The following is a 55,858-nucleotide window of genomic DNA, read 5'->3' as shown; positions in this document are numbered from 1 at the left end:
CCGTCGTATGGAGGACGCCGCCGATGCCCTGCTCGCCCACCGCGACGGCGGTGGCCCGGCGTGATCCCCCGCATCCACAAGCGGGGCAGCGAGACGATCGGCCTGATCCGCTACCTCTACGGCCCCGGCACCCACGAAGAACACATCGACCCGCACATGGTGGCCGCCTTCGACCCGCTCACCCCCGACCCCGGCCGCGACCCGGAGGCCACCTACGGGCAGCTTCAACGCCTGCTCGACCAGCCCGTCAACGCTCTGCCCGCAGGCCGACGCCCCAAGAAGCACGTGTGGCACCTGTCCGTACGTGCCAGCCCCGAAGACCCGATCCTGTCCGACGACGACTGGGCAGCCATCGCCCGCCGCATGGTCGCCGCAACCGGCATCGCCCCCGACGGCGACGAGCAGGCATGCCGGTGGGCGGCCGTCCGGCACGCCGACGACCACATCCACATCATCGCCACCCTGGTCCGCGACGACGGCCGCCGGCCTCGCCTCCACAACGAAGCCCGCCGCGCACAAACCGAGGCCCGCGCCATCGAGGCCGACTACGGCCTGCGCCGGGTCACCCCCGGCGATGGCACCGCCGCAAAGCGCCCCACCAGCGCCGAACGTCACAAAGCCGAACGCCGGGGCCAGCAGCGCAGCCCGCGCGAGGAGCTGCGCGAGGCGGTCCGCCGCTCGGTGGCCGGCGCGGCGAGCGAAGAGGAGTTCTTCGACCGCCTCGCCTCAGCCGGCCTGCTCATCCGGCGCCGCGTCGCACCGTCGGGCGACATCCTCGGCTACACCGTCGCCCTCCCTGGCGACCGCAACGCCAAGGGCGAGCCCGTCTTCTACTCCGGCTCCAAGCTCGCCCCGGACCTGTCCCTGCCCCGCATCCGCGAACGCTGGGCCAAGACCTCCGACGACGTCACCCAGCAGCCGGCCCTGCCGCCGGTGACCGGGCCCGCGTCCTCGCGCCGGCGCGCCACCGCCGCCGCCTGGCAGGCACTGCTCGTCATCGACCACGGCAACGACGGCATGGTCGCCGCGCAGATCGCCGCCACCGGGGAAGTCCTCGACGCTCTCGCCCAGACGTCCGCAGCCCACACCCGCAACGAACTCCAGGCCGCAGCGAACGCGTTCGAACGTGCCTCCCGCTCCCACGTCCGCGCCGCACGAGGCCACGACCACGCCCTTCGCCAGGCCGCTCGCGACCTCGTCCACAGTGGCTCGGCCTTCGGCCGAGGCGAGGACGGCGCCACCACGGCCATGGCGCTCGACATGCTGATCTTCCTCACCGTCGCCGCCGCGAACTGGCACGCCAAGAAGCAGCACGCCCAGCAGGCCGAGGCCGCCCACCGGGCCGCCGCACACCTGCGCGCCGCCTACCAGGCCGCCGCCAGCCACCCCATGGCTCTGCTCCACCAACGGGGAAGCCGCCTGGCCCCAGCCTGGCAGCGCCACCACACCGCCGCCGTACGCCAAGCCCTGCCCGAGCTGGCCGACCGCATCCTTGCCGAGCCCGGCTGGCCCGCCCTCGCAGCCACCATCGCCGAGGCCCAGACCGCTGGCCACAACCCCACCACCCTGCTCACCCAGGCAGCGGCCCGAAGGGAACTGGACACGGCGGAACGCATGAGCGACGTGCTCGTGTGGCGGCTACGGCGAATGGCCGGCCTCCCCGCTGATCCCCAGAACTCCCAGGGCCAGCGAACCAGCGGAAACCGCTCTGTCTCGTCGCCGGAACGGGCAGCGCAAATCGGGACCAGGCCCGCGAATAGCTCCCCACGGCGACGCTGAAGCGCAAAACCGAGCCGCAAAAGGTAGCCGACGATCCCCGGTTAGGCTAACCGGGGATTCTCCAGACCATGGGTACGTCCACACCCACCCCCGCCCCGCCAAGGAGAACCCCTATGCCCGCATCCACCCCTCGCCCCCACGTCATGGCCCTGCTCTTCGACACGGACTTCAACCGGCCATGGGGCACCCGCACCTTCCGCCACCTCGACGGACGCCCTTTCACCGACGAGGAACAGGCCCTCGCCGATGACGCCACCCTCGAAGAACTCCAGGCCGCCGGCGTCCACGTCCACAACCCCGAGGCCGGAGCCGAGGCCGAAGCAGCCGCGCACCAACTGGCCGAGCTTCTGTTCAAGTACGTCCTCCCGCACCGTGAAGCCCTCGTCCCCTTCATGACCCACGAGGACATGCTCGAGTACGGCCGGTTGGAGACCGTCATCGCCGCGGGCGCCGACAGCCTCCGCCCGCACAAGGACTGAACACCCAGGCACGGCGCATACAGGGACCGGCGGCCGGTGGTCGGGAGCCCTCTCCGCCACCGGCCGCGCCCCGTCGTCCGCTCGGACGGCATCTCTCAAGCCAGACCGTGAGACCGCTGCCACCGACAGGCGTCCCACTCGTGCATCGCTAGATCGAACATCCGATTAGCACGGTTCCTGGGACCGAGCACACTCACACGGGAACCGACTACCGTACGGGTCGAATCGCCCTCACAAGCTCGCACGACATCACGCCTGAACAGGAACAGCCACATGCCAGTACGCCCCGAGCTGCCAGAGATCTTGAACCGGGCCGATTTCGGCGGGCTCGCAAGGCGCGAGCCGAAGAGCGTCGCGAAGATGGCCGACCGCGGACTTCTGGCTGAGCCGACCCACCAGCACCAGGGCAAGCCCATCTGGGAGAAGTCCGTGGCCATGGACTGGTTCCGCGCGCTGCAGGACCACGCTGTCGTCGTACCGGGCAACGAGCTGGCCTTCTCCGAGCTGCGGGACCACGGCATCTACATGTGCCCGGCGACGAGCAACCACCTGAGCCTGGCCCGGCCACGGCTTCTGGTCATGTACACCCCTGGCGGCGGCGGTCGCGTATTCGAGGTCACGGCGATCGAGACCGTCAAGCAGGAGCTTCCCGGAACCCGGGTCACGGCTCCCGAGACCGTGGAGATCACGCGCACGAGGGAGACCGAGGACCAGGCCGCGTACCCGTGGACGGTCTTCTTCCTCTCCGAAGTGGGTGCCATCGAGACGATCACTCCCGTGATCCAGCAGGGGCGCTATCTGACCATCGACGATGTCCAGCAGGCCATGGTGTCGGGCAAGCTCCTGGTGCCACCGCTCGACAAGGCGTTCCCCATTCGGCAGTGAATCCCGAGCATGGGCGGCTATCCAGCCCGACACCGCCGGTGAAAACCGGGACGAGAGCAGCCAGGGCACGCCCTTAGAATGACCGTCGTGACCGACAACACTCAGCAGCAGACAGCGCCCACCACCGAACTGCCGACCCAGTACGCGCCGGCCGAGGTAGAGGGGCCGCTGTACGAGCGCTGGGTAGAGCGCGGGTACTTCGAGGCGGACGCGAAGAGCGAGAAGCCGGCGTACACCATCGTCATCCCGCCGCCGAACGTCACCGGCTCGCTCCACCTGGGCCACGCCTTCGAGCACACACTGATCGACGCCCTCACCCGCCGCAAGCGCATGCAGGGCTTCGAGACGCTGTGGCAGCCGGGCATGGACCACGCCGGCATCGCCACCCAGAACGTCGTCGAGCGTGAGCTCGCCAAGGAGGGCAAGTCCCGCCACGACCTGGGCCGTGAGGCGTTCGTCGAGCGTGTGTGGGAGTGGAAGGCCGAGTCGGGCGGGCAGATCGCCGGCCAGATGCGGCGCCTCGGTGAGGGCCTGGCATGGAGCCGGGACCGCTTCACCATGGACGAGGGGCTGTCCCGGGCCGTCCAGACCGTCTTCAAGAAGATGTTCGACGACGGTCTGATCTACCGCGCCGAGCGCATCATCAACTGGTGCCCGCGCTGTCTGACCGCCATCTCCGACATCGAGGTCGACTACCAGGACGACGACGGCGAGCTCGTCTCCATGAAGTACGGCGAGGGTGACGACACCATCGTCGTCGCCACGACCCGCGCCGAGACGATGCTCGGTGACACCGCCGTCGCAGTCCACCCCGAGGACGAGCGCTACGCCCATCTGATCGGCAAGCAGATCAAGCTGCCGCTCACCGACCGTACGATCCCGGTCGTCGCCGACACGCACGTCGACCCGGAGTTCGGCACCGGCGCCGTCAAGGTGACCCCGGCGCACGACCCGAACGACTTCGCCATCGGCCAGCGCCACGACCTGGAGTCCATCGAGGTCCTCGACGAGCGCGGTGTGATCACCGTTCACGGCCCCTTCCAGGGCCTGGACCGCTTCGAGGCGCGCTCCGCGATCGTCGCCGCCCTGCGCGCCGAGGGCCGGATCGTCGCCGAGAAGCGCCCGTACGTCCACTCCGTCGGGCACTGCTCGCGCTGCAAGACGACGCTGGAGCCCCGCCTCTCGATGCAGTGGTGGGTCAAGGTCGAGACGCTGGCCAAGGCCGCCGGCGACGCCGTCCGCGACGGTCGGGTCGACATCCACCCGGCCGACATGTCGCAGCGCTACTTCGACTGGGTCGACAACCTCAACGACTGGTGTATCTCGCGTCAGCTGTGGTGGGGCCACCGCATCCCCGTCTGGCACGGTCCGAACGGCGAGCTGGTCTGCGTCGGCCCCGACGACGAGGCGCCCACCGGCGAGGGCTGGACGCAGGACACCGACGTCCTCGACACGTGGTTCTCGTCCGGTCTGTGGCCGTTCTCGACGATGGGCTGGCCGGAACAGACGCCCGACCTGGAGAAGTTCTACCCGAACTCCGTCCTGGTCACCGGCTACGACCTGATGTTCTTCTGGGTCGCCCGGATGATGATGTTCGGCCTGTACGCGATGGACGGCCAGCCGCCCTTCCGCACGATCGCGTTCCACGGCATGGTCCGTGACGAGTTCGGCAAGAAGATGTCGAAGTCGTTCGGGAACACGGTCAATCCGCTGGACTGGATGGACAAGTACGGCTCCGACGCCCTGCGCTTCACCCTGGCCAAGGGCGCCAACCCGGGCGTGGACGTCCCGATCGGCGAGGACTGGGTCCAGGCGTCCCGGAACTTCGCCAACAAGATCTGGAACGCGACGCGTTTCGCCATGATGAACGGCGCGACGGTCGAGGGCCCGCTGCCCGACGCCTCCCAGATGTCGGCGACCGACCGCTGGATCCTGTCCCGCCTCAACAAGGTCGTCGCCGAGGCGGACGCCTACTACGACGACTACCAGTTCGCGAAGCTGGCCGACGCGCTCTACCACTTCGCGTGGGACGAGGTCTTCGACTGGTACGTCGAACTGTCGAAGACGACGTTCTTCGACGGCGGCGAGCAGGCCAAGGTCTCGGCCCGCGTCCTGGGCGAGGTCCTCGACGTCACCCTGCGGCTGCTCCACCCGATCGTCCCGTTCGTCACGGACACGCTGTGGACCACCCTGACGGGCGGCGAGTCGGTCGTCATCGCCGAGTGGCCGAAGGACTCGGGCTTCCGCGACGAGGCCGCGGAGAAGGAGATCGAGCTGGTCCAGCGGGTCGTCACCGAGGTCCGCCGCTTCCGCTCCGACCAGGGTCTCCAGCCCGGCCAGAAGGTCCCGGCCCGCCTGGAGATGGCCGGCACCGCGCTCGCCCCGCACGAGGCGGCCATCCGTCAGGTGCTGCGCCTCCAGCCGGAGGGCGACGGGTTCGCCGCCACCGCCTCCCTGCCGGTCGCCGGTGCCACCGTCGCGCTCGACCTGTCGGGCACGATCGACGTCGCCGCCGAGCGCAAGCGCCTCGCGAAGGACCTCGCGGCGGCCGAGAAGGAGAAGGCCCAGGCCGAGGGCAAGCTCGGCAACGAGGCGTTTCTGGCGAAGGCCCCCGACAACGTCGTGGACAAGATCAAGGGCCGCCTCGCCAAGGCGGACGAGGACATCGCCCGCATCCAGGCCCAGCTGGACAAGCTGCCGCCGCAGTAGCACCGGAACACGCCCGAAGGGGGCCCAGACCGCCTGGTCTGGGCCCCCTTCGGGTTCTCATGACTCCGGGACGGTGGATCGTGCTTCGATCTGCTCGGTCGGTCCGGCGAAGGCCAGATACAAGGACCGAGAACTGAGGAGCCAACGGTCTTCGACCTTGAGGAACGTGTCCTCGTAGTGGCCGACCTGCGTCGGGGCCTGCGGGGGCACGAAGCCGCCGGCATGTCCGTCGACACGGTACGTCGTGAAGTAGGTGGTCGCGATGGCCGTCGACTCCGACGTGACGGTGACCAGGATGTTCGTGCAGATCCGGCGCGAGAGCCGGTCCGCGGGCCGACCGGCGAAATACGACCGAAGTGCGTCACGGCCCTCAATCCGGCGGTCGCCTTCCGCCCACTCCCAGAACCCGACATCCGTGAAGAGATCGGCCACGTCGCCCGGGTCACCGAGGTCGAGCTTGTGGACGAACTCGACGATAAGGCGCTCGCACGCCCGCTCTGCAAGCAGACGCTCTGTGGGACTCAGCGCTTCGCTATCCATCCCCATGTCGTATCAGGATGATCAAGGGCGCCGCGACAGCTTTCCTGGAGAGTGACACGCCACTCCGGCGCTGGCCCTACGGAATCCCCAGAGCCTCGTACGGGCTCGACAGAGAGAACTCGCGCTGTTGCGCGACGATCTGGGCCTGGTGGAGATCGAACTGCGCCATGTACAGAAGGTCGTCAAGGCGAGTCGGCTTCTGCTCCAGCACATCGAGGGCGATCTCGGCAGCGCTGTCGTTTCGCTCCAGCCGCTCCCGGAAGAAGTCCAGGTTCTCCTCCACGACGAGGCGAGTCATGTCGAGCTCCGAGACCTCCGCATCAGACACTCGGTCGACTCGCGAGTGCACCCGGTACTCGTAGAAGGGGCCGGCGACGCAGTGGATGCTGTTGGCCGCCCCTCGCCTGAACCGGCTGGCCAGCAGGTTGACAGCGAAGGCCCAGTCTCCCCACTTGAGGACCTTCGGGTCGTACAGGCCGCATTCCAGGGCGTCAGCCCTGCGGCAGACGATCGACGTCGGGACATGGTGCTTGCGCACCACGAGGTCCTCGCGACAGGGGTACGAGGAGATGGTGAAGCCCTCGAAGGCACCGAACATCCACGACATCGTGTGCACGAACGCGGTGTCGGGGTCGGATTCGAGGATCTCCACCGCCCTGTCCGGGTAGGACCCGGCCGCTAGGAGGAACGGCTCGGAGGCCAGCCGGTCGTCGGCATCCACCTGCATCACGTACTCCAGCCTCGCGGCCGCCAGGCCGGCGTTCCTGGCTGCGTGGTGCCCCTGACGCTGTTCGAGGCGGACGACGCGTACGCCAGGCAGCTCGGCGCAGGTGTCGATGGCCTTCAGGGTCGTGCCGTCGTCCGATCCGTCGTCCACGATCACCACCTCGTACGGACGCCGAAGAGGCTGCTCGACGACGGACTCCACGGCCTCGATGAGGTAGTCGCCGGCGTTGTGGCAGGGGATGACGAAGCTGATGCCTCCATGGCCCGTGGTCGTCACGAGGCTTCCCGTCCCTTCGTGGTCGCTGTGCCGGCGGTAGCGCGGCACCTCCGCACCGCAGTGACGGTCGCGCGAGTCGCTTCGAAGTAGGTGCGCCGCGAGCGTGTGTCCTGCTCGGCGTGGTCGTCCCAGCTCACGGTCACGTCCCAGCCCTCGTAGATCCGCTCCAGCGCGCGGCTGAGGGTGTCCGGCGCGTACCGGGCCTCGCCCTCGATGTGGATCTGACCGCCATGGGCGTCCGTCCGGGAGATCCCGGTGAAGACCTCCAGGTAGTGCACGTTGACCGATAGGGAGCTCTGTACGGCCTGGGTAAGCACGGCTTCAACGTCGCGCTGGGACAGGTAATGGAGCACGTCCTTGGCGACGAGCAGGCCGAAGTCCTCCGCGACCACATACTGCTCGATGAGGGACTCCACCACCGTGACGCGCTCCGCCAGGTCCTCGTGCGGCGAGAGTCGCCGGAGCAGCGGTTCGGCCGGGGCCTGGTCCACCGCGACGACGGTGAAGCCGGCCTTCGCCAAGGCGATGGTGTAGGCCCCGGCGCCGTATCCGAAGTCGAGAGCGCGACGCGGGATGTCGGCGGGGAGGGACGTCAGCAGGGCGCGGAACCGCACCGAGACGGGCGCATGCAGCTGCTCTCCGGTGCTTCGACCGTTCCGTAACGCGTCCGCGTAGAAGGCGTGGAGGGACGCCTTCGAGTGCTGTACATGCAAGGGGCACCACCTGAGGCTGGAGAGAGGGGCGAGGGGAGCATCTAGAAGTCGGCGATCTCGACGGGCCGGCCGGGCGTGAGCAGGGAGGCCGCCAGGGCTTCGGTGACCCGCATCGGCAGCAGGTGCGCGGCGAGCGAGCTCCTGTCCTCGGTGCCCCGCAGCCAGTTCTCCATGAGCTGCCGGTTGCTGTCGCTGTGGAACAGCCCGTCGAACGTCCTGACCGACGTGTACTGCTCTTCCGGCAGCAGGGAGGCGTTCGCCCTCGTGGTCAGCCGGGCGAAGGCGTCGATCCGGTCCGCGTTCTGCCCGCGGGGCACGTCGTAGCAGTGGACGTGCGCGGAGTAGAGGGTCGACAGCTGCGCTTCGAGGTCGACGCTGGAGGTGCGGCCGTTCTTGTTGTAGACGTCGTCCGGGAGGTCACGCCAGCTGCGGACGGACGGCGTCGTCTGCTCGAAGGACAGCGTCCCGATGGTCAGGGTCCGCTCCGACTCGACGTCGACCAGGCGGAACGTTGCGGTGATGTCCGTCTCGCCGAAGGCGTTCTCCAGGATCGCGGAGTGCGGCCAGCGGGGGTGTCCGTCCTCGAACCGGCTGGCGGCGGGCTTCGGGATCCGGAGGTACTGATCGGCGGGGAAGGCTCCGAAGGAGCTGACTTCGAGCCGGAAGCGGCGATCGGGGAACACGAGCTTGTTGAGGGACAGGCACTGCACGGCGAGGTCCACGTAGTGGTAGGCGCCGTGCATCATCATCCCGTAGCCGTACCGGTAGGGGTGATCGTCCCGCGTCTCGTACTCGTGCTGGAGGTTCCAGACGCCGCCGGCGGCGCGCAGGTGGAACGAGGTGACGGGGGCCTGCCAGTCCCGCACCCGCTCTTCGAGCGAGCGCAGCACCTCCCCGTTGTAGATGCGGTGGTACCGGCTCAGTGTCATCACGGAGTGCTTGGCACCGGTACGACCGGCCTGAGCGATCAGCTCCCGCATGACCTCGGTGATGCGGGTCGGCGCGAACCGGCCATCCGCCATGGGCGCCAGGACCGGCTTCTCCACCAGGGAGTCGATCCCGTTCTCGACGCAGTAGCGCAGGTACGCCTCGTGCGCCCGCACCTCGGTCGCGATGTACACCTTCGTCGGCAGCTCGGGCAGGCAGAGGCGCCGTAATGCGGCTCCGATCAGCTCTGGCTGCCTCTGCTGGGCGGTCACGCCACGGCCCGATTCCGGGAGGTAGACGACCTCCCGGGGCTTCAAGTCGACGCCCTGGATGCGCTCCTCGATCGTCGGCCGCTCCGACTCCAGGTCGATGACGGAGTACGAGTCGACGTGGCCGGCCTCGATGGCGTTCTTGATACAGGGCAGGTACTTGTTGGCGACGATCTCGTCGAAGCCGACCACGACGAGGTTGTGGCGACGCGTGTCGGGGCGGGTACCGGGAGCGGCGGCTCGTCCTCCGGGCTCCTCGATGCAGCGGAGGGTCGGCTGCATGGGGATCGGCGTCGATGTCGCCGGAGACGTTCGAGAGTCGGTTCTCATCCGCATTGCTCCCACTCGTGCTGTGACTGTTCGGAGCTGTTCCGAAGCAGATCGGACGTTGGTGGCCCCGGCCGTGATCGCCTTCTTCTGAAGATCGCGAAGGTGGCGTACCAGCCGGAGACGGAGCTGTCCTCCCCGGCGCCGGCGAGGAGGCGGCGGGGGCTCGTGTTCACACCACAAGGCTGCTGTCTGGGCCGCCCCGTCGGAACGTCCTCCCACCGCCCCAGGACCGAACTTTCACCGAACTTAGGCGCCCTACCAGGCCGTTCATAGCTGAGAGACGTGAACCAGGTGGCACGCTGGCCGCATGGCAGAACTCAACGGAGAACCGGTCGAGCCGGCCCAGCTTCAGAACTTGGCCCTGACCAACTACGGCCACTTCACGTCCATGCGAGTGGACGACGGGCGCGTACGCGGCCTGTCCCTGCACATGGAGCGACTTCAGCGCGACTGCCGAACGCTCTTCGGCTCTGACATCGACCCGCAGCGCGTACGCGAGCTGGCCAGGCGTGCCGCTCCCTCCACCGGATCCACCACGGTCCGCGTCACCGTCTTCGACCCCAGCCTCGACCTCGGCCACCCGGACAAGGCCAACGACCCGCACATCCTGGTGACCTCGCGGCCGGCGGGGGCCCTCCCGCTGCCGCCGCTCAAGGTGCAGTCCACGACCTACGTACGCGACGTACCGAGCGTCAAGAGCGTCGGCCTCTTCGCGACCCTGCACCACCGCCGTCAGGCACAGCTGAACGGATTCGACGACGCCCTCTTCGTCGACCAGGAGCACGTGATCTCGGAGGGAGGCACCTGGAACATCGGCTTCTTCGACGGAAGCCGCGTGATCTGGCCGAACGCCGACTGCCTCGTCGGTGTGACCATGGACCTGCTGAAGGCCGCCCATGACCACGAAACCCGCTCGGTCCGCATGGACGACCTGACGAACATGCGGGCCGCATTCGCGACCAACGCGGCGATCGGCGTCCGCGCCGTCAGCGCGATCGATGGAATCAAGCTGCCCGAATCCCACGCGATCATCGACACGCTCCGCAAGGAGTACATGGAGATCGAGGGCGACTTGTTGTAACGCTCCGAAGCCGGGCTCACACTGGCTAGGCTGGACAGGAGCGTCCAGCAACAAGGAGTCCTGGGGTGGCGACAGTTGAGCGATGGTCCGGACTGGAGGTCCGGGCCTTACGCGAGGCATCGCGGATGAGTACGGAGGAGTTCGCGGCACGCCTCGGTGTCAGCGACCGCATGGTGTCCAAGTGGGAATCACGCAAGGACACGATCCGGCTCAGGCAGGTGAACCAAGCGGCTCTGGACACACTTCTCGCCGGCTCCGCGCCCGACGTCCACGAGCGGTTCGCGAGTCTCGCCCGCTCGCTGGGCACGGTGCTTCCCACACAGGAAACCCCAAGCCCCGGACCCCAGCCTCAGCAGCATCAGGTCCGCCATCCTCGCGACGGCAAGAAGATGGCCTTGGTCGAGGCCGGCACATTCCTGTGCGGCGAGAAGAATGAGCCTGTCTGGCTCCCGTCCTTCTACATCGACGTCTTCCCGGTCACCAACAACGACTACGCGCGCTTCGTGGCCGCCACCGGCCACGAACCGCCCCAGCACTGGCACCGCGGCAAGTGCCCGGAGGCCATCCTCGATCACCCGGTGGTCTTCGTGACCTGGCACGACGCCTCGGCGTACGCGGCGTGGGCGGGGAAGGAACTGCCGACCGCCCCACAGTGGGAGAAAGCGGCCCGTGGCACGCGCGGCGACGCATACCCGTGGGGCAACAACGCCACCCCGGCCAAATGCAACTCCCGCGAGAGCGGAATCGGCTCCACGACCCCGGTGAGCCGCTACCACAGCGGAGTCTCCCCATACGGCGTTTACGACCTCTGCGGCAACACCTGGGAGTGGTGCTCGACCCGCTCCGAGCCTGGCCGCTACGAGCTCAAGGCCGGCGCCTGGACCAGCCCCTTCGCCCGCGCCACCCCCGCCGTCTTCAACGACGCCTCCACGGAGATGCTCGACGACGACACGGGGTTCCGCTGCGCGATTCCCGCGACAGCGGTGGAGATGCTGCTCGACACCTGACTCAGACAGGCGAGGGTGGGAATGTCAGCGTTCCGCTTGTGAGCGCTCGGTGGGGCCGGTACGACGGTCACCATGTACCGATGGTCGCCGCTCAACGATCGACAGTTAGCCATGCTCACCCGGATCGAAGCGGGAACGGATCCCGTTACCTCCGGGAGCCCGGAACTCGCCGTCACCGCCCGTGCTCTCAAGAGTCGGGGCCTGATCACCATGCCCAAGCACGGTGGGAGGTGGCAGGCGGAGATCACCGATGACGGTCGCTTCTACCTGGAACACGGCCACCACCCGGACCGGCCCGAGCCAGCCCCGCGCAAGCAACGTCCGGCAGCCGCCAAGCCGGAGGCCACGGCACCTCCCCGTCAGCGGGCGACGCCCCCGCCCAAGGCAAAGCCGGCGCCAGCGCGCCCTACGAAGCCGCCACTGCAGTCACCCGCGGAAATCGGCGCGGCTTTGATTGCGGAGGTGCAGAAGGCCGGCAGGTTCCTCCGGATCCCGGATCCGGACGCCGAGGAGCGGGCCCGCTATCGCCGGGCGTTCGACGCGGCACGAAAGTGCGCACCGGACGGCTTCCACCTGAAGTACAGCGGCCGGGCGAAGGGAGACTTCTTCCTCGGCCTGCTGCGTGTGACGGGTGAAGACGACACCGAATGGAACAGGATCCGCCTGGCAGGCAGCCGCGTGATCACCGACGTCGAGGACGTGATCGCGGCGGTCACCGCAGACCACAGCGCCTTCGAGATCTCGGACGAAGTCCTCCCACGGGTGCTTTCTCTCCTTCGGACCCTCGCCGAGCAGGCCCTCGCGCGGCACGGCGATATCGCGGTTTCGAAGAAGCGGAGGCAGGTGCGGCCGCTGCTCACGGTCCACGGCAGGACGTACGAGATCAGCTTCAAGGAACGACAGAAACAGGTCCGGTACGTGCCCACGCAACCGGGCCGGCGGACGTACGAATGGCAGCGGGTCACCCCGGCCCACCGGCTCGAACCGTCCGGCGAGCTGGAGCTGCAGGTGGCCCAGCAATCGGGGTACAGCTACGGCTACCGCTACGGCTGGACGAAGGAATGGTCCGACACCGCCAAGAAGCCGTTGGAGGACCAGATCGACGCTGTCCTCCGAGCGCTGAAGGCCCGCGCGGAGGAAGAGGAGCAGGCCCGGCTGGCGCGGGAGACGGAACAACAGCGTCAGCGTGAGGAGCGGGAACGGCAGGAGGAGGAACGCCGCCTGCGAGAGGCCCAGGAAGAAGAGGAGCACCGCCGGCGGAAGGCGGAGAAGAAGGAACGCACGCGGCGAGAATGGGAAGCGGCGGTCAGCGTCGCGACGATCAAGGCAGTGGACGCCGTACGGGTCGACCGGTTCGGCACCGCCCTGGCGCAGTGGCGGGCCGCAGGGGAGATGCGGGCCTTCTGCGCCGCGCTCGACGAGGCCGCCTCCACCTCGGACGACGCCCACGAAGCCGAGCGGCTTCGCGAGTGGTCAGCGTGGGGGAAGACGGAGGCTGACCGGCTCGACCCGACCGTGGCCGGCAGGAGCCTCACCGGCCACGGCCTCCACGCAGAACCCACGGACGACCAGCTAAGGCCCTTCCTCGACGGCTGGCACCCGCAGCGGCCAGAGAAAGAGAAGCCCCCGAAGCAGGAAGAACCCAAGGCGGAGGCCGAACCACCCAAGCCGGAGCCGGAGCGGTGGCGCGGCTTCACCGACGAACGTCTGGACCAAGGCTGGAGATATGGACCCCCAGGTCGCGCTCAATGGTGGAGGCGATGACGCCGTGCCCGCGGTCACGTAGGGCCTTCACCGACTTCTCCACGAGCTTGCCGAGCCGGACGACCTCCTCGCGTAGGGCGACCAGCTCGTCGTAACGCTCGGCCTTGTCCTGACCACACCACTCCCGGACGGTCCGCAGGACGGCCGCTTCCGCGTCCAGCTTGCGGTCGTCCCGGCGGCTGTAGGAGTACCAGGAGGACTGAGTGCGCTCCTGATCGATGGCCTGCTGCCTGCGGTCCACCTCCGGAAGGATGTCCTCGGCAAGACGGCCGGCCACGAGGCGCGCGATGCGCTCGGTGACCAGCCACCCGGCCAGACACCTGCCGTGTCGGTTCTCGTAGATCATCGGATCGCCTCGCAGCTCCGCGGGATCCATCCCGACAAGGGGAGCGCTGCCGTCGAGACTGCCCATCTCCAGGATCCCCGCGTCCGCGACACTGCCCCGTAGCCGCAGCTTGCTCTTGGGACGGACGAACCCGAGGATCAACCGCGCGGCCTCGAAGTCGGCACTCCCCCGCACGTGCCGCGACGCCTCGGCCAGAGCGAGCTCGCTCGCATCGTCCGCGCGGAACGCCTCGACGTCCTCCCAGCGAGCCACGAGGGAAGCCGCGTCGACCCACTCCTGCAGCCCGGCGTCGTCACCGTCGAGGAACCGCACGTGGAGCGAATCGCCCCTACCACGCCCACCCACACGCACGATCTCGACCTGACGAACCGCACTGCCCAACTCCTTCGGCCTCGCCCGGTAGGCCCAGTGCTCACCCATCTCCATGTGCCCATTGAGCCAGGTCTCGTGGCCTCATGGCGCGGCCATTGCCGAAACAACAGCCGATGGAACTCCGCTCCTCGCGCCGTCTCCGCAGCAACCCATGGCACAGGTGGCTCGGAGGCTGGTCCGCTGGCCCACCAGCACGACAGGGACCCAGCAAGGTGACGGCTCAGCCCGGCGAGGCTTGCGCATAGGCTTTCGACGCGCCTTGATGCCCTCTGCCGAGTTGACCGGTTTGATGGCGCCAGCGCTCTCCATGGCGCCATCAAACCTGCCTGTACGTATGGAATCAGCCACGCTCGGTTCCAATACCGCAGAGGGCAGTAGGGTTCCTGGTTGACTCTGGGGAAATTGTTCCGGCTCGCGGCCAAGCGGGCCGCTTGCTGTGAGGGAACGAGGCGCAGTGGCCACGACCACGACGGTGCACGACGTCATCAGGGCGATCCGTAACGGCGTCGACGGGAACCGCGATCGCGGTACGCGCTTCGAGGAGCTCATGCTCCAGTACCTCAGCACCGACCCCCAGTGGACCGAACAGTTCACCCGGGTGTGGATGTGGGCCGACTGGCCGGGCGCTGAGCACGACAAGCGCGACACAGGCATCGACCTGGTCGCGCAGGACCGGGAGACCGGCGGCTTCTGCGCAATCCAGTGCAAGTTCTACGACCCCAGCCACACACTCGCGAAGGAGGACATCGATTCCTTCTTCACCGCTTCCGGCAAGGGCGGCTTCACCCGTCGAATGATCATCTCCACGACGGAGAAGTGGGGCGTGCATGCCGAGGCCGCGCTGGCTGACCAGCAGATCCCTGTCACCCGACTCGGCATGTCCGACATTGCGAACAGCCCGGTCGAATGGCACATGCCTGCGGCCGACGAGCCCTTCGAGCTGAGCCTCCAGACGAAAAAGAACCCGCGCAAGCACCAGCTCGAGGCCATCGACGCTGTCTTCGCCGGTTTCGCAGAGAACAACCGCGGCAAACTGATCATGGCCTGTGGCACCGGCAAGACGTTCACGGGTCTGAAGATCGTCGAACGGCTCCACAAGGAGCGGGCGGCGGCTGGCGAGGGCGACCACACCACCGTCCTCTTCTTGGTTCCGTCCATCGCCCTGCTGTCTCAGACGCTGCGCGAGTGGTCCTTCGAGACCGAGCTGGAGCTGCGCCCCTTCGCGGTGTGCTCCGACGTCAAGGTCGGCAGGGGACAGCCTCAGGGCGACGACCAGGACATGGCCACCCATGACCTGGCTCTGCCCGCCACCACCGACCCCGACCGCCTGATCAAGCAGATGGCCAGCGTAGAGGCCGGCCCCGGCCTGACGGTCGTGTTCTCCACCTACCAGTCGATCGCCACGATCGCCGAGGCGCAGAAGAAGGGCCTGGGCACCTTCGACCTCATCCTGTGCGATGAGGCCCACCGCACCACTGGTGTCACACTCGCGGGCCATGACGAGTCCGCCTTCGTCCGAGTCCACGACAACGGCTACCTCGCCAGCGACCGCCGTCTCTACATGACGGCCACTCCTCGCATCTACAACGAGGACACCAAGGCTGACGCGAAGAGCGCCGACGCGGTCCTGGCCTCGATGGACGACGAGATGACGTTCGGTCCGGAGTTCCACCGGCTCGGGTTCGGCCAGGCAGTGGAGCAGGGCCTGCTCACTGACTACAAAGTCCTCATCCTCACCATCGACGAGGGCGTCGTCGCCAAGACCCTGCAGCAGGGCATGGCCGGCGGATCCTCCGAGCTCGGCCTCGATGACGCAGCAAAGATCATCGGCTGCTGGAACGCCCTCGCCAAGCGAACCGGCACCTTCGCCGACGGCTCCGGCTTCGCCGAGGACGAGGCCCCCATGAAGCGCGCCGTCGCCTTCGCCCGCTCGATCGCGGACTCCAAGTCCATCGCGGAACGCTTCAACGAGGTCGTCGACGCGTACGACGACGCCGACGACGATGTACTGCACTGCGAGGTCGACCACGTCGACGGGACCTTCAACACCCTGAAGCGCAACGTCCTGCTCGACTGGCTTAAGCAGGACCCCGGCCAGAACCAGGCCCGCATCCTGTCCAATGCCCGCTGCCTCTCCGAGGGCGTCGACGTCCCCAGCCTGGACGCCGTGCTCTTCCTCCACCCCCGCAACTCCGTCGTCGACGTCGTCCAGTCCGTCGGCCGCGTGATGCGTTTGGCCCCCGGCAAGAACTACGGCTACATCATCCTGCCCGTCGCCGTGCCGGCCGGCATGCCTCCGGAGAAGGCCCTCGCCGACAACCAGCGCTTCAAGACCGTCTGGCAGGTCCTCCAGGCCCTGCGCGCCCACGACGACCGCTTCAACGCCACCGTCAACCAGATCGAGCTCAACAAGCACAAGCCCGACAACAAGATCGGCATCGGGGCTATCGGCCCCAATGACGAGACCGTCGGTGACCAGGACGGCTCCAGCACCGCGGACAGCGCCCAGGAGGCCAAGGCCAAGGAGGCCCAGACCGCCCAGCACGTCCAGGACACCCTGTTCTCCATCAGCGACTGGCGCGACGCCATCTACGCCCGCATTGTCGACAAGGTTGGCGAGCGCCACTACTGGGAGGACTGGGCCAAGGACATCGCGCAGATCGCCGACCGTCACCGCACTCGCATCAAGGCCGCCTTGGAGATCCCTGAGAAGCAGGCCGCCTTCCAGGAGTTCGTCAGCGAACTGCGGGCCACCATAAACCCTGGCGTCACCGACGACAGTGCGATCGACATGCTCGCGCAGCACATTGTCACCAAGCCGGTGTTCGACGCTCTGTTCAAGGACTATGCCTTCGCCGAGCACAACCCGGTCTCCAAGGCGATGCAGCGGATGCTCGACATCCTCGACGACCAGGGCCTAGACGCTGAGGCCAAGACCCTCCAGGGCTTCTACGAGTCGGTGCGCGTCCGAGCCGAGGGCATCGACAACCACGAGGGCCGCCAGCGCGTCATCGTCGAGCTGTACGACAAGTTCTTCAAGACCGCGCTGCCCAAGACCGCCGACGCTCTGGGCATCGTCTACACCCCGATCGAGGTCGTCGACTTCATCCTCCGCGCCACCGAGCAGGCCCTGAATAAGCACCTCGGGCGCTCCCTCTCAGACGCAGGCGTCCAGATCATCGACCCCTTCGTCGGCACCGGCACCTTCCCTGTGCGCCTCCTGCAATCCGGTCTGATCAAGCCCGCTGACTTGCTGCGCAAGTACACGAGCGAGCTCCACGCCAACGAGATCGTGCTCCTCGCCTACTACATCGCGGCCGTCAACATCGAAGCCGCCTTCCACGACCTCGCCGGCGGCGAGTACCAGCCCTTCGAAGGCGTCGTCCTCACCGACACCTTCCAGCTCGCTGAAGGCACAGCGAGGCTCGACGGGATGGACGTCCTGGAGGGCAATAGCGAGCGCGCTAAGAAGCAGCAGAGCCAGGACATCACCGTGGTGGTTGGCAACCCGCCATATTCCGTAGGCCAGGACAGCGCGAACGACGACAACCAGAATCTTAAGTATGAGGTCCTGGACGAGCGCATTAAGGAAACCTACGCCTCGCTCTCCACTGCCAGCTCCGTACGCACCTTGTACGACTCCTACATTCGAGCCATCCGGTGGGCTTCAGACCGAATCACCAATGAGGGCGTGGTCGCCTACGTTTCAAACGGCGGCTACATCGACGGGAACACATACGACGGCCTCCGCAAGTCACTTTCCAGCGAATTCGATGCGATCTACTGCTACAACCTTCGGGGCAACCAGCGCACTGCCGGAGAGCAGTCCCGAAGGGAAGGCGGCAAGATTTTCGGTTCTGGCAGCCGGAACACGGTGGCCGTCCTAATCCTAGTCAAGGGAGGCCAGCGGGCGAGCGATGTTTGCGCTTTGCACTACCGGGATATCGGTGAATACCTTAGCCGCGAACAGAAACTCGGCATCCTGAGCGGCCAGACCCTTGAATCGGTGGAGTGGCAGACAATCACTCCCAATGAGTCTGGCGACTGGATCAACCAGCGAAACGAACGCTTCTCCAGGTTCCAGGCTCTCGTAGACACGGAGAAAACGCTCCAGCCCGCCGCAATTTTCGAGATCCACTCTCTGGGCCTCGGCACGAATCGCGATGCCTGGGTGTACAACTATTCGGAGCAGATCGTCAAGGAGAACGTCGAGTCCACCGTCGACTTCTACAACGAACAGGTCGACGGCTTCCTCGAACACTGCAAGAGCAAGGGGCTTGTCCACCCCAAGGCGCCCGACGCAGAAAAATTTATCGACCGCAATCCCCTGAAGATTAGCTGGTCATCCAGCCTCATCCCCAAGGTAGCCCGCGGAAAGAAGGTCGCTTTCGACGCGGCCAAGGTAACCACCAGCACGTACCGGCCTTTCAGCAAGCAGGCCGTGTACTTCGATCGCGACCTCAACCACCGCCCGGGCAAGTTGCCGCAAATGTTCCCGACGCCAGACCATTCGAACATTGGGTTCTATGTCAATGGCTTTCACGCGACAGCTGATTTCGCGGTCCTGGCTACCGACCTAATCCCCTGCCTGGACGTGTTCGGCAAGGGCGGCTCCTTCTTTTCCCGCCACACCTACCGCGAGCTGAACACCGAAGGTGGGTTTGACTTCGGCGACGACGAGAACACCTACGAGCAGATCGATAACATCACTGATGCGGCTCTCCGGTCATACCGCGACGCCTACGGTGACGACACCATCACCAAGGATGACGTCTTTTACTACGTCTACGGCCTACTCCACTCCCAGGAGTACCGAGACCGTTTCGCCGCTGACCTGAAGAAGGCCCTCCCTCGCATCCCCAAGGTGCGCAACTTCCGCAGCTTCGCCGAGGCCGGCCGCAGGCTCGCCGACCTGCACGTCAACTACGAGCAGGCGGACCCGCACGCAGGCATCGTCGAGAAGGTCTCCGGCGACGCGTCCGCCACGCCCGCGAGCGAGCTGTACCGAGTCACCAAGATGAAGATCCCTAAGACCAAGGGCCAGCCTGACCGCTCTACGATCGACTACAACCACCGGGTCACACTCACCAACATCCCGGAGGAGGCGTACCGCTACCAGCTCGGCCCCCGTTCCGCGATCGAGTGGATCATCGATCGCTACCAGGTCAAGGTGGACAAGGCGTCGGAGATCACCAACGACCCCAACAACTGGTCCGACGACCCGAGGTACATCATCGACCTCCTCAAGCGGATCGTGACCGTCAGCCTGGAGACGATGAAGATCGTGGACGCGCTGCCGGCCCTCGACATCCTCGACTAGGAGCTCGCCCGAGAGCCCGCCGGAGTGGCGGACTGGTTGCAGTTCTGGTTGCATTCACCCCCGTCCTACCCCGTCCGGACGGGGTCGCCCCGACCGCTCCGCCGCAGGTCAGGACACGTACGACCCGCGCCGGACCCCCGTACGAACATTTGGAAAGCGTGTTGGGGGCAACCCCTCACGAGTTCGAATCTCGTATCCTCCGCAGCCGCCTGAACAGGCGAAACGAAGACCCCGGACCGCTCCAGCGGCCGGGGTTTTCGGCATGCCCTGGTCTCAGTTGTGGTCTCGTTTATATCCGATATTCACGACATCTCGGCCAGTGCACCGGAACCGTCGCGCCCCTGTCCGGTCAAACGGCTCGCCTTCGGGGGTGAACCCTCACGTACGCCACCTGCAGCGGCCATGGGATGCACCATCCTTGATCTGCGCACGGACCACATCTGGTCCACTCGTACGATCCCGACCTCGCGAGGTGTTCCTGTGACGTCCCGGTCCACGCTGACGGCCTGGCTTGCCGGTCTCGACGCCCCGCGGCTGGGGCGTGCGCTCGCCCTGCGGAAGGACGCCTCGGCTCTCCCTGAGCCGCGCTCGCTGGACGAACTGGCCGAACGTCTTCTGCGACCGGGCTCGGTGGCGCTCGCCCTGCCGCAGCTCCCACTGCCGTGCCTCCAGGCGGCCGAGGCCCTGGCCGCCTTGGGGACGCCCATGTCGTGCGGCGCTTTGGCGAAGGCGCTGGGAGCGACGACGCACACCGCCGTTCGGGAACTCGACGCCGTGCTGGAGGCTCTGGCCGATCGCGCGCTGGTCTGGCCCGATGGCGACGGAAGGCTCCGCATGGCCGCGCCATTGCGACAAGCCTGGGAAGCGCCCTTGGGTCTTGACGCTCCGTTGGAGGAGCTCCTGGAGGGCGTGACCTCCGAGGAGCTGCGCGGCATGCTCGTCGCGCTGGGCATCAAGCCGCCCGGCACCAGGCAGCAGCGCACGGCCGCCGTCCTGCACCACCATGTCGATCCGGAACGCATCGTCTCCATGGTCGCGAAGGCTCCCCCCTCTGCCCGCGAGCTGCTCGAACACCGAGCGAGGTCCGCACCGCGGCACACGGAGTTCATCGTGTTCGGGGCTCCCGAGCCCGATTCCCGGCCCGGCGAGCGATGGGCCCTCGACCGGGGCTTGCTGATCCGGAACCGTCACGGATACAGGCCGGCCCGCATGCCCGCCGAAGTGGCACTCGCACTCCGTGGCCCCGACTGGCATGCCCCGTTCGATCCTGTACCGCCTGCCGCAGAGATGGTGTCCGTCGCCGCTGCGGAGGTGGAACGAGAGGCAGCGGCAGCGGCTACGGGCTTCGCGGCCCTCGCCGCCTCGGTCCTGTCAGTCTGCTCGTCGGCGCCCCCGGCCCGGCTGAAGTCCGGGGGGATCGGCGCACGTGAACTGGTCCGGATCGGCAAGGCCGCGCAGGCCGATGACCTCGCGGTGCGCCTCGTCCTGGAGGTCGCGTACTCGGTCGGACTCATGACTAGAGACGGCCACCGCGTCGCGCCCACCCAGAAGTACGACGCCTGGGCGGCGCAGGAACCCGCAGTCCGGTTCGCCGTACTGCTCCAAGCATGGTGGAACCTGCCGCTCACCCCGTCCCAGGCCCGCGACGAGGAGAACAAAGCGCTACCCGCCCTGGCCGGAGCGCCTCCCTGCGACGGCTGCCTGCAGGCACGCAGGGGCCTCCTCACCGCTGCGGCACGGCTCCCGGAGGGGCTGGGCGCGCGGATCGCCACGGATCTGGGCCCGCTCGTGGCCTGGCATCGTCCGCTCGCCCACCTGTCGTTCCAGGATGAGGCGCCCTTCGCCACCGCGGTCCGCGAGGCCGAGCTGTTGGGCGTCATCGCCCGGGGCTCTCTCTCCCCGCTCGGTGCGGCTCTGCTGGCCGGCAACGCCGAGGTACTGGCCACCGAGTGCCGACGGCTGCTGCCGAAGGCCACCGGCACAGCCCGGCTCGGCAGCGATCTCACGGCCGTCGTCAGCGGCACGCCTGCGGCGAGCCTCGCCGAGCTCCTGGACGCGACCGCGGACCGGGAGACCAGCGGGATGGCGTCGGTATGGCGGTTCAGCGCCAGCAGCATCCGACGGGCCCTGGACTCCGGCCGCACTCCGGACAAGGTCTCGGCCGAGCTGGCCGCCATCGCCGAGGGGTCCCGTGCTGCCCTGCCACAGCCCCTGTCCTACCTCATCGCCGATGCCGCACGCCGTCACGGCCGTGTGCGCGTCGCCCCCGCCGCCTGCGTCATCCACGGCGACGAGCCGTCCCTCCTGGCCGAACTCGCCGCCCACCGAGGGCTCTCGCCACTCGGGCTGCGGCAGCTCGCCCCGACGGTCCTCGTCAGCGCCAGCACACCTGACCAGACCCTTGCCGCGCTCCGAGACCAGGGCTATGCCCCCGTCGCCGAGGCCCCGGACGGGACCGTACGCGTCGAGAAGGTCCCGGCCCAGCGGGCCGCCGCTGTTCCGACCGCACGGAAGCCATCCGCGAAGACCGGCGGACGACTCATGACGCACACGGCAGCTGAGGTATCGGAGGCCGTCGACTCACACGCTGTGGCTGTCCGACTGCTGGCGGCCCCGCCGACCCTCCCGGACCCCGATCCCTTCGGCGTCGGAGGCCCCTTCGGTACGGACACCGAGGAGATCGTCGCCGGGTACGCGAAGCAACTGACCTACACCGACGTCCGCCAACTGAGCCATGCCCTCGACACTGGTACGGACATCACGGTCGAATACGTCACCGCCTCGGGTAGCCGCACCGTACGCACCCTCAGCCGCCTCGAACTCGACCCGCCCTACCTCGAAGCCTGGTGCCACCTGCGTGAAGCCGAACGTGTCTTCACGCTCTCCCGCATCCACGGTGTCATGCCGGTGTAGGCGAGGCCGCGCGCACAAGGTCAGCGCTGCAGCCCGAGGATCAGACGGACGGAGTCCTCCACACGGTGCAGTTCCCCCGGAGCGAGTAGCCCCAGCTTCCGTCGCAACCGCGACTTCGCCACCGTGTGAAGGTCCGCGCAGTTCACGTACGACTCGTCATACTTCGTCAGTCCGGCGTCAGGCCCGATCGGGACATGGGTGACCTGGGGACCGGATGTACCCGTGATCAGCGCGACCGTCACCGAAGCAAGCGGCTCAGCGATCCGGTTGACGGTGAGGACGACGACGGGGTGCGGCCCCACCGGTTGTGGCAGTGCGCAGACCCACACCTCGCCGCGAAGGGCCGTGCCTGGACTCACCACTGCATCTCGTCTGCTGCCGCAAGCTCGGCGTCACTCGGCTCGACCACGCCGTCAGGCAGAGGCGCACCCTGCTCCTGGTAGAAGGCGCGGATCTCTTCGACCGCCCCTACCTCGGCCGCTTCCCGCGCGAGGAGCCTAAGCCCTTCGCGAAGAGCGTCCGAGGTCGAGTTGAGGTGCAGTGTCCGCATGACCTCCTGAAGGGCCTGCATCTCATCGCCACGGAGCCGGACCTGCGCCAACCGACTGGGCCCGAGCACAGCCGCCGCATTTCGCCTCGTCGCTGTCGAGGCAGCCTTCTTGGCTGCCCTCTTCTTGGGAGCTGCTGCGGTATCCATGCCCCCTCCAGCCTGTCGTACAAATGTCATACATCTAGTGTGAGGCGAGCGACTGGCCCGGTCAAGGCATTCCCGAAGAACCGCCGCCCGCTCAGCCAAGGCCAGCAGCACTGCGAGCGGGATCAGGCAAGCGGCCCGGCCGGCCACGCCTGGTCTCAGTTCTGGTCTCATTCGCCCCCGTCCAGGCCCGTCCGAACGGGGTCACCCCGAACGCTTCGCCGCAGGTCAGGACACCTGTGACCCCCACCGGACCCCCATACGAACATTTGGAAAGCGTGTTGGGGGCAACCCCTCACGAGTTCGAATCTCGTATCCTCCGCCAGCCCGAAGGGCCGGACCGCTCAGCGGTCCGGCCCTTCGGCGTTTCCCGGGACTCCCTCCGCGCGAGCGGCGCCACCGATCGAACGCCCGTCACAGGCGGACCGGCCGTCACCCCTGCGGGGCCCGCCCCTTCCGCCGCTCACGCCCTCTCGCGACTGACCTGCGGCTTCGTTCGGCGGGTCACGGCGGAATCCGGTCACGGATGGCCCGAAGAGGAGAGATTCCTTTCCGACCTTCAGGTCACCGGATCGGGCGGTGATCTGAACGAATTCACGTTCCTGCTGCAATCGGTGCGTAGCTGACCCGATACGTTCTGTGACGACCAGTCGGCCCCTAGCCAACAAGGAGTGCTCCATGGGCCAGTTGAGGAAGTCGATCACGGCGGCGGCCGTCGCGGGACTGTTCTTCGGCGGTGCGGGGGTGGCGGCCGCGGATTCGTGGCGTGAGCTGGAGATGCGCTCGGCGGGCGTCTTCTTCCAGGGCGACTACAAGTGGGAGCGCAAGTTCGTGCACCGCGGCGGGTTCCATGTCGTCGGCAACCTGAAGGACACCGATGCCGGCGACGGGCACAACGTCTACCTCCGCGCGAAGGTCGAGGCCTACGACTGGACGCGGGTCAAGGGCGTCCAGAAGAAGACGGTCCACGTCGACCACGTGTTCTTCGACGGCGCGATGCTCGAGACCAACCAGGCGAAGATCCAGTCCTGCCGGGACCGGGGCTCGCTCCGGCCGGACAACTGCTCGAAGCTCCGAGAGTTCCTCCGCTGACCTCGACCGCCCAGGGGAGCCGCGCTCAGCGGCTCCCCTTTTTTCAGGAAGTCCCAGCATCATGGACCTCATCCTCCGCGCCGAGGGCGTGGACTTCTTCTACGGAGAACAACAGGCCGTCAACGGAGCCGACTTCTCGCTCGCGCGCGGCGAAGTGGCAGCGATCATGGGCAGCAGCGGCTCCGGGAAGTCGTCGCTGCTGTACTGCCTCGCGGGCGTCCTGCCGCCGGCGAGCGGCACCGTCACCTTCGACGGGGTGCAGTTGTCCTCGCTGTCCGACGCCGACCTGAGCGCCTTACGCCGGGAGCGGATCGGTTTCGTCTTCCAGTACGGGGAGCTGCTCGACGAACTGACCGTGGAGGAGAACGCCGCCCTTCCGCTCCGCCTGGCAGGGATCGCGAAGGACCGGGCGCACGCGGCGGCCGCCCGTGTCCTCGGCCGGCTGGGCATGGGCGACCTGCTCCGGCGCCGGGCGTCGAAACTGTCCGGCGGGCAGCGCCAGCGGATCGCCGTCGCGCGGGCGCTCGTCCACCAGCCCGACGTGGTCTTCGCGGACGAGCCGACCGGAGCTCTCGACAGCACCAACGCACAGGCGGTTCTGGAGGAGTTCCTGCGCCTCGCGCGCGAGCTGGACACCGCGGTGGTGGTCGTCACCCACGACCCGAACGTGGCCGCGCACGCCGACACGCAGTACGTGATGGTGGACGGTGTCCTCGCCCAGCGGGTGGCGGCGTGAACCCGTTCCTCCTGGGTCTGCGTCTGCTGTGGGGCAGCGGGCGCAGGGGGCGGGCGCGTTTCCTGCTGATGGCCCTCGGGTCCGGACTGGGAGTGGCCTGTCTCGCGGCGGTGCTGACCATCCCCGCGGTCCTCGCTTCGCACGACGCCCGTACCTCCGCGCGGTATCCGGTTCTCGCGGAGCACAGCAGCGCCGTCCACCAGCAGTTTCTCGACCCGTACGGTTCAAGGCCGCTGCGGCGGGTCTTCCTCGCCCGTACGGGACCGGGCCCGGTGCCCCGCCCGCCGGGGGTCACCGCGTTCCCCGGCCCCGGAGAGGTCGTCGTCTCGCCCGCGCTCCGTGACGTCCTCGCGGCGAATCCCGGTGCCTCCGGCCTCGTTCCCGGCCGCGTGACGGGCACCATCGGAGCGGCGGGCCTCGGCAGTCCGGACGAGCTCTACGCCTACGTCGGCACCACTCCGGACAAGCTGACCGCGCCGCGCGCGCTCGACCGCTTCGGGGACGGACGGCTCCACGAGGAGGTCGTCGACGGAGAGACGCTGGACATCCTGCGGTTCACCCTCGGGTGCATCGTCCTCCTCCCGCTCGTCGTCTTCCTCTCCGTCTGCGCGCGCCTCTCCGGAGAGTCCCGGGCACGGCGGCTGGCGGCGCTGCGGCTGGTAGGTCTCAGCATCAAGGACACCTTGCGGGTCAACGCCGGGGAGAACGTCGCGGCGGCGTTCCTCGGGGCGGTGCTCGGGCTCGCCGCGTACCTCGGGGTCAACGAGGTCATGGCACGGGTCGGGCTCCCGGGGCTCCAGTGGTTTCCGGCGGACGGGCGGCCCGAGTGGCCGACCGTCGCGGTGTGCCTGGTCGGGTGTCCCGCGCTGGCCTGGGTCGTCGGACTGCTCGGCGCCCGGCGGGCGGCGCTCTCTCCGATCGCGGTGCGCCGGACGGCGGAGCGCCGGCCGCCGCGGACATGGGGGGCGCTGCTGCTGGTTCCGGGGATGGGGGTGATCGTCGGCTACTGCGCGATGAGCGTCCTCGGGAAGGACCCGTCCGGCGGCTCCGCAAGCTCGACCCTCGTGCCGGCCGCCGTGCTGCTGACCGGTGCGGGGCTCGTCTTCGGGCTGCCGCCCGTCACCGCGTGGCTCGCGCGGCGGACCGCCGCCGTCTCCGGGTCCCTGCCGCTGACGCTGGCGATGCGGCGTACGGAGGTGGACCCGGGCTCCTCGCTGCGGGTGGTCTCCGGGCTCGTGCTGCTGGTCTTCGGCGCCTCGCTCACGCAGGGCGTGCTCATCGAGCTGGACCAGGTGAGCCGGCGTACGGCGCCGCTGCAGGAGTACCGGATCCGTCTGAGCGAGCTCAGCGGCGACCAGCGGCGGGAGCTCGAACGGCTGCCGGACGTGCGCACCCACTTGACCGCGTACAGCTCGTGGAGCCCGGCCGGCGAACCCGGCGGCATCGGTCTGGACGTGGTCGTCGGCACGTGCGAGCAAGCGGCCAGGACCGCGATCTCGCTGCGCGGCTGCGTGGACGGCAGGATCATGCGGCTCAGCGGGCCCGTCCCGCCGACCGCATACGACCCGAAGCCCGGCGACCGTTTCCCGTTCGCCCTGCAGGACGGACGGAAGGTCGTCCTCACCGTTCCGGAGGCCGGCGTGGAGGTGGACGCGTACCAGCCTTCCGTGATCCGGCCCGACACCCTGCTCGTGCCGCCCTCGATGGCGCCGGCGGGGCTGGCGGCGGGGGCCGGCAGTCTGACCTTGGTGTCGGAGGCCGACGCGGGGACGGTACGGGCGGTGCTCGACGGGATCGGGCGCGTCGCGCCCACCGCGGAGGTGGAGGCGGTGGGGATCGCCATCGACGCGCTGGCCCAGTTGGCCGTCATCCGGAGCCTGTTGGTGGTGGGGATGGTGCTGGGGCTCGTCGTCGGGGTGGCGGCGTTCGTGGTTTCGGTGGCTGATCGGGCCTTGGAGCGGCGGGGGCAGGTGGCGGCGCTGGGGTTGTTGGGGGCTCGGGCGGGGACCTTGCGGGGGGTGCAGGTGGTGCAGGTGGTGGTGCCGTTGGGGGTGGGGCTGGGCGGGGCCGTGGTGGCGGGGTGGCTGGCCGAGGCGAGCTATCTGATCACCGGGGGCGGGGCCGTGCACTGGGACTGGGAGGGGTTGCCGGTGCTGGTGGGCAGTGCGGTGGGGGTGCTGGTCGTGGCGGGGGTGGCCTCCGTGCCGATGGTGCGGCGGCATGTGGATCCCGAGCTCGTCCGGCGGGATTGAGGTTCTTTTCCCTCGGAGATCTTTTCTGTCGGGCGATGAGTTCGGGGTGGGGACCGGGTCTACCTGGGTGCGTAGTCGTTCCGTTCCGTTCCCTTCCGCTCCTTCCGGAGGTCCCCGTGTCCGCCAGCCCCGCCCCCAAGGGTCCCGCCGCCTACTTCCCCTCCATCGAGAAGAAGTACGGGCGGCCCGTGTCCGAGTGGTTCGAGGTGATCCGCTCCTCGCCCCTCGACAAGCACATGGAGCTCGTCGCCTGGCTGAAGGGCGAGCACGGTCTCGGGCACGGGCACGCCAACGCGCTGGTGGCTCATGTGCGGGCCGAGGACGGGAAGTAGGCCGTCAGGAGAACTGGCCGGGGACGTAGTCGCCGGCCGGCGTCTGCGCCATGGCGTTCATGCGGTTGAAGGCGTTGATGATGGCGATCAGGGAGACCAGGGCGGCGAGCTGCTCCTCGTCGTAGTGCTTGGCCGCGTTCTCCCAGGCCGCGTCGGTGACGCCGGTGTGGTGGTCGGCGAGGCGGGTGCCCTGCTCGGCGAGTTCGAGGGCCGCTCGCTCGGCCTCCGTGAAGACCTTGGCCTCGCGCCAGGCGGCGACCATGTGGAGGCGCTGGGCCGTCTCGCCGGCCGCGGCGGCGTCCTTGGTGTGCATGTCGAGGCAGAAACCGCAGCCGTTGATCTGGCTCGCGCGGATCTTCACCAGTTCCTGGAGGCTGTGCGGGAGCACGGCGTCCGGGATCGCGAAGCCGGCCGAGGCGAGGTGCTTGACGACCTTGGCGGCGACGGGGCTGGCGAAGAGGCTGAGACGGGCGTTCATGAGGTGTCCTCCGTGGTCGTTCTTTGCGGGTTCTCTCTGCGCTTTCATTGGTTTGACGGAGGGCGGGGGATGAATGTGACCGGGGCGGATGTGTCGTACGTCACACGGGAGTTCGCGCGTGGGGGCGTCGCGCTGTCCGTGCGCGACTGGGGCGGCGACGGGGTGGGAGTCCTGCTGCTCCACGGGCTCGCCGGGCACTGCGGGGAGTGGGACGGGCTCGCCCGGTCGCTGCGCCGGGACGGGTACCGGGTGCTCGCGCTCGACCAGCGGGGGCACGGGGGGAGCGAGAGGACGCCGGGGGACGTGTCGCGGAGGGCGTACGTCGACGACGTGCTCGGGGTCGTCGAGGAGTTCGGGGGCGGTGGGCGGGGGTTCGTGCTCGTCGGGCAGTCCTACGGCGGGCATGCCGCGCTGCTCGCCGCCGCCCGGCGGCATCCCCGGGTCGTCGGGGCCGTCCTGGTCGAGGCCGGGCCCGCCGGGTCCACGCCCGAGGACGTGGCGGGGGTCGCGGGGTGGCTGCGGGGGTGGCCCGTGCCCTTCGCGAACCGGGAGGCGGCCGTCTCGTACTTCGGCGGCGGGGCCGTCGGGGAGGGGTGGGCCGCCGGGCTCGAACGGCGGGACGGGGGCTGGTGGCCCCGGTTCGACGCCGGAGTGCTGGCCGCCTCGCTCGCCGAGAACGCGGTCCGTTCCTGGTGGGAGGAGTGGGACGCCGTCGACGTACCGCTGCTCGCGGTGCTCGGGCAGCACGGGATCATCGACGACGGACAGTGGGACGGGATGGCGCGGCGGCAGCCGGCGCTGCGCGGCGTCTGCCTGCCGGGGGCCGGGCACGACGTGCACCTGGAGCGGCCCGGGGAGGTGTACGGGCTGGTGGGGGCGTTCCTGCGGGAGGTCGGTAGCACCGGGGGTCCCGGGGCTTGCGCTGGAGTCCGCTCCAGGCCCTAGGGTGCGGCGCATGCGCTATCGGATACTCGGCGGGACCGGGATCGAAGTCAGCACCTACTGCCTCGGCACCATGATGTTCGGGGCGGTCGGCAACCCCGACCATCAGGACGCCGTACGGATCATCCACTCCGCCCTCGACCGGGGCGTCAACTTCGTCGACACCGCCGACATGTACTCGGCGGGCGAGTCCGAGGAGATCGTCGGGAAGGCGCTGCGCGATCCGCGCCGCCGCGACGAGACCGTGCTCGCGACGAAGGTGTACTTCCCCGTCGGCGGGGACGGGCCCGCGCGGGGCGGGCTGTCGCGGCGGTGGATCACGCGGGCCGTCGAGGCCAGCCTGGCGCGGCTCGGGACGGACCGGATCGACCTCTACCAGGTGCACCGGCCCGACCACCGGACCGACATCGAGGAGACCCTCGACGTCCTCGGCGATCTCGTCTCCCAGGGAAAGATCAGGGCCTTCGGCTGCTCGACCTTCCCGGCCGAGCGGATCGTCGAGGCGCACGCGGTCGCCGATCGGCGCGGGCTCCGGCGCTTCCGGACCGAGCAGCCGCCGTACTCGCTGCTCGCGCGCGGGGTGGAGACCGCGGTGCTGCCGGTGGCGCAGCGGTACGGGATGGGCGTCCTGACGTGGGCGCCGCTCGCCTCCGGGTATCTCTCGGGGGCGTACCGGAAGGGGCGCGGGGTCGACATGACGCGCGGGCGGGCGGCGATCACCCCGCACCGCTTCGACCCGGCCCTTCCCGAGAACGCCGCGAAGCTCGACCTCGTCGAGGAACTCGCCCTGCTCGCCGAGGAGATCGGCTGCTCGCTGCCCGAGCTCGCGATCGCCTTCGCCGCCGCGCACCCGGCCGTCACCTCGGTGATCCTCGGGCCCCGGACCATGGAGCAGCTGGACGGGCTGCTGAAGGGCGCCTCGCTCGTGCTCGACGACGCGGTGCTCGACCGTATCGACGCGATCGTGCCGCCGGGGACGGACGCCTACCGCGCGGACGGCGTCTGGCAGCCGCCGTCCCTCACCGAACCGGCGCTGCGGCGGCGGCCGTTGGGCGAGCGGGCCGCCTCCGACGGCTGACGGGAGAAGAGAGAAGGCCGAGGTGGGCGTCGTCAGGGGGTGAACTGGTCGGTGCCCACCACCGCGAGGAGGGCGAGGCGGTCGGCGGTGTCCGTGCCGGGCGGCGGGGTGAAGAAGACCAGGCGCTGTTCGCCCGCCGGGGCGAGCAGCACCTGGCAGTCCAGGTCGACCGGGCCGATCAGGGGGTGCTCGACGCGCATCCGGCTGTGGCGGCGGACGGCGACCTCGTGCTCGGCCCACAGCTCCGCGAACTCCTCGCTGGCCGCGCGGAGCCGTTCCACCAGGCGGGTCGAGGCCGGGTCGCCGCCGCGGCGGCCGTACGCGGCGCGCAGGTCGGCGACGTGGAGCCGGCTGTAGTACGCGTGCTCCTCGCGCGGGTACGCCGTACGGGCGTCGGGGTCGGCGAACCAGCGCCACACGACGTTCCGCCCGTGCTCCGAGACCGTGCAGACGCCGCCGAGGAGGGCGCGGGCCGGGGCGTTCTGGGCGAGGACGTCGCCGAGGTCGCTCAGGATCTGCGCGGGGGTCGCCGGGAGCTGGTCGAGGAGGTGCAGCAGGCCGGGGGCGACGTGCTCGCCCGCGACGGCGCCGGCCGGCGGGCGGTGGCCGGCCAGCAGGTGGAGGTGGTCGCGCTCGTCGGCGTCCAGGCGCAGCGCGCGGGCGAGGGCGGCGAGCATCGGCGGCGAGGGCTGCGGGCCGCGGGCCTGCTCCAGGCGGATGTAGTAGTCCGCGGACATGCCCGCCAGCTGCGCGACCTCCTCGCGGCGCAGGCCCGGTGTGCGGCGGCGCGGGCCAGCCGGGAGGCCCACGTCCTTCGGGGTGACCCGCTCGCGGCGGCGGCGCAGGAAGTCCGCGAGTTCGCGGCGGTCGATCGTCGTGGCCATGTCGATCATCCTGCCGGAGGGTCGTCGGCCCAGCCAGGGACCGGCGATCCCAGGGTGAGGAGGGCTCTCCCGGTGGGTTCCGTACGGCGGCATGGTCCTCGGTGTCAGCCGAACGGACCGAACGGACCGAACGAGCCGAGCGGACCGAACGATCCGGTCGGTCCGGTCGGTCCGGTCGGTCCGGTCGATTCGGACGATCCGAACGGGCCGCACCTCAGGGAGTCATCGCCATGTCCACGAGCATCACCACCACCACGACCACCACCGCCGCCACCGCCACCGCCACCTCTCCCCTCTCCGCCGCCGTCTCCGTCGGCGGCGCCCGCGTCCACTACGACGTCCACGTCGGCGCCGCCTCCTCCCGGCCCGCCCTGCTGCTCGTGCACGGCACCGGGTCGGGCGGTGCCGTCGTCAACTGGGGGCGGACCGCGGGCCGTTTCACGCCGGCCCGGACCGTCGTCACGCCCGATCTCTCCGGCGCCGACCGGACCGTCGACGACGGCGGGGCGCTGACCGTCGAAGGGCTCGCGGCGCAGGTGGCCGCGGTGATCGAGGACGCCGGCGGCGGTCCCGTGGATCTGCTCGGGTTCTCGATGGGGGCGCCGGTCGCGGCGGCCGTGGCCGCGCTGCGGCCGGAGCTCGTCGGCCGGCTGATCCTGGTGGCGGGCTGGGCGTACACCGAGGGCGACGAGTACCTGCGGAACCTGTTCACCCTGTGGGAGCGGCTGGGCGAGCACGACCCGGCGGGCTTCGGGCGGAGCGTGACGATGACGGGCTTCAGCCGGGGCTTCCTCAACGCGATCGGCCGCGAGGGCGTCGAGGCGCTGGTCCCCAACATGCCGCCCACGCCCGGGACCCTGCGGCACGTCGCGCTCGACCTGGGGGTGGACGTACGGGCGCTGCTGCCCCGGATCACCGCGCCGACGCTGGTGGTCGGCTGCGCCCTGGACGCGACCGTGCCGGTGGAGAACAGCCGGGAGCTGGCGGCGGCGATCGGCGGCAGCTCGTACGCGGAGATCGACGCGGGGCACGTGGTGTTCTTCGAGAAAGAGGACGAGTTCGTGCGGACGGTGTCGGACTTCCTGGACGCGTGAGCCCCGCGGCGCTGCCCGGCCGTGATCCGCCGGGCGGGCCTAGTACCGGCTCACGCCCGGTACGCCCAGGTCCGTGAGGCCGTCGAGGACGAGGTCCACGCCGACCGCGGCGAGCAGCAGGCCGAGGAGCCGGCCGAGGAGTTCGATGGTGGCGTGGTGGGTGCGGCGCAGGATCCGGGCGAGCAGCAGGACGCAGAGGAGGTCGAGCGCGATGACGGCCATGTAGGCGCCGACGACGGTCGAGCGCCAGCCGAGCGAGTCGCGGGCGGCGCCCTCGATGAGCAGGGCGGTCATGGCGAGGGGGCTGACGACGTACGGCATGAGGAGTTCGCGGACGCCGCTGACGGTGTCGGGCGAGTCGTCGTGCGGGCCGTCGGAGCCGAAGTGCATGCCGAGGACGAGGCCGACGGCGTAGATGAAGAAGATGACGCCGCCGGCGAGCTGGAGGGCGGGGGTGCTGATGTGGAAGAGGTCGAGCAGCCAGGGGGCCGTTCCTCCGGTGACGATGCCGACGATGACCGCCGCGCCGGAGGAGAGCAGGGCGATGGTGCGGAGCTGCCCGACCGGGTGGGCCTGGGCGAGGCCGGCGAAGGCGAGGAGCACCTTCGGCGGTCCGACGACGGAGAAGAACGTGATGAACGCGGCGGCGAAGGTGAAGGACTGCACAGCGGACATCATGGGGCGGTCGGGTGATTCCGGACGTATTTCGGGATTCCGCCCGCGCGGTGTCGAGATCCGGGGGCCGGTTCCGACCCACCTTCGAGAGAGGTTCACACGACACGCACGTACGGAGGACACCATGAAGTACCTCGTGATGGTCCAGGGCTCGCACGCCGACTACGAGGCGATGTCCGGGCGCGGCTCGGCGCAGAGCCCGTCCTGGGACAAGGAGTCCCTGACGGCGATGTTCGACTTCATGAACACGCTCAACAAGGAGCTTCTGGAGAGCGGCGAGATGCTCGACGGGCAGGGCCTGGCCGACCCGGGCGAGACCCGGCACGTCTCGCTGGACGCCGACGGCCGCCCGGTCGTGACGGACGGCCCGTACGCCGAGACCAAGGAGGTCCTGGCCGGCTACTGGGTCCTGGAGTGCGAGAGCCTCGACCGGGTGACGGAGATCGCCGCCCGCGTGGCCCGCTGCCCCCAGCCCGAGGGCGCCCCGGAGTACCCGGTCGTCATCCGCCGCATCGACGAGACGGGCCCTTCGCAGGACTGAGGAGGCGGCCGTTCCGGTCCCGGGCCGGCGGATCGCCGGGCGGGGGGAATGGTCGGGGTGGGTGTCATCCTTGGGGGTGATGGATCCCCGTGGTGGGGGTCGGGCTGCCCCCTGGGGTATCTGCTGAGGGGCCCCCTGGGGTATCTGCTGAGGAGTGGTTGTGGAACTCGATCTCGCGGGCGCGGAGCTCAAGGCCGTGCTGAACCGGCTGCGCCGGGCGCAGGGCCAGATCTCCGGGGTGATCCGGATGATCGAGGAGGGGCGCGACTGCGAGGAGGTCGTGACGCAGCTGGCGGCGGCCTCGCGGGCGCTGGACCGGGCCGGGTTCGCGATCATCGCGACGGGGCTCCAGCAGTGCCTGACCGAGATGGAGAACGGGAAGCGGGACGGCGAGGACCCGGACAAGATGCGGGCCCGGCTGGAGAAGTTGTTCCTGTCGCTGGCCTGAGCCGCGGCCCCGGCAGAAGAAGCGAGAGCGCGCCCCGGTGGAGTCTTCCGCCGGGGCGCTCTGCGTGTGTGTGGGCCGGGTCAGTCGACCGCCAGGCCCTTGAGGCGCTTGGCGATCGTGGTGAGGCGGGTGCCCTGGTAGCGGGCGGCGGCCAGGACGTTCTCGGCGGGGGCGCCGTTGGCGGCGGGGTGGGCGGTGCCGTAGGGGTTGCCGCCGGCCGCGTAGACGGCCGGGTCCGTGAAGCCGGGGGAGACGATGACCGAGCCCCAGTGGTGGAAGGTGTTGTAGAGGGCGAGCAGCGTGGACTCGTTGCCTCCGTGGAGGTTGTGCGCGCTGGTGAAGGCGGTGGCGGGCTTGTCCGCCAGGACGCCGCGCTGCCACAGGCCGCCGGTGGTGTCCACGAACTGCTTGAGCTGGGCCGCCACGTTGCCGAAGCGGGTCGGCGAGCCGAGCGCGTACGCGTCCGCCCACTCCAGGTCTTCGAGGGTGGCGAGCTCGACGCCGGCGGTGGCGTCGACGTGGGCGCGCCAGGCGGGGTTGGCGTCGATCGCGGCGTCCGGCGCCAGCTCGGGCACGCGGCGCAGGCGCACCTCGGCGCCGGCCTTCTCCGCGCCCTCGGCGACGGCCTGGGCCAGCTGGTGCACGGCACCGGTGGACGAGTAGTAGACGACGGCGACCTTGACGGACATGACGGGCTCCTCGCACACGACGACGACCGAGGGAAACAGCTAACCGGATCGGTTTCCGGTTAGCTGGTCCGAGGTTAAGCGGATAGTAATCCGCTTCGCAAGGGGGGCGGGTATGCTCGAAGGACGGGGACCATCGACGACGGGGGCGCGACGAAGGGCAGGAACGGGCCGATGAGCACGAGAACACCGGGCACGCCGGAAGCCGACGGCGACGGGCCCGCGCGGCTGCTCACCGTGCTGCCGACCGCCCCCGCCACCGGGCCGCACGCCGGCCCCGGCACCGGCCCCGCGCCCGTCTCCGAGCGCGCCGACGCCGCCCGCAACCGCCGCCGGATCCTCGACGCCGCCGCCCGGATCGTCGCCGAGCAGGGCCCCGACGCCGTCACCATGAACCAGGTCGCCCACGCCAGCGGCATCGGCGTCGGCACCGTCTACCGCCGCTTCGGCGACGTCTCCCAGCTGCTGTGGGCGCTCCTCGACGACCGCGAGCGGCAGTTCCAGGAGGCGTACATGAGCGGGCCGCCGCCGCTCGGCCCCGGCGCCCCCGCCGACGAGCGGCTCGACGCCTTCCTCGACGCGCTCGTCGACCGCGTCGCCGAGCAGCGCCCCCTCCTGCTCGCCGCGCACTCCGCCGCGCCCCGCGCCCGCTACCACAGCGGCGCCTACCAGGTCATGCACACGCACGTGGCGATGCTGCTCTCCCGGATCCGGCCCGGCGGCGACTCCGCCCTCCTCGCCCACCTCCTCCTCGCGCCCTTCTCGCCGGACCTGATGCACCACCTCTCGGTGGAGCAGGCCCTGCCCGCCGAGCGGGTCAAGGCGGGCGTACGGGAGCTGCTCGCCCTGCGGGCGTAGGCGACCCGCCCCGCGCGTCCGGGCCCCCGTCCAGTCCTCGGAACCCTCTGGACCGGGGCGCCCGCGCGCCTCACCATCGCCGCATGACCACCACGCCGAAGACCTTCCTCATCCTCCACGGCTTCGAGAACCACCGGCCCGCCGGCCACTGGCAGCACTGGCTCGCCGGGCAGCTGCGGGCCCGTGGGCACGAGGTCCGCTATCCGCAGCTGCCCGAGCCGGACGCGCCCGTCCTCGACGACTGGCTCGCCGCCCTCGACGAGCACGGGAAGCGGCCGGCCGAGGGCGAGTTCGTCGTCCTCGCGCACAGCCTGTCCGTACTGCTCTGGCTGCGGGCCGGCGGGCGGCGGCCCGAGGCCGACCGGGTGCTGCTCGTCGCCCCGCCCTCCCCCGGCGTCACCGCCGGCATCCCGGAGATCGCCGCCTTCGCCGAGGGGCTGGACCTCGCCGAGGCGGGGGTGACGGCCCGCCTCGTGTACGGGGACGGGGACACGTACTGCCCCGAGGGCGCCGACCTGCACTACGGCACCCCGCTCGGCCTGGACCTCGACCTCGTCGCGGGCGGCGGCCACCTCACCCCCGACAGCGGCTTCGGGCCCTGGCCCGCCGTGCTGCGCTGGTGCGAAAACCCCGAGACCCGGATCGGCGGCGCCGCGTAGCGTCGGGCGGATGCGATCCGATACGCCTCCGCCCGCCCGGCCACCCGTTCCGGCCCCGATCCCGACGCCGGTCCCGGCCCCGACGCCGACGCCGGTTCCGGTCCCGTACGAGAGCGGACTGCTCGACGTCGGGGACGGCAACCGCGTCCACTACGCGGTGTACGGGAACCCTGACGGCAAGCCCGCGCTCGTCGTGCACGGCGGACCGGGCACCGGGTCCTCCCCCACCGCGCCCCGGCTCTTCGACCCGGAGAAGTACCGGGTCGTCCAGTTCGACCAGCGCGGCTGCGGGCGGTCCCTCCCGCACGCGAGCGACCCGGCCGCCGACCTCTCCGTGAACACCACCGCCCACCTGGTGGCCGACATGGAGCTGCTCCGCGTCCACCTGGGGATCGACCGCTGGCTGCTGTACGGCGGCTCCTGGGGCTCGACGCTGATCCTGGCGTACGCGCAGGCGCACCCGGAGCGGGTGAGCGAGATCGTCATCGCCGCCGTCACCACCACCCGGCGCTCCGAGACGGCCTGGCTGTACGAGGGCGTCGGCCGCTTCTTCCCCGAGGCGCACGAGCGGTTCCGGGCCGGCGTGGACGGCGCGGAGGACCTGGTGGGGGCCTACGCGGCCCGGATGGACCACCCCGACCGGGCCGTCCGGGAGCGGGCGGCGGCCGACTGGTGCGCCTGGGAGGACGCCGTCCTGTCGATGGAGGGGATGGGGACCCCGTACACCGACCGCGTCGACGACACCCGGCTCGGCTTCGTCCGGATCTGCTCGCACTACTTCGCCCACGGCGCCTTCCTGGAGGAGGGCGCCCTGATCAGGGACGCGCACCGGCTCGCCGGCATCCCCGGCGTGCTGGTCCACGGGCGGCTCGACATGGGCGGGCCGCTCACCACCGCCTGGGAGCTCTCCCGCGCCTGGCCGGACGCCGAGCTCCACGTGGTCGAACAGGCCGGTCACCTCGGCGGCGGCGAGACCCGGCGGCTGATCGTCGAGGCCCTGGAGCGCTTCGCGGACGCCTGAGCCGGAGGCTTCCGTGGGGCTCGTCCGCGCGGGCCCGCGCGCCTCCGCCGGGCGCCCCGACCCGCCCGGCGGGATCATCGGAACATGAGCCCCGAGATCCACCTCGCCCAGCGGCCCGAGGCCGACGCGCTCCTCGGGCGGTCGCCGCTCGCCGCGCTCGTCGGGATGCTGCTCGACCAGCAGGTCCCGATGGAATGGGCCTTCTCCGGCCCGTACACCATCGCCGAGCGCATGGGCCGGGACGACCTGGACGCGCACGAGATCGCCGCCCGGGACCCCGAGGCCTTCGCCGCGCTGCTCTCGGAGAAACCGGCCGTGCACCGCTACCCGGGGTCCATGGCGCAGCGGATCCAGCAGCTGTGCCACTACCTCGTCGAGGAGTACGACGGCGACGCCGAGGCCGTCTGGCGGACCGCCGGCAGCGGCAAGGAGCTGCTCGCGCGGCTCCAGGCGCTGCCCGGCTTCGGGAAGCAGAAGGCGCAGATCTTCCTCGCCCTGCTCGGCAAGCAGTACGCCGTACGGCCCACGGGCTGGCGGGAGGCGGCGGGCCCTTATGGCGAGCGGGGCGCGTACCGCTCGGCCGCCGACATCACCGGCCCCGCCTCGCTCGCGAAGGTCCGCGCCCACAAACAGGAAATGAAGGCGGCCGCCAAAGCGGCGAAAGCCGCCAAGGGCGCCAAGGACGCCAATGACGGCAAATCTTCCGGGAATTGAGAATTCCAGATGTCAATCCTGTTCAAGCTGACATGAATTGCGCCGAACGTGTTCACAGAACGCCCTTCAGGTGGCTAACTTCCCCTCAACCTCGTCCCCATCGGGAAGGACTTCTGTGAACGCAACGCAGCGTCGTACCGCGGCCATCCTCGCCGCGGCGGCCCTCGCCACCCCTCTGGTCCTCGCCTCTCCGGCCACCGCCGTGAAGGACCCCGCCGCCGCGCCCGCCCGGGACGCCGCGAAGCTGGCGAAGAAGCTGGTCCGGGAGACCACCGGCGCGGACGCCTTCAGGCACCTGCAGAAGTTCCAGGCGATAGCCGACTCGGCCGGCGGCCACCGCGCGGCCGGCTCCCTCGGCCACGACGCCTCGGCCGCGTACGTGTACGCGCAGCTCAAGAAGGCCGGGTACAACGTCTCGTACGAGAAGTTCGACTTCGTCTACACCGAGACCCTCGCCGAGAAGGCCTCCGTCCTCGGCGCCGCGCCCCGCGCGCTCGACGTCCGGGCGATGACCTACACCGAGTCCACCCCGGTCGGCGGCATCACCGCCGAGCTGGCCGCCGCCCCGCTCGACGCCGACGGTTCGGTCGGCTGCGAGCCGGGCGACTTCGCCGCCGGCGCCTTCACCGGCAAGATCGCCCTGATCAAGCGCGGTGTCTGCCCCTTCTCGACCAAGCAGCAGAACGCCGCCGCGGCCGGCGCCGTCGGCGCGATCGTCTACAACAACACCGCGGGCCTGCTCTCCGGCACCCTCGGCGCCGCCGACGCCGGCAAGATCCCGACCGCCGGCCTCTCCCAGGCCGAGGGCGAGCAGCTCGTCGCCGACCTCGCCAAGGGCCCGGTGAACCTCTCCTACGAGATCCGCCAGCTCAAGGAGAAGCGCTCCACCAACAACGTCATCGCGGAGACCAAGGGCGGCAACGCCGCCAACACCGTGATGCTCGGCTCGCACCTCGACTCCGTCACCGCGGGCCCCGGCATCAACGACAACGGCTCCGGCTCCGCCGGTCTCCTCCAGGCCGCCCTGGAGCTCGCCGAGTCGAAGGACAAGGTCCGCAACAAGGTCCGCTTCGCCTGGTGGTCCGCGGAGGAGAACGGCCTCCTCGGCTCCGACCACTACGTCGCCAACCTGACGGCGCTCGACAAGAAGGAGATCAAGCTCTACCTCAACTTCGACATGATCGCCTCGCCGAACTACGGCCTGTTCGTGTACGACGGCGACAACTCGGACGGCGTCGGCGAGGGCGCGGGCCCCGAGGGCTCCGCGCAGCTGGAGCGCGACATCACCGACTTCATGGACCGGCGCGGACTCCCGCACGAGGGCACCGACTTCAGCGGCCGCTCGGACTACGGCCCGTTCATCAAGGCCGGCATCCCCTCCGGCGGCACCTTCACCGGCGCCGAGGGCATCAAGACCCCCGCGCAGGCGGCCAAGTTCGGCGGTGAGGCGGGCGTCGCCTACGACGTGAACTACCACGCCGAGGGCGACGACATCACCAACGTCAACCGCGAGGCCTTCGACGCCAACATCGACGTCATCGCCAACGCCGTCGGCACCTACGCCCACGACATCTCCTCGCTGCGCCGGCCGGTCGTCTCCGCGCCGACCACGGGCGAGGGCAGCGACGGCGGTCTGCACGACGACCACCACGAGGTCACCCAGTAGGTCCCGCCCAGGGCCTCACCTGCGGCGGCGGGCCGTCCCGAAGATCGAGCGGCTGATCTCCCGGCCCAGCTGGGTGCCGATCGAGCGCGCCAGGGACGTGAACATCCCGCTGCCGACGACCTGTTCGACGAGCGAGGGCTCCTCTTCGGGGGCCCTCGCCCGTGTCGTTCCGGCCGCCTCCGACTCCGCCTTCGGCTTCGGCTTCGCGGCCCGGGCCGTGCGCGCCTCCTCGTCCGCCGCCAGGCGCTCGTACGCCGACTCCCGGTCCACCGCCTGCGCGTACCGTCCGTACAGCGGCGAGCCCTTCACCGCCGCGTCGAGCGCGGCCGGGTCGACCGGCCCCATCAGCGACTCGGGCGCCCGCAGCCGGGTCGCCGCCACCGGCGTCGGCGCGCCCCGCTCGCTCAGTACGGTGACCACCGCCTCGCCCGTACCGAGCGAGGTCAGCACCTCCTCCAGGTCGTACGCCGACTCCGGGAAGGTCCGCACCGTCGCCTTCAGGGCCTTGGCGTCGTCCGGGGTGAAGGCCCGCAGCGCGTGCTGCACCCGGTTGCCGAGCTGGGCGAGGACGTCCGCCGGCACGTCCTTCGGGGTCTGGGTCACGAAGAAGACGCCGACGCCCTTGGAGCGGATCAGCCGGACCGTCTGCGTGATCGACTCCAGGAAGGCCTTCGACGCCTCCTCGAAGAGGAGGTGGGCCTCGTCGAAGAAGAAGACCAGCTTCGGCTTCTCCAGGTCCCCGACCTCCGGCAGGTCGTGGAAGAGGTCCGCGAGCAGCCACATCAGGAAGGTCGAGAAGAGCTGCGGCTGCCGCTGCACGGCCGGCAGCTCCAGGACCGAGACGGTGCCCCGCCCGTCCGGCGCGGTCTTCAGGAACTCGGCGGTGTCGAACTCCGGCTCCCCGAAGAAGCCGCCCGCGCCCTGCTGCTCGAAGGCGGTCAGGGCGCGCAGGATGACCCCGGCGGTCACCGTCGACAGGCCGCCGATCCCCTTCAGCTCGGGCTTGCCGACGTCCGAGACGAGGAAGGCGACCACCGCGCGCAGGTCCTTGAGGTCCACCAGCTCCAGGCCCTTGGCGTCCGCGTAGTGGAAGATCAGGCCGAGGGACTGCTCCTGCGTCCGGTTCAGCTGGAGCACCTTGGAGAGCAGCACCGGGCCGAAGCTGGTGACCGTGGCGCGGACCGGGATGCCGGGGCCGAGGCCGCCGAGGCCGTAGAAGGCGCAGGGGAAGCCGGTGGGCGTCCACTCCTGGCCGACCTGCGCGGCCCGCTCCCGTACCTTCGCGCCGTCCTCGCCGGGGGCGCTGACGCCCGAGACGTCGCCCTTGACGTCGGCCAGGAAGACCGGGACGCCGTGGGCGGAGAGCTGTTCGGCGATCAGCTGGAGGGTCTTGGTCTTGCCGGTGCCGGTGGCGCCGGCGACGAGGCCGTGCCGGTTGAGGACGGGGAGCGGGATCCGTACCGGCGCGTCCGGGTGACAGGCCCCGTCCCAGAGCACGGCGCCCAGGTCGAGCGCGGGGCCCTCGAAGGCGTACCCGGCCGCGATCTCCGCGACGGGCCCGGGAAGCGCGGCCCGCCCGGGCGCGCCCGGCTCCGGCGCCGCGTGCTCCGGCGCCGCGTGCTCCGGCGCCGCGTGCTCCGGTGCGGCCCGCTCGGACGCGGTGCGCTCCGCCGTGGCGTGCTCCGCCCCGACCCGCTCGGGCGCGGCCGGCCCGGACTCCTGCTGCTCCGCCTCGCCCATGCGGCACCCCAATGTCGCTTATGTCGTGGTCTGTGACAGCATCCCATCGGTTCCGCGTGGCTGCGCCGGGCACCGCTCGCCCGGTAGGCTTTCCGTGTGATCTTCAAGCGCATCGGAAACGGCCGGCCGTATCCCGACCACGGCCGGGAAAGCACCCGGCAGTGGGCGGACGTCGCCCCGCGCCCGGTCCGCCTCGACCAGCTCGTCACCACCAAGGGCCAGCTGGACCTGGAGACCCTGCTCGCCGAGGACTCCACCTTCTACGGCGACCTCTTCGCGCACGTCGTGAAGTGGCAGGGCGACCTGTACCTCGAGGACGGACTGCACCGCGCCGTCCGCGCGGCCCTCCAGCAGCGCCAGGTGCTCCACGCGCGCGTGCTCGAACTGGACTGACGTCACCGCCGGGGACCCCGCGCGCTGATCCTTTCGGGGGCAGTTCGCGCCCATCCGGCCGTGATCACATGATCATCAAGTAGGCATCGCGCACGGGCGGCATTACGCTGCGCCCATGAGCATGCTCACTCCCCCCGGCATGGGCGGAAAGTACCGCATCACGGGGGATGTCTACCCGCGCATGCGCCGACCCCACCGCCGGCGCAGGATCGTCCTGGCCTCGGCCGCCGCGGTGGTCGTGCTCGGCGCGGCCGGCTGGGGCACGCTCCAGCTCGTCGACGTCTTCTCCGGCGGCGACGACACCCGGAAGAGCGCCGCCGGCAAGCAGGCCGACTGCAAGCCCGCGCCCACCCCGAGCGCCACGGCCGCGGCCAAGCCGCCGAAGCCCGCGCAGGTCACGGTGAACGTCTACAACGCGACCCCGCGCAAGGGGCTCGCCAAGGCCACCGCCGACGAGCTCAAGAAGCGCGGCTTCGCCATCGGCAAGATCGGGAACGCGCCCGCCGCCTACGACAAGAAGGTCCCCGGCGCCGGACTGCTGCTCGGCGCCCCGGCCGCCACCAAGGGCGCCTTCGCCGTCCTCGGCACCCAGCTCGCCGGCGCCACGACGAAGGTCGACGCCCGCACCACGGCGGACGTCGACCTGATCATCGGTACGGCCTTCAAGACCCTGTCGCCCAAGGCGACGGCGGACGCGGCGCTCGTGGCCCTCGCCAAGCCGAAGCCCGCACCGACCCGCTGCTGAAGCGTGAGGCGCCGCTGAACCCCGAAGGGCCTACTCGGCGGCGCCGTACATGCGGTCACCGGCGTCGCCCAGGCCCGGGACGATGTAGCCGGCCTCGTTGAGCCGCTCGTCGACCGAGGCCGTCACGACCGTCACCGGCGTGCCGGCGAGCTCGCGCTCCATGACCTCGACGCCCTCCGGGGCGGCGAGGAGCACCACGGCCGTCACGTCGTCCGCGCCGCGCCGGATGAGCTCCTGGATCGCCGCGACCAGCGTGCCGCCGGTCGCCAGCATCGGGTCCAGCACGTACACCTGGCGGCCCGAGAGGTCCTCCGGCATCCGGGTGGCGTAGGTCGACGCCTCCAGCGTCTCCTCGTTCCGGATCATGCCCAGGAAGCCGACCTCGGCCGTCGGGAGCAGCCGCACCATGCCGTCGAGCATGCCGAGACCGGCGCGCAGGATCGGGACGACCAGCGGACGCGGGTACGACAGCTTCACGCCGCTCGTCGGCGTGACGGGGGTCTCGATGTCGACCCGCTCGGTCCGCACGTCCCTGGTCGCCTCGTAGGCGAGCAGGGTGACCAGCTCGTCGGCGAGCCGGCGGAAGGTCGGGGAGTCCGTGCGCTTGTCGCGCAGGGTGGTGAGCTTGTGGGCGACCAGCGGGTGATCGACGACGTGGAGACGCATGACCCAACAGTAGCCCGCCGCGCACTGGCACCGACCCACGCCGCTGCGGCAAGGTGGGAGCACAGGGACCCAGTGATGGGGTGGTGTGGCCGATGCCCGACCCGAAGAACACATCCGGCCAGGTCCGGGGCGACACGGAGCCCCGGACGCCGGAACCGCAGCCGGAGACCGACGCGGAGCGCCGCAGGCGCCGCGCCCAGTTCCTCCGCGAGCTCGGCGAGGCGAAGGCGCTGCGCGACCGGGTCCAGCCCCGGCGCGCCCGGGCGGCCCGGATGAGACAGGCGATGCGCATGCGCACCTTCCGTTGGTGAGGCCCTGGCCACGGTCGGCGCGCCCCCTCCGCGCGCCGGGGTCGTACGCCCACCCGAACGCGGTGTGGTTCAGACTGATGCACGACGCAAGAGCCGAAGACCTCTCCTGAGGCCGTCGTTTCTGTCACGATGCCGATTGGGCGGGGCTCAGGAGCGCGCCGCCGGATCATCACACCTCTGATCAGTGGGAGAGTCAGGTGTACTTCGCCGCACTGCTCGCGCGCACCGAAGACGGGTGGGAAGCGAGCGATACGGAGCTCGACGACGTGGAGACGCTGGCGGACCTGGCCGATCTGGCCCGTGAGGCGGCGGCCGACGAGGGGGAGACCGTCCTCGTCTTCATCGAGCAGGAGGACGCGTGGTTCGGCGTCGTCCGCGTCGACGGAGAGGACGACCCCCGGGTCTACGTCTCCCACGCGGCGGCCGCGGCCCGCTCCTCGTACGGGGAGATCCTCACCTCGGAACTGCTCGGCGACGACGACCCGGACAGCGAGCTGGACGAGCTCGACAAGCTCGCGGACCTGGACGGCACCGAGGACGGTGAGCCGGAGCACGCCGCCGGAGGGGACGAGGACGACGCCTCCGCCGGCAGCGCCGGCATCGCGCCGGCCGGTCCGCTCGGCGACGGCCGGATCCTCGCCGACCTCGGCATGCCGGAGCGGACCCTGCTCGGACTGACCGAGGACGCCCTCGGGGAGATCGCCGACGCCATCGGCGCCTCCGAGATCCTGGAGGCCGTCCGCTAGTGCCGACCGCGGTACCCGGCCCCGTGCCGGACTCCTGGCGGGACGCCATGCGTCTCGCCCTCGCCGAGGCCGACGCGGCCGTGCCGGCCGGTGACGTACCGGTCGGCGCGGTCGTGCTCTCCCCGTCCGGCGAGGTCCTCTCCCGCGGCCACAACGAGCGGGAGGCGACCGGCGATCCGACCGCCCACGCCGAACTCCTGGCGCTGCGCCGGGCCGCCGCCGCCACCGGCGAGTGGCGGCTGACCGGCTGCACCCTCGTGGTGACCCTGGAGCCCTGCGTGATGTGCGCGGGCGCGCTCGTCCAGTCCCGCGTCGAACGGGTCGTCTACGGCGCCGACGACGAGAAGGCGGGCGCCGCCGGCTCCCTCTGGGACCTCGTCCGCGACCGCCGCCTCAACCACCGCCCGGAGGTCGTCCGCGGGGTCCTCGGCGAGGAGTGCGCCGAGCTGCTGACCGCCTTCTTCCGTGCCCGCTGACCTGCGCGGGGATACGGATTTCTTGGCTGGGCGACTTTGGGCTAAGCTCTCTCTCGGTAGCGTGTCCGAGCGGCCGAAGGAGCTCGCCTCGAAAGCGAGTGTGGGGAAACTCACCGAGGGTTCAAATCCCTCCGCTACCGCCAGATCGAAGGGCCCGACGCGAAAGCGCCGGGCCCTTCGGCGTTCCCCGTGCCACGCCGCCGGACCGCGCGGGGGACACGACGAAGGGCCCTGGCGCACCGCCAGGGCCCTTCGTCGTGCCGCCCACGTCCCGCCCCGACGTTGGGACGGGGGGAGCGGCATCGGGGGGACAAGCCGCTCCCCCCGATGAGAACCGGTCCGGCAAGCCCTGCGCCGCAGTCAGGGGGGAAGCTCGCGGCGCGGACCCCGCAGTGCGGGCCGGTTCCATGTGCCCCGCGGATTCCTGCCAGATCCGCCGGGCTCGACATCCATCCTGCTCCCCGTACCCCCTTCCGGGGGACGGCGAAAGACCCCGAACGCAGGGCCCTTGGTCCATAAAGGCTCGGTTAGAGTGGCGACCGCCCAGGCGGGGTCACGGTACGGGGAGGGGAGGGGCCGATGTCCCAGGCGAGGAAAGTCGCGGTCTACGCGTTCGGGGTCTTCGTGCTGTACGCGATCATCACGGCCCCCGACCGGTCCGCCGAGCTGGTCCAGATAGGCTTCGAAGGCCTTTCCAGCGCCGCCAAGGGTGTCGGAGAGTTCATGACCGAACTCATCAACTAGGAGCCCTCCGTGATCCGCCATCTGGTCCTCTTCAAGCTCGACGAGGGTGTCGGGCGGGACGATCCGCGCGTCGTCGCCGGCGTCGAGGCCTTCCGCGCCCTCGGCGGGCAGATCCCCGAGCTGCGCTTCTGGGAGTGCGACTGGAACGTGTCGGAGCGGCCGATCGCCTACGACTTCGCGATCAACTCGGCCGTGGAGGACCTGGAGGCGCTCCAGCGCTACCTCGACCACCCGGCGCACCAGGCGGGCGTCGCACTCTGGCGCGAGTTCTCCACCTGGGTGATCGCGGACTACCCCTTCGAGGGCTGATCCCCGGGCACGGCCGCGCCCCGGCTCGTCCCGGGCCGCCGCAGGGCCGTTCGGCCCCCTTCCCCTTCGAGACCCCCCGCCGTCCGGGCGGGGGGTCTCGCGCGTTTCCGCCCATCACGCCTCTGGCCTCCGCTTTTTGCTCCACCATGCCCTCAACACGTGGTTATGCGGTGCTTGCACACAGTGGACATGTCTTGTGATGCTATGACCGCTTTTGACGGATGAGTTGACCGTAGTTGACAGACCAGTCGACCAACTACACCAGCCAAAGGGGTGGCGTGAACGTGCCGGCCAGTACAGCGCCTCAGGTCCCGCCCCAGCACGAGGGGGGCGAAGCCCCGGAGACCCCCCGGCCCCGGGACCGGAGCAGCCGCGGCGCCGACACCAGGGCGCTCACCCAGGTGCTCTTCGGGCAGCTCAAGACCATGGAGCCGGGCACCCCCGAGCACGACCGGGTGCGCGGGGCGCTCATCGAGGCCAACCTGCCGCTCGTGCGGTACGCGGCGGCCCGCTTCCGCTCGCGCAACGAGCCGATGGAGGACGTCGTCCAGGTCGGCACCATCGGCCTGATCAACGCGATCGACCGCTTCGACCCGGACCGGGGCGTGCAGTTCCCGACCTTCGCCATGCCCACCGTGGTCGGCGAGATCAAGCGGTACTTCCGCGACAACGTCCGCACCGTGCACGTGCCGCGCCGGCTCCACGAGCTGTGGGTGCAGGTGAACGGCGCCACCGAGGACCTGACGACCGCGCACGGCCGCTCCCCCACCACCGCGGAGATCGCCGAGCGGCTGCGGATCGGCGAGGACGAGGTGCTCGCCTGCATCGAGGCCGGACGGTCGTACCACGCCACCTCCCTGGAGGCGGCGCAGGAGGGCGACGGGCTGCCCGGGCTGCTCGACCGGCTCGGCTACGAGGACCCCGCGCTCGCCGGCGTCGAGCACCGCGACCTGGTCCGGCACCTGCTCGTCCAGCTGCCCGAGCGGGAGCAGCGGATCCTGATGCTGCGCTACTACAGCAACTTGACGCAGTCTCAGATCAGCCAGGAGCTCGGGGTCTCGCAGATGCACGTGTCAAGGCTCCTCGCCCGCAGCTTCGCCCGGCTGAGATCCGCAAACAGAATCGAGGCATGACCGGAACGGGTAGACCGGTTCGGAGCGGTTCCACGGCGCCCCAATTGCCGTACACCCCTTGTTTCCTGCGGATATGCACCCTCTCCTTGTCGACAAGTCACTACAGCGTGTTGCCGACATGTGACATTCTGCTGGGGACGCGTTTGCCGCAGCCCCACGGCCGGTATTGAGGTGGAAGCTGCGTTCCTCCGATGGTCGCGGCCCCACCGCGACCGTCCGCGACCTCAAGGGGGTGGCATGTCCGCAGAACAGGGCAGCTCGAAGGTGCTCACGCTCACGCCCGTTCCGGTCCTCGTGTCCGAGCCGGTACCCACGCAGACGACGGCGACGACCGCGGCCGAGAGCGAAGCGCTCCTCCCCCCGGCGCCCGCCGTCGCCCCGGAAGCCCTCGACACCCGCACCCTCTCCCGCTCCCTGTTCCTGCGGCTGCGCGCCCTGGACACCGTGGGCGCCGCGGCGGACAGCCCGGAGCGCACCTACGTCCGCGACACCCTCATCGAGCTGAACCTCCCGCTCGTGCGGTACGCGGCGGCCCGCTTCCGCTCGCGCAACGAGCCGATGGAGGACATCGTCCAGGTCGGCACCATCGGCCTGATCAAGGCGATCGACCGCTTCGACTGCGAACGGGGCGTGGAGTTCCCGACGTTCGCCATGCCGACGGTCGTCGGCGAGATCAAGCGCTTCTTCCGCGACACCTCGTGGTCGGTGCGCGTCCCGCGGCGGCTCCAGGAGCTGCGGCTCGCGCTCACCAAGGCCAGCGACGAGCTCGCCCAGAAGCTCGACCGCTCGCCGACCGTGCCCGAACTCGCCGCCGTGCTCGGGGTGTCGGAGGAGGACGTCGTCGACGGCCTCGCGGTGGGCAACGCCTACACCGCCTCCTCGCTCGACTCCCCGTCCCCGGAGGACGACGGCGGCGAGGGCTCCCTCGCGGACCGCCTCGGCTACGAGGACGCGGCCCTGGAGGGCGTCGAGTACCGCGAGTCGCTGAAGCCGCTGCTCGCCAAACTCCCGCCCCGGGAGCGGCAGATCATCATGCTCCGCTTCTTCGCGAACATGACCCAGTCGCAGATCGGCGAGGAGGTCGGCATCTCACAGATGCACGTCTCGCGCCTGCTCACCCGCACGCTCGCGCAGCTCCGCGAGGGCCTGATCTCCGACTGAGCCTCCGGCCGACTTCCGCGAATCCGCCTCTTGTTGACGTGATGTCAGCCACACTGGGGCGCATGAGCCGCAGGAAGCAGCCGGTACTCGTGGCGGTGGCGCTCTGCCTCGGCGGAGCGCTCACCGCGTGCGGAGGCGGAGGAGACGGCGAGGGATTCACGGCGGTCGGCGCCGGCCCCTCGCCCGGCGGCGCGGTCGCCCCCTCGGGCGCGGTCACCCTGGTCCCGCTGGACAGCCCCACGGCGAGCGGCACCACCTCCAGCACCTCCTCCCCGCCCCCGGCGCCGGACGCACCGCCGGACGGACCGGGGCCGTCACCGTCGCCGTCCGCGTCGGCCGGCAACGGCACGGGGACGGGCACCGGCACGGGTACGGGCACCGGCTCCTCCGGGTCCGGGTCCGCTTCCGGGGGGCGTACGGAACCGGGGGCGCCGCCCGGCGGGGACTCGTCCGGCGGGGGCTCCTCGTCCGGCGGGACGCCGGCCCCGCCGCGTACCCCCGGCACCACCCCCGGCACCACCCCCGGCACCACCGCCGCGCCGACCACCTCCCCCGCGCCCACCACCGCCTCGCCCCGGCCCTCCACGCCGACGCCCGCGCCCGGGCCCGCCGTGCTCACGGTCTCCGCGCCGGTCACCGCCGACGGCGAGCGGCGCTGGTGCGAGCGGGTCACGGTGACCTTCCGGAACACCGGCGGCTCCCCCGCCACCTCCGGCACCGCCGCCTTCGAGACCCACGTCATCGGCGCGCTCGGCGTCGACTGGGGCACGGTCACGACCACCCAGCCGCTGCCGGCCCCGATCGCCCCCGGGGCGGCGCGCAAGCAGACGTACACGGTCTGCCTGGAGTCCTGGCGGGTGCCGCTCGGCATGCGCGTCGAGACCCGCGAGGTGACCGCTACCTGGCGGTGAGCCCGTACCGGACGCCCGTCAGCTCCTCGGAGAGGTCCCAGAGGCGGCGGCCCGTCTCCGGGTCGGCCGCCGTGGCGGAGGGTTCCACCCGGGTCGGGTGGCCGCGGAGCTCGCCGAGGCCGTCCGGGCCGATGAAGTCGCCGCCGGCCGCGTCCGGGGCGGTCGCCGCGTACAGCTGGGGCAGGACGCCGCGCTCCGGGCGCTGGGCGAGCAGCGGGTTGCCGATCCGGCTGTAGAAGAACCGGGAGAAGCCGGTGATGTCCCGGGTCTGGAGGCCGGTCGCGGTGTAGCCGGGGTGGGCGAGGACGCTGCGGACCCGGCTGCCGGCGGCGGTGAGCCGACGGTGCAGCTCGTGGCCGAAGACCGCGTTGGCCAGCTTCGACCGGCTGTAGAAGGCCATCGGGGCGTAGTCGCGCGCGCCGGTGAGGGCGGCGGGGTCGGCGGGGGCGTCGAGGGGGAGGGTGCCCTGCCGGTGCATCAGCGAGCTGACCGTGACCACCCGGCCGTCGGCCGGCAGGAGGTCGAGCAGCAGGCCGGTGAGGGCGAAGTGGCCGAGGTGGTTGGCGGCGAACTGGAGCTCGTGGCCCTGGGCGCTGAGCGTGCGGGGCGGGCCCATGACGCCCGCGTTGTTCACGAGGACGTCGAGGCGCGGATGGTCGGCGCGCAGGCCCTCGGCGAAGGCGCGCACCGAGTCGAGGTCGGCGAGGTCGATCCGGCGGACGGTCAGGAGGTCCGGGGAGACGCCGTCGGCGGTGAGCGCGGCGACGGTCCGCCGGCCCTTCTCCTCGTCCCGTACGGCGAGGATCACCCGGCCGCCCCGCAGGGCGAGGGCGCGGGTGGTGGCGAGGCCGAGGCCGCTGGTGGCCCCGGTGACGACGTGGATCCGGCCGGTGAGGTCGGGGATGGCGTCGGCGGTCCAGTGCGGGGTGCGCGTACGACTCATGCGACACACATTGCCGCGCGTGTCACTCGGTGTCAAACATGTCGGGTGATGTCATGGGCGTCACCGCGTTAGCATCGGTCGGGTGAGCACCCCACCCGCGTCCCGCACCCCGGCCACGGCCCCCGGCGCCCCGGCGCCCGCCGGTCCCGCCCCGCGCGCCTCGACGCTCGCCCAGCGCAAGCGGCAGCTCGTCGCCACCGAGCTGACCGAGACCGCGCTCCAGCTCTTCGCGCACAAGGGCTTCGAGGCCGTCACCGTCGACGAGGTCGCGACCGCCGCCGGGGTCTCGAAGCGGACCTTCTTCCGCTACTTCGCCTCCAAGGAGGACGTGGTCGTCCAGTTCCTGGCCGGGATGGGCGCCGACATGCGGGCGGCGCTGGCCGCCCGGCCGGCCGGGGAGCGGCCCTCGGCCGCGCTGCTGCACGCGGTCTCCGTGCCGCTCGCCGCCTGCGGCGACCACCCCGAGCGGACCCTCCCCGTGGTCCGGCTGATCCTGGGGACGCCCGCGCTGCTCGCCCGCCTCCTGGAGCACGAGGCCGGCTGGCGGGAGGAGCTCGCCGAGGAGCTGGCGGCCCGGCTCGGGCTCGACCCGGCCGGCCTGTACCCGCCGCTCGCGGCCGGTATGGCGCTCACCGCCTTCGAGACGGTGCTCTGCCGGTGGAGCGAGGACGCGGGGAGCGGGAGCGGGAGCGGGGAGAGCCGGGGCGCGGGGAGCGGCGGGGGCCGGGGCGCCGATCCGCTCGCGCTCATCACCGAGGCCTTCGGGATGCTCGCCCCGGCGCTGGACGCCGTACAGGGGTGAGGAACGACGGAGGGGGCCGGTCCCGTACGGATACGGAACCGGCCCCCTGCGTCGTACCGGGGGAACGCGGGTCAGGAGACGGCGAGCCAGACGACCGCCGCGACGACCACGATCGCGCCGATCACGCCGGCGATCACGCCGAGGCGCGGGCCGCCCGCCGAGACGGCCGCGGCCTGCTGCGGCTGGTGCTGGGGGCCCTCGTCGACGAAGGCGCGGAACATCTGGGTGCTGCCGGCGGGGTCGTAGCCCTCGGGGCCCTGGGCGCCCTGGCCGTACGGTGCTTGCGGGTTGTGTGCCATGGGCCAGGACCCTAGCGAAAGCGGGGTGAAGGGCCCAAGCCCCGGCACCCCGCCGCACCCCGACCTCCACCTCGCCTCCGCTTTGCCGATTCTTTAGCACCGTTTGACCGATTTAGTTTGCCTGAAGCAACCATCCATCTCTATGGTTGCCCTAAGCAACAAGTTGGAAGGGGTGCGGTCTCGTGGAGCGTCTCGCGGAGCCGAGCGGCAGCCGCTACGAGGATCTCGCCCGCGCCATCAGCGCGATCGGGGCCGTGAAGCGCGGCGTCGCCCGCGTCCTGCCCGGCGACTGCCAGGGCGGCGCCGCCGCCGTCCTCGCCATGCTCAAGCACCACGGGTCCATGCGGACCAGCCGGCTGGCCGAGCTGATGGCCGTGGACATGTCCGTCTGCAGCCGCCACGTCGCGCACACCGTAGCGCGCGGCTGGGTCGAGCGGCTGCCCGACCCCGACGACGGGCGCTCCCGCATCCTGCGGCTGAGCCCCGAAGGCTTCGCGATGCTCACCGAGCTCGACCGCCGGGTGACCGAAGCCTTCACCCACTACCTCGCGGAGTGGTCCGACGACGACGTCGCACTGCTCACCACCCTGCTCGCCCGACTCCGCGACTCCTTCGGGGACTGCCGGGCCACCCACGCCTGACCACGCCGACCGCGCGTGAGCCTGCCCGACCACCCTGACCACGCTCGCAACCAGAGGAATCCCACTTCATGGCTACGACCACACCCGACACCGGTGTGCGGGGCGCCCCGGCCGCCGAGACCGGAGGCCCCGCGGCTCCGATGACGCACCGTCAGATCATGGAGGCGCTCTCCGGGCTGCTGCTCGGCATGTTCGTCGCCATCCTCTCCTCGACGATCGTCTCCAACGCCCTCCCGCAGATCATCACCGACCTGGAGGGCGGCCAGTCCGCCTACACCTGGGTCGTCACCGCGACCCTGCTGTCGATGACCGCCACCACCCCGCTCTGGGGCAAGCTGGCCGACCTCTTCTCCAAGAAGCTGCTCATCCAGATAGCCCTGACCATCTACGTCGCGGGCTCGGTCGTCGCGGGCCTCTCCCAGTCCACCGGCATGCTGATCGCCTGCCGCGTGATCCAGGGCATCGGCGTCGGCGGTCTCACCGCCCTCTCCCAGGTCATCCTCGCCGCGATGATCGCCCCCCGTGAGCGCGGCCGCTACAGCGGCTACCTCGGCGCGGTCTTCGCCGTCGCCACCGTCGGCGGCCCGCTGCTCGGCGGCGTCATCACCGACACCGAGTGGCTCGGCTGGCGCTGGTGCTTCTACGTCGGCGTGCCGTTCGCGCTGCTCGCCCTGGTCGTCCTCCAGAAGACCCTCAAGCTGCCGGTCGTGAAGCGCGAGGTCAAGGTCGACTGGGCCGGCGCCTTCTTCATCAGCGCCGCCGTCTCCCTGCTCCTCGTCTGGGTCACCTTCGCCGGCGACAAGTACGACTGGATGTCCTGGCAGACCGCCGCCATGGTCGGCGGATCGGTCCTGCTCGGCGCGCTCTTCGTGCTCGTCGAGTCCAAGGCCTCCGAGCCGATCATCCCGCTGCGGCTCTTCCGCAACCGGACCATCACGCTCGCCTCGCTCGCCTCGCTCTTCGTCGGCGTCGCGATGTTCGCCGGCACGGTCTTCTTCAGCCAGTACTTCCAGCTGGCCCGCAACGAGTCGCCGACCATGTCCGGCGTCCTCACCATCCCGATGATCGCCGGCCTCTTCGTCTCCTCGACGGCCTCCGGCCTGATCATCACCAAGACCGGCCGCTGGAAGGCCTGGCTGATCAGCGGCGGCGCGCTCGCCGCAGCGGGCCTCGGCCTCCTCGGCACCCTGCGGTACGACACCCCGTACTGGCACATCGCCCTCTTCATGGCGGTGCTCGGCCTGGGCATCGGCATGATGATGCAGAACCTGGTGCTCTGCACGCAGAACCAGGTCGCCCCCGCCGACCTCGGCGCCGCCTCCTCCGTCGTCACCTTCTTCCGCTCCCTCGGCGGCGCGATCGGCGTCTCGGCGCTCGGCGCGGTCATGGCCCACCGGGTCACGGACTACGTGAAGGAGGGCATCGCGGAGCTCGGCCCGAAGGCCGCGGCTGCGATGGGCCAGGGCGGCCCCGGCGGCGCCATCCCCGACATGGACACGCTGCCCGCCCCGATCCGCACCGTCTTCGAGAGCGCGTACGGACACGGCGTCGGCGACGTCTTCCTCTACGCGGCGCCGTTCGCGCTGCTCGCCTTCCTGGTGACGCTCTTCATCAAGGAGGTCGCGCTGAAGAGCAGCACGGTCACGCCCGAGGAGGCGTAACAGGCTCCCGGCCGCGCTTCGAGCGGAGGCGCGGCCGGGTCGGGACGGAGCGGCGGGCAGGGGACGGCCCGCCGCTTCGTCATGCTTCCGGCGTCCCTCCGGCCTCGCGGGCCACCATGGCCTCGATGCCGGCGACCAGGATGTCCAGGGCGTAGGCGAAGTCCCGCTCCCAGATGGCCGTGACGGAGCCGTGCGAGGCGCGCTCGTCGAGGATGTCGGTCATCGGCTCCAGCGCCTCGCGGAACTGCGGGTCCTCGCGGAAGGCGGCGACGGAGCCGGTGTAGAAGGCGTCCTGCGTCATGCCCGCCTCGGCCGCCCGCCGCTCGAACTGCGACTCGATCGTGCCGTAGCCGTACACGAACTGGAAGACCGCCGACATCGCGCCCGGCTGGCCGCTCAGCGGCAGCCCGGTCTCCCGGACGGCCTCCTGGATCTTCCCGCCGACGGCGATCGCGTGCGGCCCGATGTTCAGGTACTGGCCCGCGCACGGCGACATCCAGGGGTGGCGGACCAGCATCCGCCGGTAGTGCAGGGCGAGCGTCCGGATCCGCTCGCGCCAGTCGGCCCCGGCGGCGACCGCGTCCAGGTCGATCTCCGCGTACACGGTGTCGATCGCGTACTCGATGATGTCGTCCTTGGTGTCCACGTACCAGTACAGGGACATCGCGGTGACGCCGAGCTCGGCCGCGAGCCGCCGCATCGACAGCTTGGCGAGCCCGTCCCGGTCGAGCATCCGCACCGAGGCGGCCACGATCCGGTCCCGGTCGAGCCCGGCGGGGCCGCCGCCGCTGCGGGCGGCCCGCTGCTCCAGCCAGACGCTGGAGCCCGTCGGGTTCCTGGTCCGGTCCGCGGCCTTGACCATGCTCGTACTCCGTCCGTCGGCAGTCGCCACCATGCTAGGCAGCGACGACGGGCTCGGCCGCCACGGGCTGCTCCGTCCGCTCCGCCCGCCTCAGCAGGAAGGCGGCGAGGAGCCCGCCGACGAGGACGGCGACCGCGCCGACCAGCTGGCTGGTCTGGAGCCCGGAGGCGAAGGCGTCGGAGATCCGTGCCCGCTCGGCGTCGTCGCCGGCCGCCGCGAGGGCCGCCGGGAGCGAGGTGGCGGTGACGGTGACGAGGGCGGCGAAGCGGGCGTTGAGGACGGCGCCGAGGACGGCGACGCCGAGGCCGTTGCCGAACTCGGCGAGGGTGCCGTTGACGCCCGCGCCCACACCGGCCTTCTCCGGCGGGATCGCGCTCATGATCGCGTTGGCCATGGCCGGGTTGGAGACCGCGAGGCCGACGCCCATCAGGACCAGGCCCAGCAGCATGCCCCAGTAGGTGCCGTCCGTGCCGCCGCCGATCAGGGCGATCGACGCGAGACCGGCGGCGACCAGCGTCATGCCGACCGTGACGGTGAGCGGGGTGCCGAGCTTCATCACGATCCGCGGGCCGACGCCGCTGAGGTTGAGGACGACCACGGTCAGCGCGAGCGGCGCCATCCGCAGACCGGCCTCCAGCGGCGCGTAGCCGAGCACGAACTGGAGGTGCTGGGTGAGCAGGAACAGCGAGCCGCCCATCCCGAACATCACCAGGATCGCGCCGGCGACCGCGCCCACGAACTTCTGGTTGCGGAAGAAGTGCATGTCGAGCATCGGGTACGGGGTCCGCAGCTCCCACAGCGCGAAGGCGGCGAGCACGACGACGCCGATCGCGGCCGGGACCAGCACCTCGGTGGAGGTCCAGCCGTGCTCGGGGCCGGTGATGATCGCGTACACGGCGGCGGTCATGCCGATGGTGGAGAGCAGCGCGCCCAGCAGGTCCGGGCGGTCGCCCTGGGGGTTCTTCGACTCGGGGACGAGCTTGAGGACGGCGACCAGGCCGATCACGGCCACCGGGATGTTGATCAGGAAGATCATCCCCCACCAGAAGTGGTCGAGGATCACGCCGCCGATCAGCGGGCCCGCGGCGAAGCCGAGCGAGCTGACGGTGGCCCAGAGGGCGATGGCCTTCACGCGCTCGGAGTCGTCGAAGATCTGCATGACGACGGCGAGGGTGGTGGTCATCAGGAGCGCGCCGCCGACGCCCATGCCCGCGCGGGCGGCGATCAGCTGCGCGGTGGAGCCGGCGAGACCGGCGGCGAGCGAGCCGAGGCCGAAGAGCGCGAGGCCGACGGCGAGCAGCTTCTTGCGGCCGTAGCGGTCGGCGGCGTTGCCCGCCGTCAGGAGCAGGCCGGACTGGACGAGCGAGTAGGCGTTGATCATCCACTGGATGTCGCTGGTGGAGGCGTGGAGCTCGGTGGTCAGCGAGGGGATGGCGACGCTGAGGACGGTGTTGTCGAGGAGCACGGTGAGCTGGGCGAGACAGATGACGCCGAGGATCAGCCAGCGCTGGGGATGGCCGCCTGTCGCCGTGGGCGTGGCCGTCATGGAAACTCCTTATACGGTGTACGAGGGGGAAGCTCGTACACCGTATAGGAGGCCTCTTACGCTGTATAGGGCTTTTTATTCCGGGGTGGCGGTCAGGTCGTAGAAGGTGGTGCCGCCGACGGTGGTGGCGGTGAAGGTCTCCTGGACCCAGGTGCTGATCTCGGAGCCGCCTCCCACGGCGCCTCCCATGCCGCCTCCACCTCCTTCGCCGCTTCCGCCGCCTCCGCCGCTTCCGATGAAGTAGTGGATCCGGCCTTCGGCGACGTACTGCTTGAACTGGGCGAGGGTCGGGGACGGGTCGCTGCCGTTGAAGCCGCCGATCGCCATGACCGGCTTCTCGGTGGCGAGCTGGTAACTGGCCGCGTTCTGCGCGCCGACGGCCGCGGCGGCCCAGGTGTACGCGTCGGCGTCCTGGAGCAGCTTCGCCTTGGCCTCCGCACCGACGGTGGCGCCGTTGAGCAGTCCGCCCATGCCGCCGCCTC

General features: G+C 70.6%; 55 protein-coding genes and 1 tRNA gene (2 of these 56 only partly in view). 38 read left to right on the top strand and 18 right to left on the bottom strand.

Annotation, left to right across the window (positions count from 1 at the left end):
• The 5 genes from ABZ621_RS15430 to ABZ621_RS15410 all read left to right on the top strand — a co-directional run.
• Positions 1-64, top strand: partial view of a plasmid mobilization relaxosome protein MobC gene (locus tag ABZ621_RS15430; RefSeq protein WP_360604540.1) — the 3' end only. Its footprint begins 278 nt before the window's first position; only the last 64 of its 342 coding nucleotides appear in the window; its start codon lies off the left edge, out of view; its stop codon occupies positions 62-64.
• A complete protein-coding gene (locus ABZ621_RS15425; protein WP_360604538.1) occupies positions 61-1,779 on the top strand; it encodes a relaxase/mobilization nuclease domain-containing protein in 1,719 nt (572 codons plus the stop codon). Before ABZ621_RS15430 ends, ABZ621_RS15425 begins: the two co-directional genes overlap by 4 nt.
• Before the next feature lie 113 nt (positions 1,780-1,892).
• Entirely contained in the window at positions 1,893-2,258 is a 366-nt protein-coding gene (locus ABZ621_RS15420) for a hypothetical protein (RefSeq protein ID WP_360604536.1), read from the top strand.
• 273 nt (positions 2,259-2,531) lie between these two features.
• The gene (locus ABZ621_RS15415) at positions 2,532-3,143 is read left to right on the top strand and encodes a hypothetical protein (protein WP_360604534.1); all 612 of its coding nucleotides are present in this window, start codon (positions 2,532-2,534) and stop codon (positions 3,141-3,143) included.
• An 87-nt stretch (positions 3,144-3,230) separates the two neighbouring features.
• Positions 3,231-5,852, top strand: a complete 2,622-nt coding sequence (locus ABZ621_RS15410; protein WP_360604532.1) for a valine--tRNA ligase — start codon at positions 3,231-3,233, stop codon at positions 5,850-5,852.
• A gap of 57 nt (positions 5,853-5,909) precedes the next feature.
• Here ABZ621_RS15410 and ABZ621_RS15405 read toward each other — a convergent pair whose 3' ends face one another.
• The 4 genes from ABZ621_RS15405 to ABZ621_RS15390 all read right to left on the bottom strand — a co-directional run bounded on the left by ABZ621_RS15405 (position 5,910) and on the right by ABZ621_RS15390 (position 9,586).
• Entirely contained in the window at positions 5,910-6,392 is a 483-nt protein-coding gene (locus ABZ621_RS15405; protein WP_360604530.1) for a nuclear transport factor 2 family protein, read from the bottom strand.
• A gap of 76 nt (positions 6,393-6,468) precedes the next feature.
• A complete protein-coding gene (locus ABZ621_RS15400; RefSeq protein ID WP_360604528.1) occupies positions 6,469-7,395 on the bottom strand; it encodes a glycosyltransferase in 927 nt (308 codons plus the stop codon).
• A complete protein-coding gene (locus tag ABZ621_RS15395) occupies positions 7,392-8,108 on the bottom strand; it encodes a class I SAM-dependent methyltransferase (protein ID WP_360604526.1) in 717 nt (238 codons plus the stop codon). Before ABZ621_RS15395 ends, ABZ621_RS15400 begins: the two co-directional genes overlap by 4 nt.
• 41 nt (positions 8,109-8,149) lie before the next feature.
• The gene (locus ABZ621_RS15390) at positions 8,150-9,586 is read right to left on the bottom strand and encodes a hypothetical protein (protein WP_360604524.1); all 1,437 of its coding nucleotides are present in this window, start codon (positions 9,584-9,586) and stop codon (positions 8,150-8,152) included.
• 355 nt (positions 9,587-9,941) lie between these two features.
• On the opposite strand from ABZ621_RS15390, the gene ABZ621_RS15385 reads away from it, so the two are divergent.
• The 3 genes from ABZ621_RS15385 (at position 9,942) to ABZ621_RS15375 (ending at position 13,486) form a co-directional block, all read left to right on the top strand.
• A complete protein-coding gene (locus ABZ621_RS15385; protein WP_360604522.1) occupies positions 9,942-10,715 on the top strand; it encodes an aminotransferase class IV family protein in 774 nt (257 codons plus the stop codon).
• Between the two features lie 65 nt (positions 10,716-10,780).
• Positions 10,781-11,722, top strand: a complete 942-nt coding sequence (locus ABZ621_RS15380; protein WP_360604520.1) for an SUMF1/EgtB/PvdO family nonheme iron enzyme — start codon at positions 10,781-10,783, stop codon at positions 11,720-11,722.
• A 72-nt stretch (positions 11,723-11,794) separates the two neighbouring features.
• A complete protein-coding gene (locus ABZ621_RS15375) occupies positions 11,795-13,486 on the top strand; it encodes a PE-PGRS family protein (protein ID WP_360604518.1) in 1,692 nt (563 codons plus the stop codon).
• On the opposite strand, the gene ABZ621_RS15370 is transcribed toward ABZ621_RS15375, so the two are convergent.
• On the bottom strand, positions 13,416-14,258 hold the full coding sequence (locus ABZ621_RS15370; protein WP_360604516.1) for a PE-PGRS family protein: 843 nt from the start codon (positions 14,256-14,258) through the stop codon (positions 13,416-13,418). The two genes, ABZ621_RS15375 and ABZ621_RS15370, sit on opposite strands and share 71 nt — an antisense overlap.
• A 400-nt stretch (positions 14,259-14,658) precedes the next feature.
• Between ABZ621_RS15370 and ABZ621_RS15365 the strand changes: the two genes are divergently transcribed.
• Both ABZ621_RS15365 and ABZ621_RS15360 read left to right on the top strand, forming a co-directional pair.
• Positions 14,659-19,524 (top strand): type ISP restriction/modification enzyme, encoded by a 4,866-nt coding sequence (locus ABZ621_RS15365; RefSeq protein ID WP_360604514.1) that lies wholly within the window; start codon positions 14,659-14,661, stop codon positions 19,522-19,524.
• Positions 19,525-20,004: 480 nt separating this feature from the next.
• Entirely contained in the window at positions 20,005-22,437 is a 2,433-nt protein-coding gene (locus tag ABZ621_RS15360) for a helicase-associated domain-containing protein (RefSeq protein WP_360604512.1), read from the top strand.
• Positions 22,438-22,457: 20 nt separating this feature from the next.
• On the opposite strand, the gene ABZ621_RS15355 is transcribed toward ABZ621_RS15360, so the two are convergent.
• A complete protein-coding gene (locus ABZ621_RS15355; RefSeq protein WP_360604685.1) occupies positions 22,458-22,766 on the bottom strand; it encodes a type II toxin-antitoxin system PemK/MazF family toxin in 309 nt (102 codons plus the stop codon).
• Positions 22,767-22,792: 26 nt separating this feature from the next.
• Positions 22,793-23,134, bottom strand: a complete 342-nt coding sequence (locus ABZ621_RS15350) for a hypothetical protein (protein ID WP_360604510.1) — start codon at positions 23,132-23,134, stop codon at positions 22,793-22,795.
• Between the two features lie 675 nt (positions 23,135-23,809).
• Between ABZ621_RS15350 and ABZ621_RS15345 the strand changes: the two genes are divergently transcribed.
• The 4 genes from ABZ621_RS15345 to ABZ621_RS15330 all read left to right on the top strand — a co-directional run bounded on the left by ABZ621_RS15345 (position 23,810) and on the right by ABZ621_RS15330 (position 27,543).
• Positions 23,810-24,223 (top strand): hypothetical protein, encoded by a 414-nt coding sequence (locus ABZ621_RS15345; RefSeq protein ID WP_360604508.1) that lies wholly within the window; start codon positions 23,810-23,812, stop codon positions 24,221-24,223.
• Between the two features lie 61 nt (positions 24,224-24,284).
• Complete coding sequence (locus tag ABZ621_RS15340; protein WP_360604506.1) at positions 24,285-24,959, top strand: ABC transporter ATP-binding protein; 675 nt, start codon at positions 24,285-24,287, stop codon at positions 24,957-24,959.
• A complete protein-coding gene (locus tag ABZ621_RS15335) occupies positions 24,956-27,211 on the top strand; it encodes an FtsX-like permease family protein (protein ID WP_360604504.1) in 2,256 nt (751 codons plus the stop codon). The genes ABZ621_RS15340 and ABZ621_RS15335 overlap by 4 nt, the downstream gene beginning before the upstream one ends.
• A gap of 116 nt (positions 27,212-27,327) precedes the next feature.
• On the top strand, positions 27,328-27,543 hold the full coding sequence (locus ABZ621_RS15330; RefSeq protein ID WP_360604502.1) for a DUF4287 domain-containing protein: 216 nt from the start codon (positions 27,328-27,330) through the stop codon (positions 27,541-27,543).
• A gap of 4 nt (positions 27,544-27,547) precedes the next feature.
• Here ABZ621_RS15330 and ABZ621_RS15325 read toward each other — a convergent pair whose 3' ends face one another.
• Entirely contained in the window at positions 27,548-28,021 is a 474-nt protein-coding gene (locus tag ABZ621_RS15325) for a carboxymuconolactone decarboxylase family protein (protein WP_360604500.1), read from the bottom strand.
• Positions 28,022-28,090: 69 nt separating this feature from the next.
• Here ABZ621_RS15325 and ABZ621_RS15320 point away from each other — a divergent pair, with 69 nt between their 5' ends.
• Both ABZ621_RS15320 and ABZ621_RS15315 read left to right on the top strand, forming a co-directional pair.
• The gene (locus ABZ621_RS15320) at positions 28,091-28,966 is read left to right on the top strand and encodes an alpha/beta hydrolase (protein ID WP_360604498.1); all 876 of its coding nucleotides are present in this window, start codon (positions 28,091-28,093) and stop codon (positions 28,964-28,966) included.
• 10 nt (positions 28,967-28,976) lie between these two features.
• Positions 28,977-30,041 carry an aldo/keto reductase gene (locus ABZ621_RS15315; protein ID WP_360604496.1) on the top strand — a complete coding sequence of 355 codons (1,065 nt, stop codon included), beginning with the start codon at positions 28,977-28,979 and terminating at the stop codon, positions 30,039-30,041.
• A gap of 32 nt (positions 30,042-30,073) precedes the next feature.
• Here ABZ621_RS15315 and ABZ621_RS15310 read toward each other — a convergent pair whose 3' ends face one another.
• Complete coding sequence (locus ABZ621_RS15310; protein ID WP_360604494.1) at positions 30,074-30,925, bottom strand: helix-turn-helix transcriptional regulator; 852 nt, start codon at positions 30,923-30,925, stop codon at positions 30,074-30,076.
• Between the two features lie 230 nt (positions 30,926-31,155).
• Here ABZ621_RS15310 and ABZ621_RS15305 point away from each other — a divergent pair, with 230 nt between their 5' ends.
• Positions 31,156-32,019: an alpha/beta hydrolase gene (locus tag ABZ621_RS15305; RefSeq protein ID WP_360604492.1), complete on the top strand. Its 864-nt coding sequence runs from the start codon at positions 31,156-31,158 to the stop codon at positions 32,017-32,019.
• 39 nt (positions 32,020-32,058) lie between these two features.
• Here the strand turns inward: ABZ621_RS15305 and ABZ621_RS15300 are convergent, their stop codons facing one another.
• Entirely contained in the window at positions 32,059-32,694 is a 636-nt protein-coding gene (locus tag ABZ621_RS15300) for a MarC family protein (RefSeq protein WP_360604490.1), read from the bottom strand.
• 124 nt (positions 32,695-32,818) lie between these two features.
• On the opposite strand from ABZ621_RS15300, the gene ABZ621_RS15295 reads away from it, so the two are divergent.
• Positions 32,819-33,235, top strand: a complete 417-nt coding sequence (locus tag ABZ621_RS15295) for a YciI family protein (protein ID WP_360604488.1) — start codon at positions 32,819-32,821, stop codon at positions 33,233-33,235.
• A gap of 160 nt (positions 33,236-33,395) precedes the next feature.
• Positions 33,396-33,683 carry a metal-sensitive transcriptional regulator gene (locus tag ABZ621_RS15290; RefSeq protein WP_043224790.1) on the top strand — a complete coding sequence of 96 codons (288 nt, stop codon included), beginning with the start codon at positions 33,396-33,398 and terminating at the stop codon, positions 33,681-33,683.
• An 80-nt stretch (positions 33,684-33,763) separates the two neighbouring features.
• Here ABZ621_RS15290 and wrbA read toward each other — a convergent pair whose 3' ends face one another.
• The gene (gene wrbA, locus ABZ621_RS15285) at positions 33,764-34,372 is read right to left on the bottom strand and encodes an NAD(P)H:quinone oxidoreductase (protein WP_360604486.1); all 609 of its coding nucleotides are present in this window, start codon (positions 34,370-34,372) and stop codon (positions 33,764-33,766) included.
• A gap of 171 nt (positions 34,373-34,543) precedes the next feature.
• Here wrbA and ABZ621_RS15280 point away from each other — a divergent pair, with 171 nt between their 5' ends.
• The 5 genes from ABZ621_RS15280 (at position 34,544) to ABZ621_RS15260 (ending at position 39,287) form a co-directional block, all read left to right on the top strand.
• A complete protein-coding gene (locus ABZ621_RS15280; protein WP_360604484.1) occupies positions 34,544-35,227 on the top strand; it encodes a TetR/AcrR family transcriptional regulator in 684 nt (227 codons plus the stop codon).
• Between the two features lie 83 nt (positions 35,228-35,310).
• The gene (locus ABZ621_RS15275; protein WP_360604482.1) at positions 35,311-35,886 is read left to right on the top strand and encodes an alpha/beta hydrolase; all 576 of its coding nucleotides are present in this window, start codon (positions 35,311-35,313) and stop codon (positions 35,884-35,886) included.
• A 10-nt stretch (positions 35,887-35,896) separates the two neighbouring features.
• Entirely contained in the window at positions 35,897-36,907 is a 1,011-nt protein-coding gene (pip, locus tag ABZ621_RS15270) for a prolyl aminopeptidase (RefSeq protein ID WP_360604480.1), read from the top strand.
• Between the two features lie 84 nt (positions 36,908-36,991).
• Complete coding sequence (locus tag ABZ621_RS15265) at positions 36,992-37,621, top strand: HhH-GPD-type base excision DNA repair protein (RefSeq protein ID WP_360604478.1); 630 nt, start codon at positions 36,992-36,994, stop codon at positions 37,619-37,621.
• Positions 37,622-37,736: 115 nt separating this feature from the next.
• The gene (locus tag ABZ621_RS15260) at positions 37,737-39,287 is read left to right on the top strand and encodes a M28 family metallopeptidase (protein ID WP_360604476.1); all 1,551 of its coding nucleotides are present in this window, start codon (positions 37,737-37,739) and stop codon (positions 39,285-39,287) included.
• Between the two features lie 15 nt (positions 39,288-39,302).
• Here the strand turns inward: ABZ621_RS15260 and ABZ621_RS15255 are convergent, their stop codons facing one another.
• Entirely contained in the window at positions 39,303-41,027 is a 1,725-nt protein-coding gene (locus ABZ621_RS15255) for a helicase HerA-like domain-containing protein (RefSeq protein ID WP_360604474.1), read from the bottom strand.
• Between the two features lie 96 nt (positions 41,028-41,123).
• Between ABZ621_RS15255 and ABZ621_RS15250 the strand changes: the two genes are divergently transcribed.
• Entirely contained in the window at positions 41,124-41,420 is a 297-nt protein-coding gene (locus tag ABZ621_RS15250) for a type II toxin-antitoxin system VapB family antitoxin (protein ID WP_003999914.1), read from the top strand.
• Between the two features lie 115 nt (positions 41,421-41,535).
• Positions 41,536-42,165: a LytR C-terminal domain-containing protein gene (locus ABZ621_RS15245; protein ID WP_360604473.1), complete on the top strand. Its 630-nt coding sequence runs from the start codon at positions 41,536-41,538 to the stop codon at positions 42,163-42,165.
• A gap of 30 nt (positions 42,166-42,195) precedes the next feature.
• Here ABZ621_RS15245 and upp read toward each other — a convergent pair whose 3' ends face one another.
• Entirely contained in the window at positions 42,196-42,831 is a 636-nt protein-coding gene (gene upp, locus ABZ621_RS15240; RefSeq protein WP_360604471.1) for a uracil phosphoribosyltransferase, read from the bottom strand.
• A 92-nt stretch (positions 42,832-42,923) separates the two neighbouring features.
• Between upp and ABZ621_RS15235 the strand changes: the two genes are divergently transcribed.
• The 9 genes from ABZ621_RS15235 to ABZ621_RS15195 all read left to right on the top strand — a co-directional run bounded on the left by ABZ621_RS15235 (position 42,924) and on the right by ABZ621_RS15195 (position 48,622).
• Complete coding sequence (locus ABZ621_RS15235) at positions 42,924-43,142, top strand: hypothetical protein (protein WP_360604469.1); 219 nt, start codon at positions 42,924-42,926, stop codon at positions 43,140-43,142.
• Positions 43,143-43,339: 197 nt separating this feature from the next.
• Complete coding sequence (locus ABZ621_RS15230) at positions 43,340-43,888, top strand: hypothetical protein (RefSeq protein ID WP_360604467.1); 549 nt, start codon at positions 43,340-43,342, stop codon at positions 43,886-43,888.
• A complete protein-coding gene (gene tadA, locus ABZ621_RS15225) occupies positions 43,888-44,364 on the top strand; it encodes a tRNA adenosine(34) deaminase TadA (protein WP_360604465.1) in 477 nt (158 codons plus the stop codon). The genes ABZ621_RS15230 and tadA overlap by 1 nt, the downstream gene beginning before the upstream one ends.
• Positions 44,365-44,419: 55 nt before the next feature.
• Positions 44,420-44,507, top strand: a tRNA-Ser gene (locus ABZ621_RS15220).
• Between the two features lie 436 nt (positions 44,508-44,943).
• Entirely contained in the window at positions 44,944-45,108 is a 165-nt protein-coding gene (locus ABZ621_RS15215) for a hypothetical protein (protein WP_360604463.1), read from the top strand.
• Positions 45,109-45,117: 9 nt separating this feature from the next.
• Positions 45,118-45,417 (top strand): Dabb family protein, encoded by a 300-nt coding sequence (locus ABZ621_RS15210; RefSeq protein ID WP_360604461.1) that lies wholly within the window; start codon positions 45,118-45,120, stop codon positions 45,415-45,417.
• 284 nt (positions 45,418-45,701) lie between these two features.
• Positions 45,702-46,550, top strand: a complete 849-nt coding sequence (locus ABZ621_RS15205) for an RNA polymerase sigma factor SigF (RefSeq protein WP_360604459.1) — start codon at positions 45,702-45,704, stop codon at positions 46,548-46,550.
• Between the two features lie 237 nt (positions 46,551-46,787).
• Complete coding sequence (locus ABZ621_RS15200; protein WP_360604457.1) at positions 46,788-47,711, top strand: RNA polymerase sigma factor SigF; 924 nt, start codon at positions 46,788-46,790, stop codon at positions 47,709-47,711.
• Positions 47,712-47,773: 62 nt separating this feature from the next.
• Complete coding sequence (locus ABZ621_RS15195) at positions 47,774-48,622, top strand: hypothetical protein (RefSeq protein ID WP_360604456.1); 849 nt, start codon at positions 47,774-47,776, stop codon at positions 48,620-48,622.
• On the opposite strand, the gene ABZ621_RS15190 is transcribed toward ABZ621_RS15195, so the two are convergent.
• Positions 48,609-49,565, bottom strand: coding sequence for an oxidoreductase (locus ABZ621_RS15190; protein ID WP_360604454.1), 957 nt, complete (start codon positions 49,563-49,565; stop codon positions 48,609-48,611). The two genes, ABZ621_RS15195 and ABZ621_RS15190, sit on opposite strands and share 14 nt — an antisense overlap.
• A 202-nt stretch (positions 49,566-49,767) precedes the next feature.
• Between ABZ621_RS15190 and ABZ621_RS15185 the strand changes: the two genes are divergently transcribed.
• Positions 49,768-50,367 (top strand): TetR family transcriptional regulator, encoded by a 600-nt coding sequence (locus ABZ621_RS15185; RefSeq protein ID WP_360604683.1) that lies wholly within the window; start codon positions 49,768-49,770, stop codon positions 50,365-50,367.
• 71 nt (positions 50,368-50,438) lie between these two features.
• Here ABZ621_RS15185 and ABZ621_RS15180 read toward each other — a convergent pair whose 3' ends face one another.
• Positions 50,439-50,666 carry a hypothetical protein gene (locus ABZ621_RS15180; RefSeq protein WP_360604452.1) on the bottom strand — a complete coding sequence of 76 codons (228 nt, stop codon included), beginning with the start codon at positions 50,664-50,666 and terminating at the stop codon, positions 50,439-50,441.
• A gap of 182 nt (positions 50,667-50,848) precedes the next feature.
• Here ABZ621_RS15180 and ABZ621_RS15175 point away from each other — a divergent pair, with 182 nt between their 5' ends.
• Positions 50,849-51,307, top strand: a complete 459-nt coding sequence (locus tag ABZ621_RS15175; protein WP_360604450.1) for a MarR family transcriptional regulator — start codon at positions 50,849-50,851, stop codon at positions 51,305-51,307.
• Positions 51,308-51,375: 68 nt separating this feature from the next.
• A complete protein-coding gene (locus tag ABZ621_RS15170) occupies positions 51,376-52,968 on the top strand; it encodes an MDR family MFS transporter (RefSeq protein WP_360604448.1) in 1,593 nt (530 codons plus the stop codon).
• Positions 52,969-53,047: 79 nt separating this feature from the next.
• On the opposite strand, the gene ABZ621_RS15165 is transcribed toward ABZ621_RS15170, so the two are convergent.
• From ABZ621_RS15165 to ABZ621_RS15155, 3 genes are all read right to left on the bottom strand, one after another.
• A complete protein-coding gene (locus ABZ621_RS15165; RefSeq protein ID WP_360604446.1) occupies positions 53,048-53,830 on the bottom strand; it encodes a TetR/AcrR family transcriptional regulator in 783 nt (260 codons plus the stop codon).
• A 34-nt stretch (positions 53,831-53,864) separates the two neighbouring features.
• Positions 53,865-55,376: an MFS transporter gene (locus ABZ621_RS15160; protein ID WP_360604444.1), complete on the bottom strand. Its 1,512-nt coding sequence runs from the start codon at positions 55,374-55,376 to the stop codon at positions 53,865-53,867.
• Positions 55,377-55,451: 75 nt separating this feature from the next.
• Positions 55,452-55,858: the end of a glycosyltransferase family 39 protein gene (locus ABZ621_RS15155; protein WP_360604442.1), read on the bottom strand. The gene runs 1,819 nt beyond the window's last position; only the last 407 of its 2,226 coding nucleotides appear in the window; its start codon lies off the right edge, out of view; the stop codon is at positions 55,452-55,454.

Origin of the sequence: Streptomyces sp. NPDC007863 (assembly GCF_040633895.1) — a bacterium.
Lineage (GTDB): Bacteria > Actinomycetota > Actinomycetes > Streptomycetales > Streptomycetaceae > Streptomyces.
The sequence above is the reverse complement of the archived record's forward strand: the minus strand, read 5'-3'. Positions and strand labels throughout refer to the sequence as shown.

Bases quoted from the DNA above. Each gene is read 5' to 3' on its own strand.
- ABZ621_RS15420 (WP_360604536.1), top strand. From the start codon at position 1,893: ATGCCCGCATCCACCCCTCGCCCCCACGTCATGGCCCTGCTCTTCGAC.
- ABZ621_RS15415 (WP_360604534.1), top strand. From the start codon at position 2,532: ATGCCAGTACGCCCCGAGCTGCCAGAGATCTTGAACCGGGCCGATTTC.
- ABZ621_RS15405 (WP_360604530.1), bottom strand. From the start codon at position 6,392: ATGGATAGCGAAGCGCTGAGTCCCACAGAGCGTCTGCTTGCAGAGCGG.
- ABZ621_RS15390 (WP_360604524.1), bottom strand. From the start codon at position 9,586: ATGCAGCCGACCCTCCGCTGCATCGAGGAGCCCGGAGGACGAGCCGCC.
- ABZ621_RS15385 (WP_360604522.1), top strand. From the start codon at position 9,942: ATGGCAGAACTCAACGGAGAACCGGTCGAGCCGGCCCAGCTTCAGAAC.
- ABZ621_RS15375 (WP_360604518.1), top strand. From the start codon at position 11,795: ATGTACCGATGGTCGCCGCTCAACGATCGACAGTTAGCCATGCTCACC.
- ABZ621_RS15370 (WP_360604516.1), bottom strand. From the start codon at position 14,258: ATGGAGATGGGTGAGCACTGGGCCTACCGGGCGAGGCCGAAGGAGTTG.
- ABZ621_RS15350 (WP_360604510.1), bottom strand. From the start codon at position 23,134: ATGGATACCGCAGCAGCTCCCAAGAAGAGGGCAGCCAAGAAGGCTGCC.
- ABZ621_RS15345 (WP_360604508.1), top strand. From the start codon at position 23,810: ATGGGCCAGTTGAGGAAGTCGATCACGGCGGCGGCCGTCGCGGGACTG.
- ABZ621_RS15340 (WP_360604506.1), top strand. From the start codon at position 24,285: ATGGACCTCATCCTCCGCGCCGAGGGCGTGGACTTCTTCTACGGAGAA.
- ABZ621_RS15325 (WP_360604500.1), bottom strand. From the start codon at position 28,021: ATGAACGCCCGTCTCAGCCTCTTCGCCAGCCCCGTCGCCGCCAAGGTC.
- ABZ621_RS15320 (WP_360604498.1), top strand. From the start codon at position 28,091: ATGAATGTGACCGGGGCGGATGTGTCGTACGTCACACGGGAGTTCGCG.
- ABZ621_RS15315 (WP_360604496.1), top strand. From the start codon at position 28,977: ATGCGCTATCGGATACTCGGCGGGACCGGGATCGAAGTCAGCACCTAC.
- ABZ621_RS15310 (WP_360604494.1), bottom strand. From the start codon at position 30,925: ATGGCCACGACGATCGACCGCCGCGAACTCGCGGACTTCCTGCGCCGC.
- ABZ621_RS15305 (WP_360604492.1), top strand. From the start codon at position 31,156: ATGTCCACGAGCATCACCACCACCACGACCACCACCGCCGCCACCGCC.
- ABZ621_RS15300 (WP_360604490.1), bottom strand. From the start codon at position 32,694: ATGTCCGCTGTGCAGTCCTTCACCTTCGCCGCCGCGTTCATCACGTTC.
- ABZ621_RS15295 (WP_360604488.1), top strand. From the start codon at position 32,819: ATGAAGTACCTCGTGATGGTCCAGGGCTCGCACGCCGACTACGAGGCG.
- wrbA (WP_360604486.1), bottom strand. From the start codon at position 34,372: ATGTCCGTCAAGGTCGCCGTCGTCTACTACTCGTCCACCGGTGCCGTG.
- ABZ621_RS15280 (WP_360604484.1), top strand. From the start codon at position 34,544: ATGAGCACGAGAACACCGGGCACGCCGGAAGCCGACGGCGACGGGCCC.
- ABZ621_RS15275 (WP_360604482.1), top strand. From the start codon at position 35,311: ATGACCACCACGCCGAAGACCTTCCTCATCCTCCACGGCTTCGAGAAC.
- pip (WP_360604480.1), top strand. From the start codon at position 35,897: ATGCGATCCGATACGCCTCCGCCCGCCCGGCCACCCGTTCCGGCCCCG.
- ABZ621_RS15265 (WP_360604478.1), top strand. From the start codon at position 36,992: ATGAGCCCCGAGATCCACCTCGCCCAGCGGCCCGAGGCCGACGCGCTC.
- ABZ621_RS15255 (WP_360604474.1), bottom strand. From the start codon at position 41,027: ATGGGCGAGGCGGAGCAGCAGGAGTCCGGGCCGGCCGCGCCCGAGCGG.
- ABZ621_RS15245 (WP_360604473.1), top strand. From the start codon at position 41,536: ATGAGCATGCTCACTCCCCCCGGCATGGGCGGAAAGTACCGCATCACG.
- upp (WP_360604471.1), bottom strand. From the start codon at position 42,831: ATGCGTCTCCACGTCGTCGATCACCCGCTGGTCGCCCACAAGCTCACC.
- ABZ621_RS15235 (WP_360604469.1), top strand. From the start codon at position 42,924: ATGCCCGACCCGAAGAACACATCCGGCCAGGTCCGGGGCGACACGGAG.
- ABZ621_RS15215 (WP_360604463.1), top strand. From the start codon at position 44,944: ATGTCCCAGGCGAGGAAAGTCGCGGTCTACGCGTTCGGGGTCTTCGTG.
- ABZ621_RS15200 (WP_360604457.1), top strand. From the start codon at position 46,788: ATGTCCGCAGAACAGGGCAGCTCGAAGGTGCTCACGCTCACGCCCGTT.
- ABZ621_RS15195 (WP_360604456.1), top strand. From the start codon at position 47,774: ATGAGCCGCAGGAAGCAGCCGGTACTCGTGGCGGTGGCGCTCTGCCTC.
- ABZ621_RS15190 (WP_360604454.1), bottom strand. From the start codon at position 49,565: ATGAGTCGTACGCGCACCCCGCACTGGACCGCCGACGCCATCCCCGAC.
- ABZ621_RS15180 (WP_360604452.1), bottom strand. From the start codon at position 50,666: ATGGCACACAACCCGCAAGCACCGTACGGCCAGGGCGCCCAGGGCCCC.
- ABZ621_RS15170 (WP_360604448.1), top strand. From the start codon at position 51,376: ATGGCTACGACCACACCCGACACCGGTGTGCGGGGCGCCCCGGCCGCC.
- ABZ621_RS15165 (WP_360604446.1), bottom strand. From the start codon at position 53,830: ATGGTCAAGGCCGCGGACCGGACCAGGAACCCGACGGGCTCCAGCGTC.
- ABZ621_RS15160 (WP_360604444.1), bottom strand. From the start codon at position 55,376: ATGACGGCCACGCCCACGGCGACAGGCGGCCATCCCCAGCGCTGGCTG.